This window comes from Staphylococcus schweitzeri, assembly GCF_002902405.1.
GTDB classification, from domain to species: Bacteria; Bacillota; Bacilli; order Staphylococcales; family Staphylococcaceae; genus Staphylococcus; species Staphylococcus schweitzeri.
Genome location: NZ_PPQS01000026.1, coordinates 1 through 53,686 on the forward strand (window position 1 = coordinate 1; position 53,686 = coordinate 53,686).

The window sequence follows — 53,686 nt, forward strand, 5'->3', positions numbered from 1 at the left end:
ATTTGGCCTGAAAAAGAATATGCAATAAATAGGGTTAAAAAAATAGAAGATTATATTAAAGAACAAGAAGAAACTGAACTATAGGGGAGATAATATGACTTTCGAAGAAAAACAAAGTCAAATGTATAACGAGATTGCGAATGAGATTAGTGGGATGATACCAGTAGAATGGGAGCAAGTATTTACAATAGCTTATGTAACTGATCAAGCTGGAGAAGTCATTTTTAATTATACTAAACCAGGTAGTGATGAATTAAATTATTATTCAGACATACCTAAAGATTGCAATGTCTCAAAAGATATTTTTAAGAATTCATGGTTTAAAGTTTATCGAATGTTTGATGAGTTAAGAAATGCATTTAAAGAAGAAGGACTTGAACCATGGACATCATGTGAATTTGATTTTACAAGAGACGGTAAATTGAATGTATCTTTTGATTATATAGATTGGATAAATACAGAGTTTGATCAATTGGGCCGTGAAAATTATTATATGTACAAAAAGTTTGGGGTTATACCAGAAATGGAATATGAAATGGAAGAAATTCGAGAAGTAGAGAAGTATGTTAAAGAACAAGAGTAGCAAACATGTTATAGAAGGCTGTGCAAAATCACCCTCGTTTTACATTTGACTCAAAGAAGAAGGTAAACGATAAGATTACTTGCAACTTAAAAAGTCTATTAGCTTCTCGGTATACATACATCATATATAAATGAGTTTAACTAATTAATAAATCGCGATATAAATTTAAAATTGCCATTAATTGAAAGAGTTATTGTAGTGTAATTTATAAAGTTGATGCACGTTGACTTATTTTTTAAAACTTATATCAAAAAAATATGAGAAAAGTATATACTATTAAAATGTTTTTTACTATAATTATAAATAGTTAAATATTTGGTTGTGAAATAAATGTGTGGAAGGCAATTTTTAGAGATACATAGCAATGTATAGGCATCAAATAGTTATTGCATAATTTATTATGATGACATAATTTTCAGTAGTTATTTATTCCTTTAATTAGAATTTAATACTGAAATAGGTGTTTATATTAAGAAGACTTTAATATCATAATAAATCAAAATCTTGCGTCAAACATTTAAACGAATTTTAAGTTTATAACAATTGGTTAAACATTGTTCAAACATCACAATGATAAAGCATATTATCAGCTTTGTAGTGTGTGGAAAATGACAGCCATCTAAGGAGAAAAATGATGAAAAGAATATTGATAGTATTTTTAATGTTAGCAATTGTATTGGCAGGTTGTTCTAATAAAGGTGAAAAGTATCAAAAAGATATTGATAAAGTATACAAAGAACAGAAGCAAATGAATAAAGATGCCTCAAAAATACAAAACACTATTAAAACAGACATTAAACAAGAAGACAGTAATACACATGTTTATAAAGATGGTAAAGTCATTGTTATTGGTATTCAATTGTTTAAAGATCAAAAGAAAATGTATTATTTCGCTTATGACATTAAAGATGGTAAGGCAAAGATCAATAAAGAAATAGACCCAATTAAGTATATGAAAGACCATAAAGCAGATTTTGAAGATGAAAATGTAGAAGTGAAAAAAGATTAGCGCACGCTCTTTTTTAAGATTATAATTAGCTTCAAAATAACAATTGGTTAAACATTGTTCAAACATCACAATAAACACGATATAAATTTAAACATTTATATATAAGAACACAAACGTAAGTTTGTAAATAATAATAAAGGAGTAAGACAATGGAAAAATCGGTCAAAATAATGACAATAATAGGTATTTCAGTTCTAGGTTTAGCAACAGTATTTAATTTTCTGTTTATGGTTTTAGCAGCATCAGGTGTAATGACTACAGATATGTCAACAACAGTTGATGGTGAGGTTAATAGTTTGGATCCAGAAACAGCAGCAGCAGTTTATACTGTGCTTTTCTTATTCCTATTTATATTTGGAATCATTTCACTTATTTTAGGTACAATCGGTATGATTAAAGCATCTAAAAATAAAAAAATGAGTGGCATCTTATTAATTAGTGGAGCAGTAGTAAGTGGTAACATAATTACATTTGTTTTATGGTTAATCAGTGGAATTAAACTACTTACTAATAACAAGCCTAAAGATGAAATAAGTCAGCTATCATAATAATTCTGTAGTGAAATTTCAAACGTCCATCAATAATTATATTTCTGTTAGTTTTTTAGTAAATTAATCAATTAAATAAAATGCTCCCGTAGAAGTAGATGTTCAGTCAATAACTACTTTAATGGGAGCATTTTGTATTTGATAATGCTCATAGCATCGGACAAAAACCATTGACGAACTTAAAAAATACGTTAGCTAATGCACTTCTTAATATCAAGGCATCGACTAACGCATTGTTTAAATATAGTTAATTATTTTTATTAAATTGATGATGGTCATTCAAGTAAGCATAGAATAAACCTATAATGAGACCGCCTCCGATATAGTTACCGATAAAAGCGGCAGCAATGTTCGAAATAGCAGGTATGAAGTGCAATGTATCAACTTGATAAATTAATCCCCCCATAAATAAACAACTGTTGTAAACTACGTGTTCATAACCCATAAAGGCGAAAATGGTAACACCGAACATCATGACAAACATTTTGGCGAGTACATCGTCAATTTGCATTGCAATAACTAATGAAATGTTGATAAAGAAATTGGCGAATATCGCTTTCATTAATATACTTACAAACCCAGTAGACAAAGTTTTATGCTCTATTACTACTGATAATTGATTTAACATATCTGGCGTCATTACATTTGAAAAACGCATGAAACTAAATAAAATAGCAGCACCTAAAATATTTCCTGCAAAGCATAATAAAAATATTTTCAATACTCTAGTTGGTTTAATTACTTTATAATACAGCCCTACAGTAAAGTACATGAAGTTACTGGTTAGTAGTTCGGAGTTTGTAAATAAAATGAGTACTAACGCAAAGCTGAATGTAATGGCACTGGCCATATTCACTATACCTGGTGGTAAATCTGGTTCGTGTGTGGCTTTAACTGATAGCACGAAGACCGTAATAATACCGATAATAAATCCTGCCATCATAGCACGTAATAAATAACGTTTTAAATAAACGCTTTGTAATATATCTTTCGTTCTTATCGTTTCGACTACGTTATTTACCCAGTCGTCCCCATAAAAAATCTTATCCCATTTAATATGTTTCTCCTTCACAATGACATCCTCACTTTTCATTTGTTAATCAGAGTATACTATGAATCGCCTTATTTGTGAATAATTTCACAAAATCAATTTTTAAAACTAATATTTTTGAATAACAGCTAGGATTTTTTAACAAATCATTTATTTTAAAAAATTAATCTTCAGGTAGTATCAATGAATAAATACAGATTTTCATACAAAAAAGCCTAGTAATGATGTGTCGATCATTACTAGGAGATTATGCGTCTATTAAGTTGTCGCTTGTTTCGGACGGCGTATAACTACATCGATGATGAAACCTATGATAGCAAAAAGAATGAATGGTACGAGCCAAGCTAAATCGATATCTGCTAAAGGTAACATCATAAACCATTTCAAAATAACACCGTGTAATAAGTCGAAACTATTTAGTATTTGTAAAATTGAAATAATCAATGTAATAACAGTTGCAAGTCGGTATGCCCAACTAAATCGGAATTTGCTAAACATGTTAGCAAATGATATGAGTACTAGCGCAATGGATACCGGATATATTAATGTCAATAATGGTACGGCAATTTTTAAAATCATTTCTAAACCAAGTGTTGTAAATAAGAAGCCTATGATAGAGAAAATAAGTGCGAATATTTTATAAGAAAACTTAGGTACGTGTTTCTTAGTAAATGTTGCACAAGCATTGACGAGTCCTATACATGTTGTTAAACATGCAAGAATAACCGTCATTCCAAATACGAGGTTACCGAACGAACCAAATACTCGTAATGAATTGTACGTCAATATATCAGTACCATCTTTAAAGCTTCCTGGAGCTGTTGACGCACCTACATATGCCAACGAAAAGTAAATCATGCCAAGTAATATAGCTGCAATAAATCCTGAAAAGCAGACATATTTTAATATTTTCATGCGATCTGTGAGACCTTTAAATTTATAACCATTTACAATGACTACGGAAAAGGCTAACGCAGCAACAAGATCCATTGTAAAATAGCCTTCCAAACTTCCTGAAATGAAAGGATGTGTTATATATTTATCCTTAGGTGCACTTAGTGCAGATTCAGGGTTGAAAATGACTGCAATACTTAATAGTGCGACCATTAATAGTAATAACGGTGTTAATAATTTTCCTAAATTATCGACGATTTTTGATGGATTTAAACTAATCCAATAAACGATGGCAAAAAAGATTGCTGCGAATATAATTAAAGTCCATTGGTTGTGTACGGGTAAAATGTGTCTTGTACCAATTTCATATGCGACATTTGCGGCACGTGGAATACCGTAAAATGCTCCAATAGACATGTAAATGACGACAGCGAATATAAACCCGAACCATGGATGTATACGATTGCCTACACTTTCAACACCTTCATCATAAAATGCGACAACGATAACAGTAATAAAGGGTAGTAATATGCCTGTAAGGGCAAATCCTAGCATACCAATCCACATATTTTGCCCTGCTGTATGACCGAGCATGGGTGGGAATATTAAATTTCCGGCTCCAAAAAATAGTGAAAATAGCATGAGGCCTGAAATGATAACTTGTTTTTTCAATGTAATTTCCTTCCTAAAACTAGATATTCATAATTATTTAAAAAATCTGAAAAATAAAAACGTTCTTACTTTATCTTTAAATGACAATACTATGATTCTATTATTTTATAAAAAATATTGCAATAATAAAGCATTAAGAAAAAGCATAATAACAGTGTAAAGTGTCTGTTTTTTAATTAAATTATGCTGTGTTCAACCCTCTAAATATATGTTTGCATTCCTCAGAAATGAAAGTGTAAAATGAAAACAAGGCATTTAAGGGGGGGAAAGTATTATGAATGTAAGATTTCCAATTGGACAATTAAAGGTACCAGAAACAATTACATCAGCACATATAGAAAGATGGACGAATGAAATTAATGAGTATAGTTCACAACTTTCTAGTATTGTGAATTATTTGGATGAAGAAGAACTGAATAGAACTTATCGTGAAGGAGCATGGACTGTTAGGCAATTAGTACATCATATAGTTGATTCTCAGCTCAATTTATACTTACGATTAAAGTTAGCTTTAACTGATAAAGAGCCATATGTTTCAGAATTTAATCAAGAACAATGGGCGATACAATCAGATTATGATTTGCCTGTTCAAGTGTCAGTTGATTTACTTCGAAATTTAAATATGCGTGTTGTTTCTCTTATCAAAGAAATCTCGACTACACAATTCTCACGTGCATTTGAATTGCAAAATACAGGTCGTGTCACTGTTGGTGAAACAATAGCTAAGTTATCTTGGCATGAAAGACATCACCTTGCACACATCCAAATTGCATTGAATCAGTTTAATGAAGAATGCTAAACGATGGCTTATGCAAAATAATGAACTTACGGGTATGTAAATATGATTGTTAGTGTGAGAGGGACGTGGTATAGAAATAATAAAGAATCACTAATGATTTATTATGTAGTGGTTCTCACAGCTTAACAACAGTTAATGTGTACTTAAAAATAGGAGGGAGTGGGACAGAAATGATATTTTCGCAAAATTTATTTCGTCGTCCCACCCCAACTTGCATTGTTTGTAGAATTTCTTTTCGAAATTCTCTGTGTTGGGGACCCGCCAACTTGCATTGTCTGTTGAAATTGGGAATCCAATTTCTCTGTGTTGAGGCCCACACCCCAACTCGCATTGCCTGTAGAATTTCATTTCGAAATTCTCTTTGTTGGGGCCCACACCCCAACTCGCACATTATTGTAAGCTGACTTTTCGTCAGCTTCTGTGTTGGGGCCCCTGACTAGAATTGGACAAAACTTGTTACAAGCACATTTTCAATCAGTCAATTACTGTTAATATATCATTATAGTCTGTGACGTTGATTTGTGTCCCAGGCTCTACTCGATTATATGAAATGTTCACATATTTGTTAGCTTTTAAAGAAATAATATTAAATATCTTTGCATAGTATAGCAATATCAAATAAATGCATTTATAATTTTAACTGTATTTTAATATTAATTATGAGGTGATAGGATGAATAAAATTTCAAAGTATATTGCAATAGCATCGCTATCAGTAGCGGTTACAGTTTCAGCACCACAAACAACAAATTCTACGGCTATTGCTAAAAGTTCTGCTGAAGTTCAACAAACGCAACAAGCTTCTATACCGGCATCACAAAAGGTGAATCTTGGTAATCAGAATATTATGGCAGTATCTTGGTATCAAAATTCAGCTGAAGCAAAAGCACTATATTTACAAGGGTATAACAGTGCAAAGACTCAGTTAGATAAAGAGATTAAAAAGAATAAAGGTAAACATAAGTTAGCTATTGCTTTGGATTTAGATGAAACAGTTTTAGATAATTCTCCATATCAAGGCTATGCATCAATACATAATAAAGCTTTCCCAGAAGGTTGGCATGAATGGGTACAAGCTGCTAAAGCTAAACCTGTCTATGGCGCAAAAGAATTCTTGAAATATGCTGACAAAAAAGGTGTCGATATCTACTATATTTCTGATAGAGATAAAGAAAAAGATTTAAAGGCAACACAAAAGAACTTAAAACAACAAGGTATCCCTCAAGCTAAGAAGAGTCATATTTTACTAAAAGGTAAAGATGATAAGAGTAAAGAATCACGCAGACAAATGGTTCAAAAGAATCATAAACTTGTCATGCTATTTGGAGATAATTTATTAGATTTTACAGATCCAAAAGAAGCCACAGCTGAATCTCGTGAAGCATTAATTGAAAAACATAAAGACGATTTTGGTAAGAAATACATTATTTTCCCTAACCCAATGTATGGTAGTTGGGAAGCTACAATTTATAACAATAACTATAAAGCAAGTGACAAAGCGAAAGATAAATTACGTAAAAATTCTATTAAACAATTCGATCCTAAAACAGGAGAAGTTAAATAAGTTACGAATTGGACGTCTACATGTACTTAAAGGTATATGTAGGCGTTTTTAAATTTAAATGTACCGTACAAAAACAATAGGCAATTAATTGCATTTTCCATAAATTTGCTTTTAATATAAAAAGTTCGGGTATAATGGAAGGTAAGTATATATAACATTAAATAGGGCAACATGATGTACGTGCATCTAAGAATATAAACAATGTTTAAATCATGGTAGTAGGGAGAGGAATGCATGTTTTTAGCTTGGAATGAAATACGGCGTAACAAATTGAAGTTTGGACTGATTATTGGAGTGTTGGCAATGATTAGTTACTTACTATTTTTATTGTCTGGATTAGCGAATGGCCTTATCAATATGAATAAAGAAGGCATTGATAAGTGGCATGCGGATGCCATTGTTCTAAATAAAGATGCTAACCAAACTGTGCAACAATCTATTTTTAATAAGAAAGATATTGAAAATAAATACAAGAAACAAGCTACGTTGAAGCAAACAGGGGAAATTGTGTCTAATGGCCATCAAAAAGACAATGTTTTAGTGTTCGGTGTTGAAAAGTCATCATTTTTAGTTCCGAGTTTAATAGAAGGGCATAAAGCGACTAAAGATAATGAAGTGTTAGCTGATGAAACACTTAAAAATAAAGGATTTAATATAGGTGACACATTAACACTATCTCAATCAGATGAAAAATTGCATATCGTAGGTTTTACAGAGAGCGCAAAATATAATGCGTCACCAGTCATTTTCACGAATGACGCTACCATTGCCAAAATCAATCCTAGATTGACTGGAGATAAAATCAATGCAGTTGTTGTACGTGATACAAATTGGAAAGACAAAAAATTAAACCAAAAGCTTGAAGCAGTAAGTATTAATGACTTTATTGAAAATTTACCAGGTTATAAACCGCAGAACTTAACATTAAACTTTATGATTTCATTCTTGTTTGTCATTTCAGCTACAGTAATAGGTATATTCTTATATGTCATGACATTACAAAAAACGAGTTTATTTGGCATATTAAAGGCTCAAGGATTTACGAATGGTTATTTAGCGAACGTAGTTATTTCGCAGACGCTCATATTAGCATTATTCGGTACGACAATTGGCTTACTATTAACAGGCGTTACAGGTGCATTTTTACCTGATGCAGTACCCGTCAAATTCGATGTACTAACATTGCTTATATTTGCAGTTGTGTTAATGATTGTCTCTGTATTAGGAAGTTTATTCTCCATTTTAACAATTAAAAAAATAGATCCGTTAAAGGCGATTGGGTAGGAGGTGTAGCAAATGTTGAAATTTGAAAATGTAACAAAGTCATTTAAAGATGGTAATCGTACGATTGAAGCGGTTAAAGATACAAATTTTGAGATAAATAAAGGAGATATTATAGCACTTGTTGGACCTTCTGGCTCTGGTAAAAGTACATTTCTAACTATGGCAGGTGCTTTACAAACGCCGACATCTGGGCACATATTAATCAATAACCAAGATATTACGACAATGAAGCAAAAAGCATTGTCAAAAGTAAGAATGTCTGAGATAGGTTTTATTTTACAAGCTACAAATCTTGTGCCATTTTTAACGGTAAAGCAACAATTTACCTTATTGAAAAAGAAAAATAAGAATGTTATGTCTAATGAAGACTATCAGCAACTTATGTCACAATTAGGGCTAACGTCATTGCTTAATAAATTGCCATCAGAGATTTCAGGTGGTCAGAAACAACGTGTTGCAATTGCGAAAGCATTGTATACAAATCCATCTATTATTTTAGCGGATGAACCTACCGCAGCGTTAGATACTGAAAATGCGATTGAAGTCATTAAAATTTTACGTGACCAAGCAAAACAAAGAGAAAAAGCATGTATTATCGTTACACATGATGAACGACTTAAAGCATATTGTGACCGTTCGTATCATATGAAAGACGGCGTTCTTAATCTCGAGGAAGAAATAGCAGAATAGTTTTTATACCGGCATACTATGTGTCGGTATTTTTATGTTTATGTATTATTTGAATAAACTTTCACATTCAATTGATAATAATTATTATCGAAAATTAGAAATATTCCGTGAAATATAATATTTTTTGTAGTAAAATGGCCTCTAAGTATTCAATATTTAAATATGGGGATTGAATATAAAATTATCGAAATGGGGGGCAATGGTTATGGATTTATTAATAGGTACATTATTTTTATTTTTGGTCTTAGTGATTTTTACATTATTTACATATAAAGCACCTAATGGTATGCGCGCCATGGGAGCATTAGCAAATGCAGCAATCGCAACATTTTTAGTGGAAGCATTTAATAAATATGTTGGTGGTGAAGTGTTTGGAATTAAGTTTTTAGAAGAGTTAGGGGATGCTGCGGGAGGTCTTGGTGGTGTCGCTGCCGCTGGATTAACAGCATTGGCTATCGGTGTATCACCAGTATATGCATTAGTTATAGCAGCCGCGTGCGGTGGTATGGATTTATTACCAGGTTTCTTTGCGGGTTATATGATTGGATATGTGATGAAATATACAGAGAAATATGTGCCGGATGGTGTAGACTTAATTGGATCGATTGTCATCTTAGCGCCATTAGCTCGTCTTATTGCAGCATTATTAACGCCAGTAGTGAATAGTACATTGATTCGAATTGGTGATATTATCCAAAGTAGTACGAATACGAATCCAATTATCATGGGTATCATTTTAGGTGGTATTATTACGGTTGTCGGCACGGCGCCATTGAGTTCAATGGCATTGACAGCATTATTAGGTTTAACTGGTGTGCCTATGGCTATTGGTGCCATGGCAGCATTTAGTTCAGCATTTATGAATGGGACGTTATTCCATCGCTTAAAATTAGGTGATCGAAAGTCTACAATTGCAGTAAGTATTGAACCTTTATCACAAGCAGATATTGTATCAGCGAATCCAATTCCAATCTATATTACAAATTTCTTTGGTGGTGCGATTGCTGGTTTGATTATTGCTATGTCAGGTTTAATTAACGATGCGACAGGTACAGCTACACCGATTGCAGGATTTTTAGTTATGTTTGGATTTAATCATCCTACGACAATTGTGATTTATGGTGTAGTAATGGCGGTTGTAGGTGCGCTTGCAGGTTATCTTGGTTCAATCGTATTTAAAAAATATCCAATTGTTACTAAGCAAGACATGATTAATCGAGGTGCAGTAGACGCATAACATCATCATATTGAATAGTAAAAACAAATAAAACATAGTAACGTGATTCAGTCGATGTAACAGTCGATAATGGGTCACGTTTTTTTATAGAAAATTTAAGACATAAAAATGTCATAATTTAAAGTCGACAAATATCACTCTGTATAAACATTTATCATTTTCTTAAGTGCCTTTTACGTTATGGAATGAACTTACTTTTTACGAAATTATGCGCATTTTATAAACAAATATCATTGGCATACCGCTAAATGTAAGCGTTTACAAAATAAATAACTGCATGCTACGATATTTTTGTAAATTCACTGATTCAAGTATTTTAAGTCAATATGAGGAGGGATGTTATGAGCGATTCTGAGAAAGAGATTTTAAAAAGGATTAAAGATAATCCATTTATTTCACAACGTGAACTTGCTGAGGCAATTGGTCTATCTAGACCCAGCGTAGCAAACATTATTTCAGGATTAATACAAAAGGAATATGTTATGGGAAAAGCATATGTCTTAAATGAAGATTATCCTATTGTTTGTATTGGTGCAGCGAATGTAGATCGTAAGTTTTATGTGCATAAAGATTTGGTTGCAGAAACATCAAATCCTGTAACGTCAACACGCTCAATTGGTGGCGTAGCAAGAAATATTGCTGAGAACTTAGGTAGGCTTGGCGAAACGGTCGCTTTTTTATCTACTAGTGGACAAGATAGTGAATGGGAAATGATTAAACGATTGTCCACACCATTTATGAATTTGGATCATGTTCAACAATTTGAAAATGCGAGTACAGGTTCATATACAGCTTTAATTAGTAAAGAAGGCGACATGACATATGGCTTAGCAGATATGGAAGTGTTTGACTACATAACACCTGAATTTTTAATTAAACGTTCACACTTATTGAAAAAGGCAAAGTGTATTATTGTCGATTTGAATTTAGGCAAAGAGGCATTAAATTTCTTATGTGCCTATACCACGAAACATCAAATCAAATTAGTTATTACCACGGTTTCTTCCCCAAAAATGAAAAATATGCCTGATTCACTATATGCTATTGATTGGATTATCACGAATAAAGATGAAACAGAAACATACTTAAATTTAAAAATAGAATCTACTGATGATTTAAAAATAGCTGCTAAACGCTGGAATGATTTAGGTGTTGAAAATATTATTGTGACAAATGGCGTGAAAGAACTCATTTATCGAAGTGGTGAGGAAGAAATCATCAAGTCAGTTATGCCATCAAATAGTGTGAAAGATGTTACAGGTGCAGGTGATTCATTCTGTGCTGCAGTAGTGTATAGCTGGTTAAATGGGATGACTACTGAAGATATATTAATTGCTGGCATGGTTAACGCAAAGAAAACGATAGAAACGAAATATACAGTTAGGCAAAACCTAGATCAACAGCAACTTTATCACGATATGGAGGATTATAAAAATGGCAAATTTACAAAAGTATATTGAGTATTCTCGAGAAGTTCAGCAAGCACGGGAGAACAATCAACCGATTGTAGCATTAGAATCAACAATTATTTCGCATGGTATGCCGTACCCACAAAATGTTGAAATGGCAACAACAGTAGAGCAAATTATCAGGAATAATGGTGCCATTCCAGCAACCATAGCAATTATAGATGGCAAAATTAAAATTGGTTTAGAAAGTGAAGACTTAGAAATACTTGCAACTAGTAAAGACGTTGCTAAAGTGTCTAGACGGGATTTAGCAGAAGTTGTTGCGATGAAACGCATTGGTGCTACTACTGTAGCGACGACGATGATATGTGCTGCAATGGCTGGTATTCAATTTTTTGTTACTGGAGGTATTGGGGGAGTACATAAAGGTGCAGAACATACGATGGACATTTCAGCAGACTTAGAAGAATTGTCTAAAACAAATGTCACTGTTATCTGTGCAGGTGCCAAATCAATTTTAGACTTACCTAAGACGATGGAGTATTTAGAAACAAAAGGCGTTCCAGTTATTGGATATCAAACGAATGAATTGCCAGCATTCTTCACTCGCGAAAGCGGTGTTAAGTTAACAAGTTCGGTTGAAACGCCGGAACGACTTGCTGACATTCATTTAACCAAACAGCAGTTAAATCTTGAAGGTGGCATTGTTGTTGCTAATCCAATTCCATATGAGCATGCCTTATCAAAAGCATATATTGAGGCAATCATAAATGAAGCTGTTGTTGAATCGGAAAATCAAGGTATTAAAGGTAAGGATTCCACACCGTTCTTGTTAGGGAAAATTGTAGAAAAAACGAATGGTAAAAGTTTAGCAGCAAATATAAAACTCGTTGAAAATAATGCGGCGTTGGGGGCTAAAATTGCTGTCGCTGTTAATAAATTATTGTAGGTGATGATACATGTCTATTTTATTCGCTATCACAGGGATAGCATTTGCACTATTTGTTGCGTTTTTATTCAGTTTTGATCGTAAAAACATAGACTTCAAAAAGACGTTAATAATGATATTTATTCAAGTGTTGATTGTGTTATTTATGATGAACACAACGATTGGTTTAACAATCTTAACTGCATTAGGTTCATTTTTTGAAGGGTTAATAAATGTTAGTAAAGCAGGTATAAACTTTGTTTTTGGAGATATACAAAATAAAAATGGCTTTACGTTCTTTTTAAATGTGTTGCTGCCATTAGTTTTCATTTCTGTATTAATAGGCATTTTTAATTATATTAAGGTATTACCATTTATTATCAAATATGTAGGTATTGCTATTAATAAAATAACTAGGATGGGGCGCTTAGAAAGTTATTTTGCTATTTCGACAGCGATGTTTGGACAGCCAGAAGTGTATTTAACTATAAAAGACATTATTCCAAAGTTGTCTAAAGCAAAATTATATACAATTGCGACATCTGGTATGAGTGCTGTTAGCATGGCAATGTTGGGTTCATATATGCAAATGATTGAACCTAAGTTCGTAGTTACAGCAGTAATGTTAAATATTTTCAGTGCGCTTATCATCGCCAGTGTAATCAATCCCTATAAATCTGATGATACTGATGTTGAAATTGATAACTTAACAAAATCCACAGAAACTAAAACATTGAATGGAAACACAGGAAAACCTAAGAAAGTTGCCTTTTTCCAAATGATTGGTGATAGTGCGATGGATGGGTTTAAAATCGCTGTTGTAGTAGCCGTAATGTTGTTAGCATTTATTTCATTAATGGAAGCGATTAATATCATGTTTGGTAGTGTTGGTTTGAACTTTAAACAACTTATTGGCTATGTGTTTGCACCAATCGCATTCTTAATGGGGATTCCATGGAGCGAAGCTGTTCCAGCTGGATCTTTAATGGCGACTAAATTAATTACAAATGAGTTTGTAGCAATGCTTGATTTTAAAAATGTCCTTGGTGATGTATCAGCTCGAACACAAGGTATCATTTCAGTTTACTTAGTAAGTTTCGCTAATTTTGGTACGGTTGGTATCATCGTAGGTTCAATTAAAGGCATTAGTAATAAACAAGGAGAAAAAGTTGCATCCTTTGCAATGAGGTTGCTACTTGGTTCAACTCTAGCTTCAATCATTTCAGGATCAATCATTGGCTTAGTATTGTAATTTAATCGAAGTAGTGAAATATAGAAACGTGATTCAGATGACATAACAGTCGGAACTGAATCACGTATTGCATAACAAAATCAAACCCCCATCACCAAGGTGGCACAATAGTGCATGATACCTTACTGATGGGGGTTTCCAACTAACATTACTTTTTCGTAGCCGTTTTTGAAATGTATGTTGATGGTTTATCTTTTTCAAATATTGTTAATCCCGTAATATCTTTTTTATGTTTTGAAGGGGCGATAAAGCTAAGTACATAAGCAAAGACAAAGGCAACAGTAAATGAAATGGTTGATACATAGAAAGGTGAGTTACCTTTACCGACGCCATTATACACGTACGCAAAGATGATACCTAAAATTAATCCACAAATGACACCGAATGTATTTGTGCGTTTTGTAAAAATACCGACAGCGAATACACCTGCTAATGGAACGCCGAATAACCCAGTAACAAACAAGAATAAGTCCCATAAGTCATTTGAATTTGACGCAATTAAGTATAAGGACATACCAAAACCAAATATACCTGCAATAATGATGACCAAACGAGCAAAGTTAACTTCATGTCGCTCGCTACCTTTACCAAAGAAGCGTTGTTTAATATCGATTGAAATACAAGCAGATATAGAATTTAAGCTAGATGAAATGGTAGACTGTGCAGCAGCGAAAATAGCTGCAATGAGTAATCCTGCTACAAATGGTGGCATCTCAGTTAAAATGAAATATGGCACTACAGATGATGTATTGAAGCCTTTTGGTAAAACAGCTTCATGTGCATAAAATGAGTACAACATTGTACCCATACCATAAAACAACGGTGCTGAGATTAATGCAAGGATACCATTTGTCCATAATGATTTATTGGTTTCTTTTAAGCTATCAGAAGCTTGGTATCTTTGTACGACATCTTGACTCGCAGTATATTGATACAAGTTATTAAAAATATTTCCAAGGAAAATAATGGGTATGGCAGCTGCTGCAGTATTTAGTTTCCAATTGTCAGCACTAATTAATTTTTTGTGTTCAATTGCATCTGCAAGAACAGTACCGAATCCACCTTTAATGTGCATAATACCTAAAATGATAATTACTAAAGCGCCACCTAATAATATGACACCTTGAATGAAATCACTCCATACAACACCTTCGAATCCACCTAAAAATGTATATAAAATACAAAGTAAACCAACAAGTGATGCAACAATGTAAGGATTCATATCTGATACAGATGTGATTGCTAATGTTGGTAAGTAGATAACGATTGCAACACGTCCTAAATGGTAAACGACAAATAACAATGAGCCAATAACACGTATGCTAGGACTGAATCTAGCTTCTAAATATTCATATGCAGATGTTACCTTTAACTTTTTAAAGAATGGAACATAGAAATAAATTAGTAATGGAATAATTGCTACGATAGCGATGTTACCTGCAATATATGACCAATCTGTTAAAAATGCTTTCTCTGGTGTAGACATAAACGTAATTGCACTTAAAGTAGTTGCATAAATTGAAAAACCAACTACCCAAGATGGCAAGCGACCACTTGCGGTAAAGAAACTATTCGTACTTTGACTAGCGCGTTTAGTAAAATAAACGCCAATGAATAACATAGCTAGTAGATAAATGATAACGGCAACCCAGTTTAGTGTGCCAAATCCAACTTCTTTCATGGGCAACATCCCCTTTACAATGTATTGATTCTTTGATGTCTATAAATCGTATTTTGCAATGAGTTGATCTAATGTTTGTCGATGTGTTTCGTTAAAAGGTTTGAAAGGACGTTTCGGTAATCCTGCATCAATGCCACGGTGACGTAATATTTCTTTCAATGTTGGATAAATCCCCATTGATAAAACTGTTTCGATAATGTCATTTGAATCATGTTGTAGTTGATAAGCTTCTTGAATTTGACCTTGTCGTGCTAAGTCGAAGATTTGTCTAGCACGGCGACCATTAACGTTATATGTAGAACCAATTGCGCCATCTACACCAGAAATCGTAGCTTGAACTAACATTTCATCAAAGCCAGATAAGATTAATTTGTCTGGGAATGCTTTTCTAATACGTTCGAGTAGGAAGAAGTTCGGTGCTGTATATTTAACACCAACAATTTTTTCGTGATTAAATAGCTCACTGAATTGTTCAATAGAAATATTCACACCTGTTAAATCTGGTATCGCATAAATAATCATATTGTTCTGTGTTGCTTCGATAATATCGAAATAGTAATCTCTAATTTCTTCAAAAGTAAATGGATAGTAGAATGGTGTTACGGCAGAAAGTGCATCGTAACCGAGTTCTGTGGCGTATTTTCCAAGTTCAATGGCTTCATTTAAATCTAACGAACCTACTTGAGCAATCAATTTGACCTTGTCTCCAACTGCCTCTTTGGCAATCTTGAAAACTTGTTTCTTCTGCTCTGTATTTAATAAAAAGTTTTCGCCTGAGCTTCCATTTACATAAAGTCCATCTAATTTTTCAGTTTCAATGGCATTTTGAGCAATTTGTTTTAATCCTTGTTTATTTACTTGACCATTTTCATCAAAAGGAACGAGTAACGCTGCATATAAACCTTTTAAATCTTTGTTCATTATGAAGTCCCTCCAAAAATCATGTGATAATATAGTTTACAGCTATAATTGTAAACGCTATCATAAAATGTAACAATATCTTTTTGAAAATTGTAGTCATATTTATGTATAATTGATGAAAATGTTTTTCAAAATCGATAGAAATGGAGTGAGTAAGGTGTATTATATAGCAATCGATATTGGAGGCACTCAAATTAAATCGGCAGTTATTGACAAGCAAATGAATATGTTTGACTATCAACAAATGCCAACGCCGAACAATAAAAGTGAGCTTATTACTGACAAAGTATATGAGATTGTAACGCGATATATGGAGAAATATCATTTAATCCAACCGGTCATAGGTATTTCGTCAGCAGGTGTTGTCGATGAACAAAAAGGGGAAATTGTGTATGCCGGACCAACCATTCCAAATTATAAAGGGACAAATTTTAAACAATTATTAAAATCACTGTCACCATATGTCAAAGTAAGAAATGATGTCAATGCAGCATTATTAGGAGAATTAAAATTGCATCAATATCAAGCAGAACGTATTTTTTGTATGACACTTGGAACGGGCATTGGTGGTGCGTACAAAAATAATCAAGGACATATAGATAATGGTGAACTTCATAAAGCAAATGAAATAGGGTATTTATTGTATCGTCTAACAGAAGGCACAACATTTGAACAACGTGCTGCAACGAGTGCATTGAAAAAGCGCATGATAGAAGGAGGGTTTACGAGAAGTAAGCATGTACCTGTTTTATTTGAAGCTGCTGACGAAGGTGATGATGTTGCTAAGCGTATTTTGAATGAATGGGCAGATGATGTAGCTGAAGGTATTGCTCAAATACAAATCATGTATGATCCTGGCCTTATTTTAATTGGTGGAGGTATATCTGAACAAGGAGATAATCTCATTAAATATATCGAGCCGAAAGTTGCACACTATCTACCAATAGATTATAAATATGCACCGATTCAAACGACTAAGAGTAAAAATGACGCAGCATTATATGGCTGTTTGCAATGAGGGTTTAAGGCAGGAGTCATTCGAAAATAGAATTTGAAACTGTGACGAGAGATGAGAGCTGTTATTAGTTCCACAGATAATGCTATATCTAGGACCAATATAAACTATATCAACCAACAGCGTACAACGGATATATTAAACTGAAGAGGATGGGACGTAGAGATCTTAGAAAATGTAAAAGGTATTTAGTATTGAAATTAAAAAAGCACCTAGCAACTCGTTGGGACAATCACGATGATTGTCTACAGTTGCAGGTGGGCAGACACGTATTATTACTTATTTGTTGTCTAGGATAATAGATTTAGTATGTTGATAAGTATGACTCAGATTCTTATTTTCTAATAAATGGTAACTCACGATATCGATTAAAAAGAGCGTTGCAATTTGCGTGTTGATAAATTGATGATCGGTATTGCGAGACTGATCAGTTGTTAAAAGTACTAAATCAGCACAGTCCGTCAGTTTACTACCTTCGAAATTGGTAATGGCTACAACATAAGCACCGTGAGCTTTGGCGACTTCCGCTGCTGAAATTAATTCCGAAGTATTACCGCTATTTGACATAGCGATAAACATATCTGACTTCGATAATAGAGAGGCTGATATTTTCATTAAGTGTGAGTCAGTAGTCACATTACCTTTGAGTCCCATACGAATCATACGATAATAAAATTCTGTTGCTGATAATCCTGAGCTTCCTAATCCAGCAAATAGAATTTGGCGACTTGATTGGAGCTTATTGATAAAGGTTTGAATTATATCATTATCAATAAACTCACCTGTTTGTTGAATAATTTGTTGATGATATTTATGAATCTTTTGTATGATTGGACTATTTTCAATTGCGGTATCTGTCAGTTCTTTTTGTATATTAAATTTTAAATCTTGAAAATTTTCGTAGTCCAATTTATGGCTGAAACGTGTCATTGTAGCTGGTGACGTACCTATAGCGTGTGCTAAAGAATTGATGGTTGAAAAAGCATCACTATATCCCTGTTGTCGGATATAATTAACGATTCGTTTGTCTGTTTTAGTAAATAAATGTTGATAACGTTGAACACGATTCTCAAATTTCATTGTGTCACCCCTTCATCTTAATGATTACTATTATATATGAAAAATATTTTCAAGATAGTAAAAAGCATTGATAAAAATTATCTTAATGATATATTGTAAATGACTTTACGTGAAAAAACGACTTATGGAGTGAGGAATAATGTTACCACATGGATTAATAGTATCTTGTCAGGCACTACCAGATGAACCATTGCATTCATCTTTTATTATGTCGAAAATGGCATTAGCTGCGTATGAAGGTGGAGCTGTTGGTATTCGCGCAAATACTAAGGAAGACATTTTAGCAATTAAAGAAACGGTAGATTTACCAGTTATTGGTATCGTGAAACGTGATTATGACGGATCAGATGTTTTCATTACAGCAACGTCAAAAGAAGTAGACGAATTGATAGAAAGCCAATGTGAAGTCATTGCATTGGATGCAACGCTACAGCAACGTCCGAAAGAAACGTTAGACGAATTAGTGACATATATTAGAACACACGCACCTAACGTTGAAATCATGGCTGATATCGCGACCGTTGAAGAAGCTAAAAATGCGGCACGACTTGGCTTTGATTATATTGGCACGACGTTACATGGTTATACGAGTTATACGAAAGGAGAATTACTTTATCAAAATGACTTCCAATTTCTAAAAGATGTACTTCAAAGTGTTGATGCAAAAGTCATTGCGGAAGGTAATGTGATTACACCGGATATGTATAAACGCGTGATGGACTTAGGCGTTCATTGTTCAGTCGTTGGTGGTGCGATTACACGACCAAAAGAAATTACGAAACGTTTTGTTCAAGTGATGGAAGATTAAATGATAGCTATAAAAAACGAGATGACCATCATCATTTAAAAGTACCTAATCATCTTAGGTGGCCCAATAAATGGGATGGATTCATCTCGTTTATTAAATTGCGACAATGTTTTTATTTTATTTTAAATTATCCAAAAATGATTAAAGCGATTGGAATTGTGATTAATAGCGACAATGCCACGCGTAGAAACCAAATAATGATAAGTTTCCAGACAGGTATTTTAATTTCAGTTGCTAATATACACGGCACTAATGCCGAGAAAAAGATAATTGCTGATACGCTTACAACACCGACAACAAATTTAGTACTCATTGCAGCTTTAGTTACTAACAAAGATGGTAAAAACATTTCTACAATAGAAATCGCTGACGCTTTTGCAAGTGCTGCCTGATCAGCAATTGGGAAAATATAAATAAATGGATAGAATATATAGCCAAGCCAATCAATGAAAGGTGTATAGTTAGCTACAATCAGTCCTAAAAAACCAATCGATAATATAGAAGGTAAAATACCAACAGTCATTTCTAGACCATCTTTCAAATTATCCCAGACATTCTTCAATAGAGATGGTGTTAATGCATTTTGTTTCATCGCCTCTGCATATGCAGTTTTCAGTCTGCTTCCTTCAATAGCAACTTCTTGTTCTCCTTCTTGTCCATTATAATATTCTGTTGATTCATTGGTGATTGGTGGTAGCCATGCAGTAATTGCAGTCACGACAAATGTGATGACTAAAGTTATCCAAAAGTATAAATTCCAATGCGACATTAATCCTAAAGTTTTAGCAACAATAATCATAAAAGTTGCTGATACTGTTGAGAAACCAGTTGCGATAATGGTTGCTTCTCTTTTGTTATACATACCTTGCTTATATACGCGATTAGTAATCAATAAGCCTAAGGAATAACTGCCAACAAATGAAGCAACTGCATCAATTGCTGACTTACCAGGTGTTTTAAATATAGGTCGCATAATAGGCTCCATATAAACACCGACAAACTCAAGTAAGCCATAGCCTACCAATAAAGAAAGTGCAATTGCACCAACTGGAATTAAGATACTTAATGGCATCATTAATTTTTCAAACAAAAATGGACCATAGTCAGCCTTGAACAGAATTGACGGACCAATCTTAAATACATACATTATACCGATAACTGCACCTGCGACTTTAAATAATGTAATGATTAAATTGGTGATTGAAGTCATAAACGTACGTCTAACTATTGGTAACGCTGTCCCAATTAAAATCATAATCAGTGCAACATAGGGCATGAGCGGACCTAACAATGAACGAATGGCAAGATGTACATGATCCACTAATATTGTATTGTTTTTACTGATAGTAAAAGGTACAAAAAAGCAAAGTATACCAATCAAGCTATAGACATAAAAACGCCACGCACTTGGTTGTTGTGCATTTAAACGTTGATTATTCATTAAAACACTCCCTTTGTTTAAGTGAATATAAAAGATATGTGATGCAGTTGCCCCATATATAAATCAATATTTTAATTTAGAAAAATCTGAAAACTTATTTTAATTGTATAGTTTGACGCATTTACCGACCAATACAAATTAACTAATTATATATAACTTAAAACTATATTGAATTATAAAAAGCGAAGGATATTTAATTGTTGAATAGGCTTTAACAGTACAAAAAAGAAAGAATTATAAATTTTATAAAAAGATGACTTGGAAGAATATAGTGAAATTACAAGAACATATTATTAACTTTTTATTAATTTTGTAATATGAATTAAAAACAAATATATGTCATGTTATATTGAAGATGCAGTTGTTTTTCATTCTCAATAGGGGGTCTAAAAAATACTTTTGAGGTGATTATATGATAAGAGAACAAGAGAGAAGAAAGTATAGTATCAGAAAGTATTCTATTGGTGTGGTGTCAGTACTAGCAGCAACAGTGTTTGTTGTATCAACACATGATGCAAAAGCCTCTGAAAAAACACCGACGTCTGATGCAGTGGCACAAAAAGAAACACTAAATCAACCGGGAGAACATAGGGATATTCAAAGATTACAGAAAGATGAACTGTTATCAAAGCAATTAAACAATGCGCTTCAATCATCCAAGCAACACCCAACAAAAGACGATAAAACGAATGAATCACAAAATAATAACAAAGCAACACAAAATTCTGAACAACAAAATGTCGAACAGTTATCTAAAGCTAATTCGAATAAAAATACTGGGAATCAAGATACTATTAAACAAAATGATATGCGTGTAGAACAGAATAATTCAAAATCAAATGCAGATGTGAAAGAAGTTGATAAATCACAACCATCTGTTCCTACACAAAACGTATTACCAAATCATAATAAAGCAACACCAACTTCAATTACACCCCCGTCTAATGATAAAACTGCACCTAAATCAACAAAAGCACAAGATGCAACCACGGACAAACATCCAAATCAACAAGATACACATCAACCAGCGCATCAAATCGTAGATGCAAAGCAAGATGATAATGTTCGCCAAAGTGAACAGAAACCGCAAGTTGACGATTTAAGTAAACATATCGATAAACAAAATCCCCCTGAGAAACCGACAGATAAAAATACGGATAATCAACAACTAATCAAAGATGCGCTCCAAGCACCTAAAGCACGTTCGACAAATCATGTTGCAGTAGCAGATGCTAAGAAGATACATCCAATTAAAGCAAATCAAGTTCAACCACTCAACAAATATCCAGTTGTTTTTGTACATGGATTTTTAGGATTGGTAGGCGATAATGCGCCTGCTTTATATCCAAATTATTGGGGTGGGAATAAGTTTAAGGTTATCGAAGAATTAAGAAAGCAAGGTTATAACGTACATCAAGCAAGTGTAGGAGCTTTTAGTAGTAACCATGATCGTGCTGTAGAACTTTATTATTATATTAAAGGGGGACGCGTTGATTATGGCGCAGCTCATGCCGCGAAATATGGACACGAACGCTATGGCAAAACATATAAAGGCATTATGCCGGACTGGGAACCGGGTAAAAAGGTACATCTTGTAGGACATAGTATGGGTGGGCAAACGATTCGTTTAATGGAACAATTTTTGAGGAATGGTAACCAAGAAGAAATTGACTATCAGAAAGCACATGGTGGAGAAATATCACCATTATTTGTTGGAGGCAAAAATAATATGGTTGCATCAATTACAACACTAGGTACGCCACATAATGGTTCGCAAGCGGCAGATAAATTCGGAAATACAGAAACTGTTAGAAAAATTATGTATGCATTAAATCGAATTGCGGGTAATAAATATTCAAATATAGATTTAGGACTGACGCAATGGGGGTTCAAACAGCAACCAAATGAAAGTTATATTGACTATATAAAACGAGTAGGTAACAGTAAAATTTGGACATCAACTGATAATGCTGCGTATGATTTAACGTTAGATGGATCTGCCAAATTGAATAACATGACAAGTATGAACCCGAATATAGCCTACACGACTTATACTGGTGTATCATCACATACTGGACCTTTAGGCTATGAAAATCCTGATTTAGGTACATTTTTCTTAATGGATACAACTAGTAGAATCATTGGACATGATGCAAGAGAAGAATGGCGCAAAAATGATGGTGTAGTACCAGTAATTTCATCATTACATCCATCCAATCAGCCATTTGTTAATGTCACGAATGATGAACCTGCAACACGAAGAGGTATTTGGCAAGTTAAACCTATTTTACAAGGTTGGGACCATGTCGACTTTATTGGAATAGATTTCCTAGACTTCAAACGTAAAGGTGCAGAGCTCTCCAACTTCTATACTGGTATTATTAATGACTTGTTGCGTGTTGAAGCAACTGAAGGTAAAGATACACAATTGAAAGCCGGTTAAATATCAAACTATATATACAAAGGAAAGAGTGATTTTAGTATTTTGAAAATATAGCATGACTAATTTAACAGTATAGTATTAATTATGAAAAGGTTTAAGCAGAATAAAGCGCCTGTCTCATTAGTGAAAGCTAAAGGGACGGGCGTTTTAAATGGAGATAAATTGTATTGATAATAGTGTTTGTCGGATTGCCGTTTGTTATGATGACATAGTGGATTTTTGATAAGTGAATAAATCTTAGTTTGTTGTTATAGCATTTAAGAAATCCACAACTTTACGATAAATAGTGATTGCTTCGTCATTAGGTCTACGATCAAAATCATGTTCGTTTTTATTCACGCGTTCAAATGTTGAATGTGGAACATGATTCATGATATGTTCGCTTTCCTCAACGGGAACATCATAATCGCCATTACAATGCGCAACGAAAACAGGTGGAAGTGTTTTAAGTTCATTTGGTGAGATGTTGTATTTTGAATCGGTATAATCAGAAATATTAATCATATTTATCCATTTACCTGTGCCACGTGCATAAACGTAGATTAAAAAACGTTGTGCGATTTGATCTTGAACAACCGGTGTTGGTGAAGTGAGTTGTGCAATCATTGTTTCGTTTACGCTTTGAGCTATTTTTGTGTAATAACTATTAGTTGTTTTAAAAGGTTCAGTGTTGATGCGACTATAACCATAAAAATCAATAACACCATCAATATCTCTGTCTCGTGCAATTAATAGACTTAAATATGCACCTGATGATCTGCCAAAGGTAAAAATAGGGCAATTAGAATATTGTGATTGAATCGCATCGAATGATGCGTAGACATCCTCAATAATGCAATCGAGACTTACTTCTGGTAATAAACGATAACTTAGTTGAATTAAATCGTAATGTTCCGTAAGGATATCGATATACTGTGGGGATAAATCGTTAGCTTTACCGAACATTAATCCACCACCGTGGATGTAGACAATAGCGCCTTTTGTTGGTTGATTTTTTGCTTTTATAATTGTGTAAGGTAATGCAAATGCATCTTTAGTAATTACTTTATTTTTAATTTCAGTCACGATGTAATAGACTCCTTATTTTTGAAATTGATGTCATTATAACACTGTCTTAAATTTCCATGAAAAATAGTCTTAAGACGATGAGTCATTATAATTTTGTTCCAATTGACGTAAAGCGTCACGGGTATGCTTCTTTAGACCTTCCCCATAATCCATCATTTTAACAATATCTTTAAAAGCAGCACGCGGAATAGCTAAACTTTCTAAATCTTCCATAGAAAATCCAAGATTGATATCATATGGTCGCTGTTCAGCAAGTTTATGCACAAAGTCAGGTTCTGTGACAAAAGGCGAAGACATGCCGACCATATCTGCATGTTGTAAAGCATCTAAAGCAGACTCTGGAGAATTAATCCCGCCACTTGCAATTAAAGGGATGCGACCAGCTAAATGTTCATAGACAATTTGGTTAACTGGCCGACCGAAATGTTCGCCTGGTGTACGCGACGTATTTTGATAAATATGTCGACCCCAGCTAGCGATTGCTAAATATTGGATGTTTGAAACGTCCATGACCCAATCGATTAATTGATTGAACTCGTCAATGGTATATCCTAAATCACTACCTCTGGTTTCTTCTGGCGTTGCTCGAAATCCTAAAATAAAATTGTCAGGTGCTTCTTTATCAATCACTTCTTGTACCGCACGCATAACTTCTAAACATAATCTTGCACGATTTCTTAATGAGTCGGTACCGTAATGGTCTGTACGTTTATTCGAAAAAGTTGAGAAAAATGTTTGAATCAGCAAACGTTGTGCAATTGAAATTTCTACACCATCGAATCCAGCTTTAATTGCGCGTAATGTAGCATCACTATATTGCTGAATAATTTCATTAATTTTACTTTGTGACATAGCTATGACTTCATGTTGAATTGGTGAATGCAAGGTCATCGGACTTGGTCCATATACCTTTCCATAATTTAAAATTGCCTGATTTGAAAAACGACCAGCATGCGCTAGTTGAATAATAGCGAGGTTACCATGTTGTTTCATTGTAGTTGCCAAATCAGTTAATCCAGGGGTACAAGCATTGTGATCGATATTAAAGCCGTATTCAAACAATTGACCATAAGGTTCAATATAGGCAGCGCCTGTGACTTGCATGCCAGCTGAATTTGAACGACGTGCAGCATAAGCCAAGTCTGCTTTTGTAATATAGCCTTCTTTTGTTGATGCGTTTACGGTCATTGGTGATAATACAAAGCGATTCGCAATTTTGATGCCATTAGGTAAGTGGATTGATTGTAAAAGTGGTTTGTATCGGTACATGCTATTATTCCTTTTCTATTCAATATTGATTTCAAAGTACCATGGAAAGCTTGAATAATCAATGATGAACAGTCTTGATAGAATAGAATTGGCACAGGGAAAGCATTTTTAAAATTAAAATTGAATTAATGTATGACATTTGTAGTTCTGAAAATGTGAATCTGAAAATGAAAAATTAAGGCGAAAAGATATAAAAGTTAATTGAAAAACGTTATCATATACGTGGGTATATGAAGAAGGAATAGTATTAAGAACGTTAAAATGTTATGACGGTTTAAGATGATAGGAGAAGTTTGGAGATGACGGTTTGGTTAAATTAAGCGTATTAGACTATGCCTTAATAGATGAAGGTAAGGATGCACAAAAAGCGTTGCAAGATTCAGTGACATTAGCAAAATTGGCAGATCGACTTGGTTTTAAAAGAATTTGGTTTACGGAACATCATAACGTGCCAGCTTTTGCATGTAGCAGTCCGGAACTTTTGATGATGCATATATTGGCGCAGACAAATCAAATACGAGTTGGCTCTGGTGGTGTGATGTTGCCGCACTATCAACCTTATAAAATTGCTGAGCATTTTAGAATGATGGCAGCGTTATATCCAAATCGTATTGATTTAGGTATTGGCAATAATCCGGGTACTACTATGGTAAAGCAAGCATTAGATGGAATAAATCCTACATATGATAGTTACGATGAATCGATTTCGTTATTACGTGATTATCTTACGACAAAGGATAAACCAAGTGCGTATACGTTAGGTGTCCAACCACACATTGATCATTTTCCGGAAATGTGGTTATTAAGTAGTAGCCCAACATCTGCCCAAATAGCAGCCGAACTAGGTATAGGGCTTTCTGTTGGAACATTTTTGTTACCAAATATAAATGCGATACATGCAGCGAAAGATAATATTGATATTTACAAAAAGCATTTCTGCGCATCAACGATTAAAATGGACGCAAAAGTGATGGCATCTGTATTTGTCATTGTAGCTGATAATGAAGCGGAAGTAGCAGCGTTGCAGCATGCTTTGGATGTTTGGTTATTAGGTAAATTGCAATTTGCAGAATTTGAACATTTTCCATCGGTAGATACAGCGCAAAAGTATAAGCTTAATAATCGAGATAAAGAGATGATTCAAGCACATCAAGCACGCATGATTGCAGGGACACAAGAACAAGTTAAAACACAGTTAGATGATTTTATTGCTACGTTTGAGGTTGATGAGGTGTTAGTAGCACCGCTTATTCCTGGCATAGAACAGCGTTGTAAAACATTAGAATTACTCGCAGAAATCTATTTGTAACATTTTTAATAGAAGAGAAAGGATGAGGATAAGATGAGAAAGTTAGCCAATTATTTATGGGTAGAAAAGGTAGGAGATTTGTATGTGTTTAGTATGACACCTGAACTGCAAGATGACATTGGGACAGTAGGTTATGTTGAATTCGTGAGTTCAGATGAAGTTAAAGTGGATGACGAAATTGTGAGTATCGAAGCATCGAAAACGGTCATTGATGTGCAAACGCCATTGTCAGGAACAATTGTTGAACGTAATACAAGAGCGGAAGAAGAACCAACTATTTTAAATTCTGAAAAACCAGAGGAAAATTGGTTGTTTAAATTGGATGATGTCGATAAAGAAGCGTTCCAAGCATTACCGGAGGCTTAAATGGAAACGTTAAAATCAAATAAAGCAAGACTTGAATATTTAATCAAAGATATGTGGCGAGAACGAAATGACGATGATGAATTAGAGATGCCATCATCATTTGAAGATTTGTGGGAATTATATCGAGGCTTAGCAAATGTAAGACCTGCTTTACCTGTAAGTGATGAATATTTAGCTGTTCAAGATGCTCTGTTAAGTGATTTGAATCGTCAACATGTTATTAGTGTGAATGATTTGAAGCCGATAAAAGGTGACAATATCTTTGTTTGGCAAGGTGATATCACGACGTTAAAAATTGATGCTATTGTCAATGCTGCAAATAGTCGTTTTCTAGGATGTATGCAAGCCAATCATGACTGCATTGATAATATGATTCACACAAAAGCTGGTGTTCAAGTTCGATTAGATTGTGCAAATATCATTCGCCAGCAGGGACGTAATGAAGGTGTAGGTAAAGCCAAAATGACATGTGGATATAATTTGCCAGCAAAGTATATTATTCATACAGTTGGTCCACAAATACGACATTTACCTGTTTCGAAAATGAATCAGGAACTATTAGCAAAATGTTATCTTAGCTGTCTTAAGCTTGCTGATCAACATAGTTTAAATCATGTCGCTTTTTGCTGTATATCTACAGGTGTATTTGCTTTTCCTCAAGATGAAGCAGCAGAAATTGCTATTCGAACAGTAGCAAGATATCTCAAAGAGACAAATTCAACATTGAAAGTCGTGTTTAATGTATTTACAGATAAGGATTTACAACTGTATAAGGAGGCATTTAACCGTGACGCAGAGTAATAAATGGAATGCAATGTCTCTTTTAATGGATGAAAAGACAAAGCAGGCTGAAGTATTGCGTACTGCGATTGACGAAGCAGATGCGATAGTGATTGGAATTGGTGCAGGAATGTCTGCATCTGACGGATTTACATATGTAGGAGAGCGTTTTACGGAAAACTTCCCAGATTTTATTGAAAAATATCGATTCTTTGATATGTTGCAAGCGAGTTTACATCCTTATGGCAGTTGGCAAGAGTATTGGGCATTTGAGAGTCGCTTTATTAAATTAAACTATTTAGATCAACCTGTAGGTCAGTCTTATCTCGCATTAAAATCCTTAATGGAAGGTAAACAGTACCACATTATAACTACGAATGCAGATAATGCATTCGATGTTGCTGATTATGATATGACTCATGTATTTCATATACAGGGGGAGTATATACTGCAACAGTGTAGTCAGCATTGTCATGCTCAAACGTATCGCAATGATGAATTAATACGTGAAATGGTTGTTGTGCAACAAGATATGCTTATACCTTGGGAAATGATTCCGAGATGTCCAAAATGTGATGCGCCCATGGAAGTGAATAAACGTAAAGCAGAAGTTGGTATGGTTGAAGATGCTGATTTTCATGCGCAACTACAACGTTATAATACTTTTTTAGAGCAACATCAAGATGATAAAGTGTTGTATTTAGAAATAGGGATAGGTTATACTACACCACAATTTGTGAAGCATCCTTTTCAGCGTATGACACGTAAAAATGAAAATGCACTTTATATGACGATGAATAAAAAAGCATATCGAATTCCGAATTCAATTCAAGAACGTACCATACATTTAACTGATGACATTTCTAGCTTGATTACAACAGCACTCCGGAACAGCAGCACAACGAAAAAATAACAACATTGGAGAGACAGAAGATGTACTTAATAGAACCGATTAGAAATGGTGAATATATTACTGATGGTGCGATTGTACTCGCCATGCAAGTTTATGTTAACCAGAATATCTTTTTAGGCGAAGATATTTTATTCCCTTATTATTGTGAACCAAAAGTGGAAATTGGTCGTTTTCAAAATACGGCAATCGAAGTGAATCAAGATTATATAGATGAACACCATATTCAAGTAGTTCGTAGAGATACTGGAGGTGGTGCTGTATATGTTGATAAAGGTGCCGTTAATATGTGTTGTATTTTGGAACAAGACACAACGATTTATGGTGATTTCCAACGATTTTATCAACCAGCAATAAAGGCATTACATACATTAGGGGCAACAGATGTGATACAGAGTGGCAGAAATGATTTAACATTGAACGGCAAAAAAGTGTCAGGAGCCGCAATGACATTAATGAACAATCGTATTTATGGTGGTTATTCGTTATTGCTTGATGTTAACTATGAAGCAATGGATAAAGTGTTAAAGCCTAATCGCAAAAAGATTGCATCGAAAGGTATTAAATCTGTACGAGCACGCGTTGGTCATCTTCGAGAAGCGCTTGATGAAACGTATCGTGATATAACAATTGAAGAATTCAAAAATTTAATGGTAATACAAGTTTTGGGAATCAATGACATTAATGAGGCGAAACGATATGAATTAACGGATGCAGATTGGGAAGCAATTGATGAATTAGCTGATAAAAAGTATAAAAATTGGGATTGGAATTATGGTAAGTCGCCTAAATATGATTACAATCGAAGTGAAAGATTATCATCAGGTACTGTAGATATTACCATTTCTGTTGAACAAAATCGTATTGCAGATTGTAGAATTTTTGGTGATTTCTTTGGACAAGGTGATATGAAAGATGTGGAACAAGCGTTACAAGGAACAAAAATGACAAGAGAAGATTTAACGCATCAGTTAAAGCAGTTAGACATCGTGTATTATTTTGGAAATGTTACAGCTGAAGCATTGGTAGATATGATTTTAAGTTAATATTGTTTAGGTATTAATGTCACACCCTCGTTGAATATCATTTAATATAATACAAAAACACCGTCCATAAGTAAGTGGTCTACCTTATGATAGAAGGAAAGTACACTCAACTTGTGACGGTGTTTTTGTTTATATATTATTGTTGTGCTTTTTGACGGCCTTTTAATAAAATAGCTATCACACCAACGATAATAATAAATAGAATTGCACCGAATAATCCCATATATTTTACTGCGTTACCGAATACAATGCCGACAGCTAAGAAGTCTGTATCGGAGAATGTTGTTGCGGCACCACCTAGATCACCTAAAAATGGTAAGAATAATAATGGTAAGAACGTAATCAGGATACCATTAAGTGCAGCACCTGCGACAGCCCCTTTAATACCACCTCTTGCATTACCGAACACAGCAGCCGTTGCACCTAAGAAGAAGTGTGCAACTACGCCAGGTAAAATAACGACGCCACCAAATAAGAATAAGATAAACATACCGATGACACCTGTAATAAAGCTGACAAAGAACCCAATTAACACAGCGTTTTGTGCATAAGGGAACACAATAGGGCAGTCTAATGCAGGCTTAGAATTTGGCACAAGTTTTTCAGAGATTCCTTTAAATGCCGGAACGATTTCAGCTAAGATTAAGCGCACACCTGTTAAAATGATAAATACACCAGCAGCAAATGTGACACCTTGAATTAATGAAAAGACAATAAAGTTTTGCCCGTTACTAATCGATTGATGTACATAACTGACGCCTGCAAATAAACATGCAATGAAATAAAGTAATGCCATTGTAATAGAAATACTAATTGTACTTTCTCTTAAAAAGCTTAAGCCTTTTGGAAATTTAATATCTTCTGTTGATTTAGACTTTCCTTTGAATAATTGACCTATTGCACCTGCAGCAAAGTAACTGACAGAACCAAAATGTCCCAATGCTACTTGATCATTGCCAGTGATTTTTCGCATCGTAGGTTGGAGTAATGCAGGTAAGACTGCCATGATTAATCCTAATACGATTGCACCGATAACAATCGTTAGCCATCCTTTAATGTGACTGACTGTTAAAATGATTGCTAAAAATGCTGCCATGTAAAATGTATGATGACCTGTTAAAAAGATATATTTTAAATTAGTGAAGCGGGCAATTAAAATATTAACGATCATGCCACAGACCATGATTAGTGCGGCTGTTGTTCCAAAATCTTTTAAAGCTAGTGAGACGATAGCTTCGTTGTTAGGTACAATGCCTTGAACGCCGAATGCATGTTGAAATATTTTGCCGAATGGCTCAAGAGATCGAACGACTACATCAGCACCTGCACTTAAAATTAAGAAGCCTAATATCGTTTTAATTGTACCTGAAGTAATCGTTGCTGCAGGTTTTTTCTGAACGATTAAACCAATAAAGGCGATCAGTGCGACAAGAATGGCTGGCTGACTTAAAATATCGACTATAAAATTAAGGATTGCTTGCATAGGTCGTACCTCCTTTAAATCATATTAAGTTGTTGTAATTTTTCTTCGAGCTTTTGTTGTAATTCTGCTTTGTCTAAAATGTTATCAAGAACTAAGACATCCCCTAGACGTTCGGCATTTTCAGCTAAATCTCTACCACAAATAAACAAGTCAGCCATTTCTGGGCTTGCTGTCATAATGTCACTATGTTCAACTTCTATGTCAGATGGCGCATTAAGTTGTCTAAGTGCTTCTTGTGCGTTCATTTCTACCATAAAACTACTTCCTAAACCGTGGCCACATACTACTAAAATTTTCATATTAATCATGCTCCTTTAAAATGTTTTTAATGTCTTGTGCGTTTGTTGCAGTTAATAATTGTTGGACTGTTTGATTATCTCCCAGTACGGTTGCTAAATTTTGTAATACTGATAAGTGTGAATGATTGTCGATGGCACTCAATACAAAAATGAGTGATGCGTAGTGATCTTCATCACAGAATGCCACATGTTGATTCAACTTTAATAGACTTAAACCAACTTGATGTACGTCATTGTTCGGTCTTGCATGTGCAATAGCAATTTCAGGTGCGATAACGATATAAGGTCCTAGTTCATTAACGCTTTGAATCATTGCTTCAACATAGCCTTGTTCAATGACTTGTTCTTGTAGTAATGGCTGAGAAGCTACAGTTATAGCTTCAGTCCAATCATGTACTTTCTCTTTTACAATGATGCGTGTTGTGGACAAAATGTCTAATGCCACGATGTTAAACCTCCTTTGTCTTAGTTACAAAGATGTGTTGTTTAATTTTAAAAATATTCCCATCTAAGAAATCTTGTCGAGATAATTCGTTACTTAATAGTTCACTTAACTGTCCCAATGCCTTTAAATGTGCATTGGGGTGGTCCGTTGCTAATGTAATGACAAGGTGAACGGGATCGTTAGCTTTACTACCAAAAATAATCCCTTCAGTGAAATAAGTTAGTGCGAAACCTACACCATTCTGTACATAATCAGTACCAGCGTGGATAAGTGCAATATGTGGACTAATGACCATATATGACCCGAATTGTTCTAATTGTTTTAAAATTGCAGATGTATAATTTGAATCGACAATGCCATCATTGATTAAAGGTTGCACAGCCACTGTAATTGCGGATTCAATTGATGATGGTTGTTTATTTATAATGATGCGATGTTCAGGCAATAAATCTGCAAGTGACTTGCCATCAGTTGCCAGTTTCATGACTTGTTGTTCTCTTGCGTCATTAATGATTTGATTCAATTTTTGACGAGATTGCTGATTGATAAATGGATCGACATGAATAACTGGTACAGCTGAAATATCACAGGGTACTGTTGAAATGACATAATCAATGTTATCTTGCAATAACCTATTTTCTTCCAATTGATAAATAGAGTAGGCATCCCAAATGTGAAACTCTGGATACAGGTGATTTAGTTTTGATTTTAAAAGTTGCGACGTGCCTATACCAGAACCACATAGTAAGACAACCTTAATCATTGATTGTTTATGTGTTGCAACACGCTCTATACTTGATGCGAAGTGAATTGTAATGTATGTTAATTCATCTTCGTTGAAGCGAATAGCAGCATCTTGTTCAATTGGGCTAATATGCTTGCTAACGGCTTCAATGATTTGAGGATAGCGACGCATAACTTCTTGCCTCAAAGGATTAGGTTGTAGCATATCGTATTTAATGCGATGTATGGCTGGTTTGATATGTGTGATCAGGCTGGTATGTAACTTGTTGTCTTTTGACATATCAATGCCCAATTCTTGGCTAACACAAGTGATCAATTCATGTATATTTTGCGACAAATCATGTTGATCAAAGGCATTTGAAGATGCTGTATGCTCGGTCATTTTAGAACCTAGTAAATGTAACGTGATAAAGATAATTTCAGACTCTGGAAATGTGACATTACAACTGTGTTCTAAGTTTTTTATCATTTTTGAAGCAATAGCATACTGATTAGTATGTCGCCATTTATCAATTTCATTTATAGGTATATCGAACGAAAAATTTTCATTTAGGCGCTGAATGGCAATGAGTATATGATAGATTAAGCCATCAATAGCCGACTGAACTAAATGATAATTCTCACTATTTAATGTCGTAATAATGGCACGGCGAACCAATGCGATTGATTGTGAATTAAAGATATCTGCCTCTATAAAAGGTGCTGCTTGTTTCATATATTGATGTATAAAGTGTGCATACGCTTTACGATAATGATTTTCTTCGCCAATAACATTGAATCCTTTATTGTGGACATAATTTAACTTTAAATGGTATTGGTCTAGTTGAGCTTGAATCATCTTAATATCATCTGCAATTGTCCGACGCGAAACATTAACATCTTGCGCAAGTTGCTTTGTTGAAACGGGATTAGTTGTTTCGAATAACTTTAAAGCGATATGCGTGAGCCGCTCATCTTTTGAAAAATGAATTTGACTCGTAAGATTGACCTCTAATTCATTTAAAAGTGTCATGTGTTCAGTTGTTACTTTAATACCTTCTGCTTTATTACGACTGACTTTGTAATGATAAGTTTCGGCATATAGTTCAATATCAGCTAGGTCGTATTGAATTGTACGAGGTGATACATTGAGTTGCTCAGCAAGATGATTGATTGGAATAAATGTTTGTTCTTGAACTAAAAGATGCAAAATTTCAATTTGTCTATGACTTAACAACGTATTGTCCTCCTAGTTTTAATTGTAAGCGATTACTTTAGAATGTAGATATGCAATCTCTTTCATATTTTAATCCGAAAAATTGCATATCAAAATGTTATAATGCAAGGTTTCATAGAAATATTCAAAATAATTTCGGAATTATTGTTGACTTCATGAAGTAGTCGCAGTATATTTAGTTAGACATCTAACGAAACGGTGGTGCAATAAATGGAATTCACTTATTCGTATTTATTCAGAATGATTAGTCATGAAATGAAACAAAAGGCGGATCAGAAATTAGAGCAATTTGATATAACAAATGAACAAGGTCACACGTTAGGTTATCTTTATGCACATCAACAAGATGGACTAACACAAAATGATATTGCTAAAGCATTGCAACGAACAGGTCCAACTGTGAGTAATTTATTGAAGAATCTTGAAAGAAAAAAACTGATTTATCGCTATGTAGATGCACAAGATACACGAAGAAAAAATATAGGACTGACTACCTCTGGCATTAAGCTTGTAGAAGCATTCACTTCGATATTTGATGAGATGGAACAAACGCTTGTATCACAGCTATCTGAAGAAGAAAATAAACAAATGAAAGAAATCTTAACGAAAATGTTATCTAGTTTACAATAAATGGTAAGCGTGACTGGTAGAAATCAGTCACTTTATCTTTAATGCTATAGTTAGATATCTAATTATTAGTGAGCTAATTATTGAAAAAGACAAGGAGTATTGAACAATGAAAGACGAACAATTATATTATTTTGAGAAATCACCAGTATTTAAAGCGATGATGCATTTCTCATTGCCAATGATGATAGGAACTTTATTAAGTGTTGTTTATGGTATTTTAAATATTTACTTTATAGGATTTTTAGGAGACAGTCATATGATCTCCGCTATTTCACTGACCTTACCAGTGTTTGCCATCTTAATGGGATTAGGTAATTTATTTGGTGTTGGTGCAGGAACTTATATTTCACGTTTATTAGGTGCAAAAGACTATAGTAAGAGTAAATTTGTTAGTAGCTTTTCAATTTATGGTGGTATTGCACTAGGAATTATCGTTATTTTAGTTACATTACCTTTCAGTGATCAAATCGCAACGATTCTAGGTGCGAGAGGTGAAACGTTGGCCTTAACAAGTAATTATTTGAAAGTAATGTTTTTAAGTGCGCCATTTGTAATTTTATTCTTCATATTAGAGCAATTTGCGCGTGCGATTGGCGCACCAATGATTTCTATGATTGGTATGTTAGCTAGTGTAGGATTAAATATTATTTTAGATCCAATATTAATCTTTGGTTTTGATTTAAACGTTGTTGGTGCAGCTTTGGGTACTACAATCAGTAATGTTGCTGCTGCTCTGTTCTTTATTGTTTATTTTATGAAAAATAGTGACGTCGTGTCAGTTAATATGAAACTTGCGAAACCTAATAAAGAAATGCTTTCTGAAATCTTTAAAATAGGTATCCCTGCATTTTTAATGAGTATCTTAATGGGATTCACAGGATTAGTTTTAAATTTATTTTTAGCACATTATGGAAACTATGCAATCGCCAGTTATGGTATCTCATTTAGACTTGTACAATTTCCGGAATTGATTATCATGGGATTATGTGAAGGCGTTGTACCGTTAATTGCATATAACTTTATGGCAAATAAAGGGCGTATGAAAGATGTTGTCAAAGCAGTTATCATGTCTATTGGCGTTATTTTTGTCATTTGTATGATTGCTGTATTTACAATTGGACATCATATGGTAGGATTATTTACTACGGATCAAGCCATTGTTGAATTGGCTACATTTATTCTAAAAGTAACAATGACATCATTATTATTGAATGGTATAGGTTTCTTATTTACTGGTATGCTTCAAGCAACTGGACAAGGTCGTGGAGCTACAATTATGGCTATTTTACAAGGCGTGGTTATCATCCCAGTACTATTTATTATGAATAGTTTATTCGGATTAGCAGGCGTCATTTGGTCATTTTTAATTGCTGAGTCACTTTGTGCCTTAGCAGCAATGTTAATTGTCTATTTATTACGTGACCGTTTAACTGTTGATAAATCTGAATTAATAGAAGGTTAATTATTTCGTACACTTCTGGCAGGGTATATTTTGTCCGAAGTGTATTTTATTTTTCGAATCAAAATCAAAAGTATGATACGATTATGAAAAAAGTGAGTCCAATATATGTATAAATCTATAACGCAGTTGAAATGTATTTTTAGTAAGAAAACAGAAGGCATAGATATAGTTGATGAACAATATAATCAAGATTACGAAGCGCTAACTTTTAGTTTAAATGGAAAGACATATAAAAGCAGGTTAGCAAAAAAGACACCAACTAAAGCAGGTTATTTTGTAACATGTTGGACAAAAGACGAGAACAATCGCAATCAACCATATTCAATAGATACATTTACAGATTACTTAATAATCATAGTTATTGATGAAGAACTAAATGGGTACTTCTTATTTCCTAGAAAATTATTGAAAGAAAAAGGTATTTTATCATCTTCTGAACAGAAAGGTAAAATGGCCTTTAGAGTTTATCCTAGATGGTGTGAACATTTAAATAAAACGGCAGAACAAACAAAAAAGTGGCAATGTAAATATTTTTTTGAATACTAATAAAAAGTCATATGGCATCACTAATATAAGATGAATATCTCATCTTTCGATAGTGTGAACCATATGACTTTTATTTTTATGTGCTTTAATGATGAACGGTTTCTTGTCCTACTTTATTCCAAGTTAGAATAAAGCTTAGCATTGCAAATACACTGATTGCTGTTAATAAGATAAAACCGACATCCCAGCCGAATTTGTCAACCACTGCACCTAAGACAATGTTGGCCATTACAGCACCAAACAGATAACCAAATAATCCTGTTAATCCAGCTGCTGTGCCAGCTGCTTTTTTAGGTACATAGTCTAATGCTTGCAAACCAATTAACATAACTGGCCCATATATTAAGAAACCAATGGCAATTAATGAGACATTGTCTAACCAAGCATTACCTGGAGGATTTAACCAATAAATTAATACAAATACTGTGACACCTAACATAAAGAAGAAACCTGCAGGTCCACGACGACCTTTGAATAATTTATCAGAAATGTAACCACATAATAATGTACCAGGAATTCCAGCCCATTCGTATAAGAAGTATGCCCAACCTGATGCTTTTAAGTCGAAATGTTTTTGTTCACTTAAATAGACTGGCGCCCAGTCAAGTACACCATAACGTACGAAATAAACAAAGATATTTGCAAAGGCAATTGCCCATACCCATTTATTATTCAGTACATATTTAAATAAAATTTCTTTTGTAGTTAATTCTGTTTCTAATGTTTTCTTATCGCTTGTAGCAAAGTCATTTTTATAAATTTCGATTGGAGGTAAACCTTGAGATTGAGGTGTGTCTCTAATCAATACGTATGAAATTGCGGCGATAATAAGTGCTAAGAGTGCAGGGTAAATGAATACACCTTCGAAACCTTTTAAATAACCAAAGTTGATAAATGCTGTTGTTGTAATACCCCAAGCAGCAATAGGTGCCATAATACCGCCACCAACATTATGTGCAACGTTCCAAAGGGCAGTCTTACTTCCACGTTCGCTCACACTAAACCAGTGAACGAGTACACGTCCCGAAGGAGGCCAGCCCATACCTTGAAACCAGCCATTTAAGAATAGTAGAACAAATATAATACCGATACTAGATGTAAAGAACGGGACAAACCCCATTAATAAATTGACAATAGCTGTTAGAGCTAATCCAAGAACTAAGAAAATACGTGCATTACTCCGATCACTCACAGTACCCATAAAGAACTTACTAAATCCATATGCGATGGAAACTGCAGATAATGCAAATCCAAGTTCTGCTTTTGAAAAGCCTTGCTCTTGTAATGCTGGCATAGCTAGTGAAAAGTTTTTACGTAACAGATAGTATCCTGCATAACCGATGAAAATCCCAAGAAATACTTGGAGACGTAATCGTTTATAGGTATCATCTATCTGATTTTCTGGCAAAGGTTTAATATGCTTTGCAGGTTTAAGAAAATTCATAAAATCCTCCTTAATATGTATTTATATGCATTTTATGAGATAAATTAATATTAGACATGTATGAAAGCGTTGTCAATAACCTTTTTAAAATAGTGGAGAATAAGTAGAATATTGATTTAAATAAATTTTAAAATACAATTTGTTGTTTAGCTTAAAGTTATAATTATACAATTATTTTGAATGAGTACATAAATAAATTCTGAGATGATACCAGTGAAAAGTAAGTTTGAAGATGTATTAATGAGGTGAATGGCAAAAAACTATCTTTTTTATGGATTGTGGTATAAAATTTATACTAATAGGAGGGATAGTATGACTATAGTAGGACATCATCACATATCCATGTATACAAAAGATGCAAAACGAAATAAGAATTTTTACACAAATGTACTTGGATTACGATTAGTTGAAAAATCGGTAAATCAAGACAATACTTCAATGTACCATTTGTTTTATGGGGATGAAGTAGGTACAGCTGGAACAATTTTAAGCTTTTTTGAAATTCCTAATGCGGGTCATAAGCAGCCAGGAACTGAAACGATTTATCGATTTTCATTATTAGTACCAAATCAAGCGGCACTTCATTATTTTGAAAAACGCCTTAATAATAATGGTATTAAGTCTGAACGTTTGTACTATCTTGGACAAGAAGGTGTTGTCTTTAAAGATGAAGACGACTTAGAAATCATACTGCTTGTTAATGATAGTTTTGAAGTACCACATCAATGGCAACATAACGCTTATAGTGAGATACCTCAAGCATATCAAATTTTAGGAATAGGACCAGTAGAATTAAGAGTTAGAAATACAGCGCGTACGGTAGAATTTTTGGAAAATGTCTTAGGTTATCGCAAAAGAGACAATGAATCATTCGATGTTCTGACATTAGCACCACAAGGTTTATATTCAGATTTTGTAGTTATTGAGCAACAGGGACAACGTGAAAGACCTGGACGAGGTTATATCCATCATATTGCAGTTAATACTCCACAAATGAGTGACTTAGATGCAATTTACAAGAAATTACAACAACAAGCACAAAGTAACTCAGGTATTATTGATCGCTATTTCTTTAAATCTTTATACTATCGCCATAATTCAATTATGTATGAATTTGCGACTGAAGAACCTGGATTCACTATAGATACACCTGTTGAACAATTAGGAAGTCAATTGAACTTACCTGACTTTTTAGAAGCAGAACGTGAACAAATTGAAAGTAAGTTACACGAAATATAAAGGAGAATGTCTAATGGCAAAATTAGAAATGAATAAAAATACGCCTCTTGAGTTTGGTTTGTATTCTTTAGGTGATCATTTATTGAATCCATTTAAAGGTGAAAAAGTAAGTTATGAACAACGTATTAATGAAATTATTGAAGCAAGTAAATTAGCAGATGATGCGGGTATTGATGTTTTTGCAGTTGGTGAAAGTCATCAGGAGCATTTTACAACACAGGCACATACGGTTGTGTTAGGTGCAATTGCCCAAGCGACAAAGAATATTAAAGTTTCAAGTTCTTCAACGATTATTAGTGCAACAGATCCAGTAAGAGTATTTGAAGACTTCGCGACATTAGATTTGATTTCTCATGGTAGAGCCGAAATTGTAGCTGGCAGAGCATCCAGAACAGGTATTTTTGACTTGTTTGGCTATGATTTAAAAGACTATGATGAATTGTTTGAAGAAAAATTAGGTTTACTTTTAGAGTTAAATAAAACTGAGCGTATTACTTGGTCTGGAAAATATCGTCCAGAACTTAGAAATATGAAAATATTCCCAAGACCAATCGATAATACATTGCCAATATGGCGTGCTGTTGGTGGTCCACCTGCAAGTGCTATCAAAGCGGGAAAACAAGGTGTACCAATGATGATTACAACTCTTGGAGGTCCGGCAATGAACTTTAAAGGTTCTATAGATGCGTATCGTCAAGCAGCAACTGAAGTAGGTTTCGATGCTTCTCCTGAGTCCTTACCAGTAAGTACAGCGAGTTTATTTTACACAGCTGAAACAACACAAGATGCTATGAGGGAATTTTATCCACACTTGAATACAGGGATGTCATTTATTCGTGGCGTTGGGTATCCAAAACAGCAATTTGCTAATTCGTCAGATTATCGAGAAGCTCTAATGGTTGGAAGTCCACAACAAATTATTGAAAAAATATTGTATCAACACGAATTGTATGGTCATCAACGCTTTATGGCACAGCTTGATTTTGGTGGTGTACCATTTGAAAATGTTATGAAGAATATTGAGTTAATTGGCAACGAAATTATACCTGCGATTAAAAAATATTTATCAAAATAGGAGGGGAGTCATCATGAATATTGTATTATTGTCAGGTTCGACAGTAGGTTCTAAAACGAGAATTGCTATGGATGATTTAAAAAATGAATTAGAAGCTAACAATGAGGGACATCAAATAGAGTTGATGGATTTACGAGATCTTGAATTAGAATTTAGCGTTGGAAAGAATTATCTAGATACTACAGGAGATGTATATAAATTAACGACGTCGTTAATGCAGGCTGATGTGATTTTTATTGGTTTTCCAATTTTTCAAGCTTCCATCCCTGGTGCTTTGAAAAATGTGTTTGATCTACTTCCAGTCAATGCATTTCGTGACAAAGTAATAGGACTTGTAGCGACAGCTGGTTCAAGCAAACATTTTTTGATTCCTGAGATGCATTTAAAGCCAATACTGAGTTACATGAAAGCATACACGATGCAAACGTATGTATTTATTGAAGAGAAAGACTTTTCAAATCAACAAATCATCAATGATGATGTCGTATTTCGTTTAAAAGAGTTAGCACAATCCACAATGCGAACTGCTAAAGTACAACAACAAGTGCTTGAAGAAGAAAACAACCAATACGACTTTTAAAGTATAAAAATAAGACGCTCGTCACACTAAATTTGTAAGTGTTTGAGCGTCTTTTCATATTAACTATATAGCCAATGAACGACGATAAAGGCAAGTGATGACAAGCATATTGAGGTAATAATGATTGTCATAAGCGGTTTAAGTGCGCGATTTTTAAGATCTTTAAATGCAACATTTAACCCTAACGCAACCATGGCCATTAATAAGCAAATTGTTGATACAGTATTTAAAATATTTAGCAATGCTGACGGAATAGTTACATATGTATTCACTAAGGCCATAATGACAAATCCAATTAAAAAGTATGGAATGCTTATTCGACCCTTGCTAGATGATTCTAATGAACGGAAACGCATAATTAAAATAAGTACGATGGTTAATGGAATCAGTAAGAATACTCTACCAAGTTTACCAAGAAGTGCAATTTTAAGTGCATCACTACCACCAAAACCACCAGCTAAGACAACATGCGCAATTTCATGAAGACTAACGCCAGACCAAGCGCCATAGACATTTGTTGTCATTGAGAAGATAGCGTAAATTGCTGTATATATAAGTGAAAATATCGTACCAATCAATGCGATGATACCGATACTAATAGCTGTATCCTTTTCACGTGATTTGAATATTGGAGCGACTGCGGCAATAGCGGCAGCACCACATACACCTGTACCTACACCTAGTAATAATGCGATGTTTTTGTCACCATGCAACAGTTTGTTGACAAAGAGCATCATTATAATACTAAAAATAACGACACCTACATCGATGGCCAATAGTTTGCTACCTTGACCGATAATGTCGAATATATTGAGTTTAAGTCCATATAGGATGATTGCAAATCTTAATAAATATTTGGATGAAAAAGTAATACCTGAGCTATATTTTTCAGGATATCCTCTGAAATGCCGATATAGAATAGCGATTAATATCGCGATAGTTAGTGCACCAACTTTATCTAATATTGGCAATTTAGCTGCTAAAAAACTAAATAATGCGACTATAAAAGTCAATGATAGTCCAATCATAAAGTACTTGTTTTTCAATGATGCCATGAGCTATGCCTCCTTTAATAGCATTTTAGCACTGTTTTGTCGTGTTTTTAAATATAAATTTCTAATGATTAATAAAGTGGTATTTAATTTAAGTTGTGTGATAGGATCTTATGCATCAATCAAAGTTCCACTTCCTTTATCATCTCTGTCCCACGCTTTTAGTCGCCGAAAAGTAAATTTAATATACAAAGTGTAATATTGGTATGTTATTATAGTAATAATTTACAGAATTATATGAAAAATGAATGGAGATGTGATGGTATGTTTGGAATGAAAGTGAATGAACAAATAACATTAAAAATTTTAGAAGCCCATGACACAGAAGCACTTTTCAATTTAGTCAATCGTTCAAGAGATTCACTTAGAGAATGGTTACCTTGGGTAGATGCAACTAAGCAGCCATCAGATACGCGTTCGTTTATTAAAAGAGGACTTTTGCAATTTGCGGATGGTAATGGGTTTCAGTGTGGTATTTGGTATGAAGGAACACTTGCGGGTGTAATCGGTTTACATGAAATTAATCATATGCACAGAAAAACGTCATTAGGCTATTATTTAGATAAACAATTTGAGGGTCAAGGGATTATGACACAAGCTGTTGAGGCATTGATAAAGTATTGCTTCGAAGAGGTTGGCTTAAATCGAATTGAAATAAGTGCCGCAGTTAATAATGAAAAAAGCCAAGCCATCCCCGAACGGTTGGGTTTTACTAAAGAAGGTATGTTACGTGACAACGAATTATTAAATGGTTTTTATTCATCGAGTTACGTCTATAGTTTATTAAAATCAGAATACAATCAAAGATGATAAGTGAATCTGATAAAGGAGTGTTGACTTATATTTATAAGCATTGCTTTTTTATTTATTTTTAAATAAAAAAGGTTGTTGACAGTATTATTTTATGGCAATATAATGATTTTGATAATTATTATCATCTAGATAATGTTCATGGAAGTACCCTTAAAATAATTATTTTAAGAACAGCGTGTTATTTTGCAGTGTAGGGAATGTAGGATAGTGCGGATGAGGACATGTCTATGGGGATAATAGAATTTCTATAATGAGGTGTCAAAATGAAAAAGTTAACAACGCTATTATTAGCGTCAACATTATTAATTGCTGCATGTGGGAACGACGATAGTAAAAAGGATGCTTCAAAGACATCGAAAAAAGATGACGGTATTAAAGCAGAATTAAAACAAGCAACAAAAGCATATGATAAATATACTGATGAGCAGTTAAATGAATTTTTAAAAGGAACAGAGAAATTTGTTAAAGCGATTGAAAATAATGATATGGCTCAAGCAAAAGAAATATATCCTAAAGTGCGTATGTATTATGAACGTTCAGAGCCAGTCGCAGAGGCATTTGGAGATTTAGATCCTAAAATTGATGCTCGTCTTGCGGATATGAAGGAAGAGAAAAAGGAAAAAGAATGGCAAGGTTATCATAAAATTGAAAAAGCCTTATATGAAGATAAGAAAATTGATGATATGACTAAAAAAGATGCACAACAATTATTGAAAAATGCAAAAGAATTACATGCGAAAGTAGACACGTTAGATATTACGCCGAAATTAATGTTGCAGGGTTCAGTTGATTTGTTAAATGAAGTTGCTACATCTAAAATTACAGGAGAAGAGGAAGTATACTCACACACAGATTTATATGACTTTAAAGCAAATGTTGAAGGTGCACAAAAAATTTATGACTTATTCAAACCAATTCTAGAGAAAAAGGATAAAAAATTAAGTGACGATATTCAAACAAACTTCGATAAAGTGAATAAATTATTAGACAAATATAAAGATAAGAATGGTGGATATGAGTCATTTGAAAAAGTATCTAAAAATGACCGCAAAGCATTTGCTGATGCTGTAAATGCTTTAGGAGAGCCATTAAGTAAAATGGCTGTGATTACAGAATGACAAATTACGAACAAGTTAATGACAACACGCAATTTTCAAGACGTACATTTTTAAAAATGTTGGGAATTGGTGGCGCGGGTGTCGCAATTGGTGCAAGTGGTGTCGGCAGTGTTTGGTCCTTTAAATCTATGTTTGATACACCTGAAGATCCAGAAAAAGATGCATATGAATTTTATGGCAAAATACAACCTGGCATTACAACACCTTTACAAAAAACATGTAATTTCGTTTCTCTAGATTTGAAATCAAAGGATAGAAATGAGATTAAAGCAATGTTTAAAAAATGGACAGTTATGGCTGATCGAATGATGGATGGTGATACTGTTGACAAGGCAAGTAAAAATCCATTAATGCCACCAGTAGATACAGGTGAATCTATTGGACTTGGTGCGAGTAAATTAACGATTACGTTTGGTATCAGTAAAAATATGATGAAGAAAATTGGTTTATCTAATAAGATTCCAGAAGCATTTAAAGATTTACCACATTTCCCAAACGATCAATTAGTGGATGACTATCGTGATGGGGATATTATGATTCAAGCTTGTTCAAATGACTCACAAGTATCGTTTCATGCTGTTCATAATTTAGTACGTCCATTTAGAGATATCGTTAAGGTACGTTGGGCACAGTCAGGATTCATATCGGCCAAAGGTAAAGAAACACCTAGAAATTTAATGGCTTTTAAAGATGGCACAGTTAATCCTAGAAAAAATAGTCAATTCAAAGACTATGTTTTTATTGATGATGGATGGGCTAAAAATGGCACATATTGTGTTGTACGACGTATCCAAATACATATTGAAACATGGGATCGTACTGCAGTTGAGGAACAAGAAGCAACATTTGGACGTAAACGTCATAGTGGAGCGCCGTTAACAGGAGGTAAAGAGTTTGATGCAATTGATTTAGATGCAAAGGATAGTCACGGCGAGTATATTATAGACCAAGATGCACATACAAGATTAGCTAAAGAAGCAAAGACGTCCATTTTGCGTAGATCATTTAATTATGTAGATGGAACAGATGAGCGTACGGGTAATTTTGAAACAGGATTACTTTTTATTTCTTTTCAGAAAGCGACAAAACAGTTTATAGATATTCAAAATAATTTAGGTAGTAACGATAAATTAAATGAATATATTACACATATAGGTTCTGCTTCATTTTTAGTATTGCCAGGTGTTAGTAAGGGAGGATACCTAGGTGAAACATTATTTGACTAAAGTATTAGTAATGCTAATTACTACGGTATTGCTTGGTAGTTTTGTTGTTTTTAAAAGTTATGCGGCAGAACAACAGCGTATTAGTGATGTATATAGTATGATAACGGACGCGAAATCTGCACTTTCGGATAAGAGTATGACAAAAGAAAATAAAGAGAAATCGATTAAGCAAGTGGTAAGTGCTGTCGATAAATTAGCGCTAGATGACAATAGTGAAGGAAATACTGTCAAATCAGACATAAGAAAACTTGAAGATGCTAAAACGAATGATGATCAAATAGACATATTGTCTCAATTAACGAAGTCATTAATTGCTTATGAAGAGAAGCTGGCTAGTAAGGATGCGGGTTCCAAAATTAAATTGTTACAACAGCAAGTCGATGCAAAAGATGCAGCGATGACAAAAGCCATTAAAGATAAGAATAAAGCAGAACTAGAATCATTAAACAATAGTTTGAATCAGATATGGACAAGTAATGAAACGGTGATTCACAATTATGACGCAAATCAATATGGACAAATAGAAGTAGCATTGCTACAACTTAGAATTGCAATTCATAAGTCTCCATTAGATACGGCAAAAGTGTCACATGCTTGGACAACTTTTAAATCAAATATTGATCATATCGATAAGAAAAGCGACACGTCTGAAAACAATCAATACCATGTATCACAATTAAATGATGAATTAGATAAAGCGATTAAAGCTATCGACAGCAATCAATTGTCGGATGCTGATACAGCACTGACTCGATTTATAGAAATTTGGCCCTATGTTGAAGGTCAAATTCAAACGAAAAACGGTGCACTGTACACTAAAATTGAAGATAAAATACCTTATTATCAAAGTGTACTAGACGAACATAACAAAGCGCATGTAAAAGATGGTTTGGTAGATTTAAATAATCAAATTAAAGAGACAGTTGGTCACAGTTATAGCTTCGTCGATGTCATGATAATTTTTTTACGTGAAGGATTAGAGGTACTGTTAATTGTAATGACACTTACTACCATGACGCGCAATATGAAAGATACGAAAGGTACAGCAAGTGTTATTGGTGGTGCAATTGCCGGGCTTGTATTGAGTATCATCCTAGCAATTACGTTCGTAGAAACACTAGGGAATAGCGGTATTATTCGTGAAAGTATGGAAGCGGGATTAGGCATCGTTGCAGTAATATTAATGTTTGTCGTTGGTGTTTGGATGCACAAACGTTCGAATGCGAAACGTTGGAATGACATGATTAAAAATATGTATGCTAATGCGATTAGCAATGGTAATTTAGTATTATTAGCGACGATTGGTTTAATATCTGTCTTGCGTGAAGGTGTCGAGGTTATTATTTTCTACATGGGGATGATAGGTGAACTAGCTACAAAAGATTTTATTATAGGTATTGTTTTAGCCATTGTTATTTTAATTATCTTTGCGCTATTATTTAGATTTATTGTTAAATTGATACCTATTTTCTATATATTTAGAGTATTGTCGATCTTTATTTTTATTATGGGATTCAAAATGCTTGGCGTAAGTATACAAAAGTTACAATTATTGGGTGCTATGCCGAGACATGTTATTGAAGGATTCCCAACAATGAATTGGTTAGGATTCTATCCTAGTTATGAACCATTGGTAGCACAAGTTGCCTATATTATTATAGTAGCTTTCTTAATCTTTAAATTTAAAAAATAAAAAACAGGCCGAGTGCCTGTTTTTTTGTTGTGATATTAGTGTACTGCGGTTATTGCGGTATTATGCTGTTGCGGTTTTGCTTAGTCTATTCGAGTTGGCTATTACAGTATTAGTTCGTAATAGATTACTCTATCGTCGATTCAATTCGATTGGTTAATTTAACGATAAACATACTGAACTCGAAGAGCAATATGAGTGGTAATGTGAGTAATATATTTAATGTTATGTCTGGTGGTGCAATAATACTCGCCAGCACAAAGCAAGCAAAATAAATATACTTACGATAATGTTTCAATGAATTTGTATCTAAAAGGCCAAATTTCGCAAGACCCATAAATAATATTGGTAATTGAAATAGAATGCCAAATGTGAATAACCAACGTATGAGTTCAATTAAATATGCTTTAAAGCCAATGACAGGCGAAATGTTCAAAGTTAATGATAATTTTAACGCGAATTGAATAATCATTGGAAAGCCAACATAAAATGCAAAAGCGACGCCAGCACAGAATAATAACACGCTAAAAAAGCTATATTTATAAATAAATTGACGTTCATTATTATGTAATCCAGGTGCAATGAATGCCCACAATTGATAAAACATGACTGGTGAAACGACACAAAACGCGATGAAAAATATAATCATCACGTATATTTGGATCATTTCTGTGAATGAAAATGCATGTAAGGCCACATGTGCACGGGTAATATACGATATAAATGATGTCATCCACCAAAAAGATGAAATATATACGACGATGACCGTAATGACGAACGACAATAAAATTTTTACTAACCGATGGCGTAGTTCGCTAAAGTGAACCATTAATGTATCATCAGTATTATTGCTCGCGTTGTTGCTTCGATTCCTTACTGGGTGTATCGTGAGACTCTTTATCTAAATCTTCTGTTGCTGATTTAAACTCTTTTAAAGTAGATCCAATGGCACGACCAAATTGCGGTAATTTTTTCGGACCAAAAATAATTAAAGCGATAATGCTAATGACGACAAGACTTGTTGGGCCAGTAATGCCTAAAATGAAAGTGTTAGTTATCATGATAATCAACCTCACTCATAAGTAGTATATAGTATTTACTTTATACCGAACGATAATGATTATCAACAATATTTTATAAAAAATTAAAATATTGCCGTAAATACACTTTATTGAGGGATTAACTCTGAAATAATAGCTTGTTCTTTCAAGTCGATATAAGTGCAAGTACCAGCTTGAATATCGATATGCCATTTATAGATGCCAGCTTCAGCCATTTCATCACAAAATGTTTCGAAGTCTGTTTGTCCTTGTTGATGTCTTGTTAAGACGTCTTGAACGATAGACTTATCAGATTTTTGGGCAACAGGAGTGGTACTTTTAACAGATGAAGTTACAATATTATCCTCCGATTGATGTACGTATGTTGCTGTGCCGTCTTGAATATTGACGATATTATAGGTCATGCCCATATCTTTAAATGCTTTAAATAATTTTGGAAAATCCACACCAGTAAATTGTTGATGTGCACGTTGAATTGCAGCTAATGTAAATATCATAATAAACTCCTTTGAATGGTTTTATTTAGTAAAAATGCGTATGTCAAACAAAAATTAGAATGTTGTTAATTATGAAGCAAGATGTAACGAAAGTAAAAAATTATGACTTGTAGATGATGAGAAATTCGAATCAGTATTTAATTCACTGGTAGACACTGATATTTTTTGTGCCTTTTTGACAAGTATAGTTGTCAAAAAGACAAATATCATTTACAGTATAATTAAGGAGTTGATGCGATGTGCGTAATCGATTGAAAGAATTACGAGCACGAGATGGCTTAAACCAAACGCAGCTTGCTAAACAAGCGGGTGTATCAAGACAAACCATTTCGTTAATTGAGCGAAACAATTTTATGCCATCGGTATTAACGGCAATAAAAATTGCTCATATTTTCAATGAAACGGTGGAAACTGTTTTTATTATTGAGGAGGATGAGTCATGAAAATACTTAGATATATCGGATATCTTTTGTTGGGTGGACTTGTAGGTGGTATCATAGGCGGAATTTTAGGTAACTTTGATGGATTTGGTATTGAGAATTTGACGTTCGCGACTTATAACAATGTCGTTGTAATATCAATTATTGTGACTATTATCATCATATTGGTAGAAGCCATTGTTTTGATGAATCAAAGACGTGCATTGAAGTATAAGCGACTTGTAGATGAAGAGGTAGATATCGATGCAACAGATCAATATGAATTGCTTGCGAATCGTTATGTTTTAAATGGAAGTATATTAAGCATTATACAGACAGTAATTGCCTTTTTAATGTTGCTTATTTTTGTGGTAGGACAAGCTGAAGCAAATGGAATACTATTCTTTTTAATACCATTTTTTGCTAGTGCTATTTTCAATACACAATTTACGCTATTTAATAGGAGATTTGACGAAAGAATGCCAAAACTTGCTGATAAGAATTACACTGAAAAACGTTTGGAAATGTTAGATGAAGGTGAACGTCACATAGAATTAATTGCACTGTTTAAAACTTATGCAATTAACTTATCATTATTAATATTAGCAATTGTTTTTATTGGTTTTTATTCAATTACTACAGGAATTAATCAAAGTTTTAGTTTGCTACTTATCATCGCTATTTTCATATATAACGCCTTTAGTTATTTATTGAAGAGAAGACGTTTTTATTAAAATTAAACAAAGAGGAGTATAGATATGCCAACATTGTTAAATGTAGATCATGTGAACAAACAATACAAAGATTCGGATTTTAAATTACAAGATGCATCATTAACGATTTCCACTAATGAGACAGTTGGATTAATTGGGAAAAATGGCTCAGGTAAATCGACATTAATTAATATTCTAGTAGGCAATCGACATAAAGATAACGGTAGTATCACATTTTTTGGTGAAGAACATGCTATGGATGATGTCGAATATAAAGAACACATAGGTGTAGTGTTTGATGATTTGAGAGTACCTAATAAATTGACTATTAAAGATATTGATAAAGTATTTCAATCTATTTATATGACTTGGAATAGTCAAAAATTCTTTGATTTAATCAAATATTTCGAGTTGCCACTACAAACTAAAATTAAAACTTTTTCAAGAGGGATGCGAATGAAGATAGCTTTGACGATTGCGCTTTCTCATGATGTGAAGCTATTGATCTTAGATGAAGCAACTGCGGGTATGGATGTTTCTGGACGAGAAGAAGTAATGGAACTATTAGAAGATTTTGTCGCGCAAGGTGGAGGCATCTTAATATCATCGCATATTTCTGAAGATATAGAACAATTAGCGGATAAATTAGTGTTTATGAAAGATGGACGAATGATTTTAACTGAACAGAAAGATATACTTTTAGCACAATATGGAATTGTTACGACAGAAGATAAAGATGTTGAAATTCCTAAGCATTTAATCATTGCTTCTAGATTATCGAAGGGAAAATATCAAATTTTAGTTAAAGATTGTGCAGAAATTGAAAATGTAGAACCATTAAAACATATTGATGACGCTACGAAAATCATAATGCGAGGTGAAGTATAATGAAAGGTATGTTACTAAGTAGTTTTTATGCAACGAGAAAGCAAACATATATTTATTTTATAGTCGCTATCATAGCTGCAGGATACTTTGCAGTATTTAATCCATTGATGAGTTCGGCGATGGCTGGGGTTATGTTAATCACACCTATTACTGATAATATTAAACATGAAAAAGACTCAAGATGGATGTATTATATATCTACTTTACCGGTTAAACGTAGTGATTATATTAAGTCATACTTTGTCTTTTATTTAATCTTATTCGGTGCAAGTTTAATGATTGGATTAGTTGTGACTACGATTGTGACCCAAAGTGTGATGATTGGTATTATGTCAGGTTTAATGAGTTTTGGTATCATAGGGGCATACTCTATCATTTTCCCATTGACATTTAAATTTGGCGCTGAAAACTCAAATGTCATTATGATATTTGCATCTATACTACTACTTATTTCTTTTGTGGTCTTTTTCTTTATATATGGTATGGTTAGTGGTGCATCTGCATTAGAATTTGAAAAAATTAGCACTGAAGGATGGCTAGTTGTCATAGTATATGCGGTCATTGGTATCGTTATAACAAGTGTTTCTTATATATTGTCTATTAAAATTTTTAACAAACAAGAACTATAATCATCATTCTTAGTGTGATGATTGGCGGTGAAATAATAGTTAGAGCAGGTGATAAATCAATACGATTATCATTTGCTCTTTTTGTTGTTGTGGAATGATATGCGGGATGATAGGTTGAGGTGACATATCTATATCATTTGTTTTTAGAAGATTAGGTTGTGTGGGAATGGCATCCTTTTATAGTGAGGATTAACGTGTATATATTATTGAGTATGTTGCTGAAATTTATTTACGTGTATCTTTTGTTGATAGTAAGTGTAGATGATTTCCTTGGAAATATTAAAAAAACTCGATCACGTATCCAACTGATATTTATCTCAAAAGCATACTGTGAAGCGCGATGCTTTTGGTTTCAGTTCAAATACATTGACCGAGGTGAAGGTTATTTATTCATGTTTATTTCGTAGACGTTGATTTTTAAAATAAATCAGCATGATGCAGAAGGTTGCAACTGATACCGAAATAATCATTACTTGGTCGTGTCCTTTAAAGATAAGGCTGACGATATATGATATTACGAGTATAGCTAATGAATATGAAATATACTTTGCATTTGTCAATTCGTTATGGAAATAAGGCGAGATTAACCATAATCCAATATAGAAAACTAAAACACTGGCATACATCATATTAATTTCAAATAAGTCATTCAGTTTATTGTTATTACTAAAAACAATTGCAGCATTAATAACGCCTAAAGCGATATTAATTAATAAATGCGTATATGATAAGCGAAAACCAATAGATGATAATTTATGATTAATATAATTTTCAGTAATAATCCAATATACACCGAAAAGACTAATTAAAATCATAAATTGGAAGATATAAATGTAACTAAAATGATTAATACTGAATGATGAAGAAGCTAAACCAACAAGTACTTCACCAAAGATAATAATTGTTAGTAAAGAAAAACGTTCTACTAAATGCATCATATTAACAGGCGACAAAACTAGATATTTTTGGAATGGAATAAGACCTGTCGCAGCAATAAATACGCCTAAAAATCCAGGAATATAGTGTATGTTTTGAGGTAGTACTAATGATAAAAACGATAAAAATGAAATGATAAAGGCTACGATAGCAAAAGCTTGACATGTACGTTTATCACCATAATTTAAACCCGTACGTATATGTAATAAATATTGTAATCCGATACTTAAATACATAATTGCTACGCATAAGAAGAATGGGAAGAATGTTTTTTCAAAGTCTGGATATAAACTATTTGATAAAAAGACCATGATAAACATATTAAACATCATAAACGAGACGTCTTTGAATGTGACTTGACCAAAGCGATTGGTAAAAAATGTTTGATGAGACCACATTAACCATAAGAATAAACTCATGATGATATATTTGAAAAATAATTCAGCTGAAATGGAACCATTTTGTGTTGTTAGAATTACATGTGCAATTTTTTGAATCGCATAAACAAAAATTAAGTCAAAGAACAACTCATGGAATCCTGCACGCTTTTCAGCTAAATGTTTTGGTGTTAACGCATTAACCATAAAATTTTAACTCCTTTAAGGTGTGTAATTAATTTTCTAAGTATACTATGTATCTTTTCTACTGAATAGAGGAATTTTAATAATAATTGGTGACGTAGTAGTTGAAAAAAGGTGTCGGAAAGTAATTGCGGAGTTGGCAGTAATTAGTGATTCAATAATTGATAGGTATTTAATCAGAGCAATTGCTCTAAACCATAATGAAAATTTGTGGTAAATCAATTCATAATTTTGTACTATAGATGAGGATGATAGAGCATATTTAAGAGTGTGAAATGTTAAAGTGAAACCGTTTACGTTTCCGATTGCCCAAACAAATTACATCATTGTATAATATGATTTGTTAAATGCATAACAAGAATGAAAATGTAACATACGTAGCAATTGGTTTCGTAAATTGGATGTTAGTGGCGTATTGGTTCATTAGACGCATTAGTAATAAAATTGTATATATCATAAGGAGATGAATATGACATGACGAGAGTCGTATTAGCAGCAGCATACAGGACACCTATTGGCGTTTTTGGAGGTGCATTCAAAGATGTACCCGCCTATGATTTAGGTGCGACTTTAATAGAACATATTATTACAGAGACGGGTTTGAATCCAAGTGAGATTGACGAAGTGATTATAGGAAACGTACTTCAAGCAGGACAAGGACAAAATCCAGCACGAATTGCTGCTATGAAAGGTGGCTTACCAGAGACAGTAACTGCATTTACAGTGAATAAAGTATGTGGTTCTGGGTTAAAGTCGATTCAATTAGCATATCAATCTATTGTGACTGGTGAAAATGACATCGTGCTAGCTGGCGGTATGGAGAATATGTCTCAATCACCAATGC

Annotated in this window: 51 protein-coding genes and 2 pseudogenes; 34 read left to right on the plus strand and 19 right to left on the minus strand. The window is 33.7% G+C overall.

Features of this window, described 5'->3' with window-relative positions; translation table 11 throughout:
• Nucleotides 1-94: 94 nt before the first annotated feature.
• The 3 genes from CD116_RS04985 (at nt 95) to CD116_RS04995 (ending at nt 2,140) form a co-directional block, all read left to right on the plus strand.
• Complete coding sequence (locus tag CD116_RS04985) at nt 95-583, plus strand: antitoxin YezG family protein (RefSeq protein ID WP_047529275.1); 489 nt, start codon at nt 95-97, stop codon at nt 581-583.
• A 634-nt stretch (nt 584-1,217) separates the two neighbouring features.
• A complete protein-coding gene (locus CD116_RS04990) occupies nt 1,218-1,592 on the plus strand; it encodes a DUF4467 domain-containing protein (protein WP_047529277.1) in 375 nt (124 codons plus the stop codon).
• Between the two features lie 149 nt (nt 1,593-1,741).
• The gene (locus CD116_RS04995) at nt 1,742-2,140 is read left to right on the plus strand and encodes a DUF4064 domain-containing protein (protein WP_047424000.1); all 399 of its coding nucleotides are present in this window, start codon (nt 1,742-1,744) and stop codon (nt 2,138-2,140) included.
• Nucleotides 2,141-2,387: 247 nt separating this feature from the next.
• Here CD116_RS04995 and CD116_RS05000 read toward each other — a convergent pair whose 3' ends face one another.
• Both CD116_RS05000 and brnQ2 read right to left on the minus strand, forming a co-directional pair.
• Nucleotides 2,388-3,212, minus strand: coding sequence for a formate/nitrite transporter family protein (locus CD116_RS05000; protein ID WP_047423998.1), 825 nt, complete (start codon nt 3,210-3,212; stop codon nt 2,388-2,390).
• Between the two features lie 237 nt (nt 3,213-3,449).
• Complete coding sequence (brnQ2, locus tag CD116_RS05005) at nt 3,450-4,757, minus strand: branched-chain amino acid transport system II carrier protein BrnQ2 (RefSeq protein ID WP_047548740.1); 1,308 nt, start codon at nt 4,755-4,757, stop codon at nt 3,450-3,452.
• Nucleotides 4,758-5,031: 274 nt separating this feature from the next.
• Here brnQ2 and CD116_RS05015 point away from each other — a divergent pair, with 274 nt between their 5' ends.
• The 4 genes from CD116_RS05015 to CD116_RS05040 all read left to right on the plus strand — a co-directional run bounded on the left by CD116_RS05015 (nt 5,032) and on the right by CD116_RS05040 (nt 9,093).
• Nucleotides 5,032-5,556 carry a YfiT family bacillithiol transferase gene (locus CD116_RS05015; RefSeq protein WP_047529283.1) on the plus strand — a complete coding sequence of 175 codons (525 nt, stop codon included), beginning with the start codon at nt 5,032-5,034 and terminating at the stop codon, nt 5,554-5,556.
• Between the two features lie 672 nt (nt 5,557-6,228).
• Nucleotides 6,229-7,119: a 5'-nucleotidase, lipoprotein e(P4) family gene (locus tag CD116_RS05025; protein WP_047548735.1), complete on the plus strand. Its 891-nt coding sequence runs from the start codon at nt 6,229-6,231 to the stop codon at nt 7,117-7,119.
• Nucleotides 7,120-7,353: 234 nt separating this feature from the next.
• The gene (locus CD116_RS05035; RefSeq protein ID WP_047548732.1) at nt 7,354-8,403 is read left to right on the plus strand and encodes an ABC transporter permease; all 1,050 of its coding nucleotides are present in this window, start codon (nt 7,354-7,356) and stop codon (nt 8,401-8,403) included.
• 12 nt (nt 8,404-8,415) lie between these two features.
• A complete protein-coding gene (locus CD116_RS05040; RefSeq protein ID WP_047529288.1) occupies nt 8,416-9,093 on the plus strand; it encodes an ABC transporter ATP-binding protein in 678 nt (225 codons plus the stop codon).
• Between the two features lie 156 nt (nt 9,094-9,249).
• On the opposite strand, the gene CD116_RS13850 is transcribed toward CD116_RS05040, so the two are convergent.
• A complete protein-coding gene (locus tag CD116_RS13850; RefSeq protein WP_078101673.1) occupies nt 9,250-9,390 on the minus strand; it encodes a hypothetical protein in 141 nt (46 codons plus the stop codon).
• Here CD116_RS13850 and CD116_RS05050 point away from each other — a divergent pair.
• From CD116_RS05050 to CD116_RS05065, 4 genes are all read left to right on the plus strand, one after another.
• A complete protein-coding gene (locus CD116_RS05050) occupies nt 9,341-10,330 on the plus strand; it encodes a PTS sugar transporter subunit IIC (RefSeq protein ID WP_224757347.1) in 990 nt (329 codons plus the stop codon). The genes CD116_RS13850 and CD116_RS05050 overlap by 50 nt on opposite strands.
• 341 nt (nt 10,331-10,671) lie before the next feature.
• A complete protein-coding gene (locus CD116_RS05055; RefSeq protein WP_047548728.1) occupies nt 10,672-11,790 on the plus strand; it encodes a carbohydrate kinase in 1,119 nt (372 codons plus the stop codon).
• Entirely contained in the window at nt 11,765-12,688 is a 924-nt protein-coding gene (locus tag CD116_RS05060) for a pseudouridine-5'-phosphate glycosidase (RefSeq protein ID WP_047529293.1), read from the plus strand. The genes CD116_RS05055 and CD116_RS05060 overlap by 26 nt, the downstream gene beginning before the upstream one ends.
• Before the next feature lie 10 nt (nt 12,689-12,698).
• Nucleotides 12,699-13,919: a NupC/NupG family nucleoside CNT transporter gene (locus CD116_RS05065; protein WP_047529295.1), complete on the plus strand. Its 1,221-nt coding sequence runs from the start codon at nt 12,699-12,701 to the stop codon at nt 13,917-13,919.
• A 148-nt stretch (nt 13,920-14,067) separates the two neighbouring features.
• Here CD116_RS05065 and CD116_RS05070 read toward each other — a convergent pair whose 3' ends face one another.
• Nucleotides 14,068-15,600: a sodium:solute symporter family protein gene (locus CD116_RS05070; protein ID WP_047529298.1), complete on the minus strand. Its 1,533-nt coding sequence runs from the start codon at nt 15,598-15,600 to the stop codon at nt 14,068-14,070.
• A 39-nt stretch (nt 15,601-15,639) separates the two neighbouring features.
• Nucleotides 15,640-16,521 (minus strand): N-acetylneuraminate lyase, encoded by an 882-nt coding sequence (locus tag CD116_RS05075; RefSeq protein WP_047529300.1) that lies wholly within the window; start codon nt 16,519-16,521, stop codon nt 15,640-15,642.
• A 157-nt stretch (nt 16,522-16,678) separates the two neighbouring features.
• Between CD116_RS05075 and CD116_RS05080 the strand changes: the two genes are divergently transcribed.
• Nucleotides 16,679-17,539, plus strand: coding sequence for an ROK family protein (locus tag CD116_RS05080; RefSeq protein WP_047529302.1), 861 nt, complete (start codon nt 16,679-16,681; stop codon nt 17,537-17,539).
• A 276-nt stretch (nt 17,540-17,815) separates the two neighbouring features.
• Here the strand turns inward: CD116_RS05080 and rpiRa are convergent, their stop codons facing one another.
• Entirely contained in the window at nt 17,816-18,616 is an 801-nt protein-coding gene (gene rpiRa, locus CD116_RS05085) for a pentose phosphate pathway transcriptional regulator RpiRA (protein WP_047529304.1), read from the minus strand.
• Nucleotides 18,617-18,755: 139 nt separating this feature from the next.
• On the opposite strand from rpiRa, the gene CD116_RS05090 reads away from it, so the two are divergent.
• Entirely contained in the window at nt 18,756-19,424 is a 669-nt protein-coding gene (locus CD116_RS05090; RefSeq protein ID WP_047529305.1) for an N-acetylmannosamine-6-phosphate 2-epimerase, read from the plus strand.
• Between the two features lie 127 nt (nt 19,425-19,551).
• Here CD116_RS05090 and CD116_RS05095 read toward each other — a convergent pair whose 3' ends face one another.
• Nucleotides 19,552-20,865 carry a YjiH family protein gene (locus CD116_RS05095; protein WP_047529307.1) on the minus strand — a complete coding sequence of 438 codons (1,314 nt, stop codon included), beginning with the start codon at nt 20,863-20,865 and terminating at the stop codon, nt 19,552-19,554.
• Between the two features lie 412 nt (nt 20,866-21,277).
• Here CD116_RS05095 and lip point away from each other — a divergent pair, with 412 nt between their 5' ends.
• Nucleotides 21,278-23,308 carry a YSIRK-targeted triacylglycerol lipase gene (lip, locus tag CD116_RS05100; RefSeq protein ID WP_047529309.1) on the plus strand — a complete coding sequence of 677 codons (2,031 nt, stop codon included), beginning with the start codon at nt 21,278-21,280 and terminating at the stop codon, nt 23,306-23,308.
• A 237-nt stretch (nt 23,309-23,545) separates the two neighbouring features.
• Here lip and CD116_RS05105 read toward each other — a convergent pair whose 3' ends face one another.
• Both CD116_RS05105 and CD116_RS05110 read right to left on the minus strand, forming a co-directional pair.
• On the minus strand, nt 23,546-24,373 hold the full coding sequence (locus CD116_RS05105) for an alpha/beta hydrolase (RefSeq protein ID WP_047529311.1): 828 nt from the start codon (nt 24,371-24,373) through the stop codon (nt 23,546-23,548).
• Nucleotides 24,374-24,445: 72 nt separating this feature from the next.
• Complete coding sequence (locus CD116_RS05110; protein WP_047529313.1) at nt 24,446-25,645, minus strand: NADH-dependent flavin oxidoreductase; 1,200 nt, start codon at nt 25,643-25,645, stop codon at nt 24,446-24,448.
• Nucleotides 25,646-25,952: 307 nt separating this feature from the next.
• Between CD116_RS05110 and CD116_RS05115 the strand changes: the two genes are divergently transcribed.
• The 5 genes and pseudogenes from CD116_RS05115 (at nt 25,953) to CD116_RS05135 (ending at nt 30,056) form a co-directional block, all read left to right on the plus strand.
• Nucleotides 25,953-26,954 carry an LLM class flavin-dependent oxidoreductase gene (locus CD116_RS05115; RefSeq protein ID WP_047529315.1) on the plus strand — a complete coding sequence of 334 codons (1,002 nt, stop codon included), beginning with the start codon at nt 25,953-25,955 and terminating at the stop codon, nt 26,952-26,954.
• 33 nt (nt 26,955-26,987) lie between these two features.
• A complete protein-coding gene (locus CD116_RS05120; RefSeq protein ID WP_047423956.1) occupies nt 26,988-27,320 on the plus strand; it encodes a glycine cleavage system H family protein in 333 nt (110 codons plus the stop codon).
• A complete protein-coding gene (locus CD116_RS05125; protein ID WP_047529318.1) occupies nt 27,321-28,121 on the plus strand; it encodes a protein-ADP-ribose hydrolase in 801 nt (266 codons plus the stop codon).
• Nucleotides 28,060-29,056, plus strand: a pseudogene (locus CD116_RS05130) (SIR2 family NAD-dependent protein deacylase). The gene CD116_RS05125 and the pseudogene CD116_RS05130 overlap by 62 nt, the downstream one beginning before the upstream one ends.
• Nucleotides 29,034-30,056 (plus strand): lipoate--protein ligase, encoded by a 1,023-nt coding sequence (locus CD116_RS05135; RefSeq protein ID WP_047548724.1) that lies wholly within the window; start codon nt 29,034-29,036, stop codon nt 30,054-30,056. Before CD116_RS05130 ends, CD116_RS05135 begins: the two are co-directional and overlap by 23 nt.
• A 136-nt stretch (nt 30,057-30,192) precedes the next feature.
• On the opposite strand, the gene CD116_RS05140 is transcribed toward CD116_RS05135, so the two are convergent.
• The 4 genes from CD116_RS05140 to CD116_RS05155 are packed head-to-tail and all read right to left on the minus strand — an operon-like array spanning nt 30,193 to nt 34,243.
• On the minus strand, nt 30,193-31,539 hold the full coding sequence (locus tag CD116_RS05140; RefSeq protein ID WP_047548720.1) for a PTS ascorbate transporter subunit IIC: 1,347 nt from the start codon (nt 31,537-31,539) through the stop codon (nt 30,193-30,195).
• 14 nt (nt 31,540-31,553) lie between these two features.
• A complete protein-coding gene (locus CD116_RS05145; protein ID WP_047423948.1) occupies nt 31,554-31,838 on the minus strand; it encodes a PTS sugar transporter subunit IIB in 285 nt (94 codons plus the stop codon).
• A gap of 1 nt (nt 31,839) precedes the next feature.
• The gene (locus CD116_RS05150; RefSeq protein WP_047548717.1) at nt 31,840-32,283 is read right to left on the minus strand and encodes a PTS sugar transporter subunit IIA; all 444 of its coding nucleotides are present in this window, start codon (nt 32,281-32,283) and stop codon (nt 31,840-31,842) included.
• Between the two features lie 4 nt (nt 32,284-32,287).
• A complete protein-coding gene (locus CD116_RS05155) occupies nt 32,288-34,243 on the minus strand; it encodes a BglG family transcription antiterminator (RefSeq protein ID WP_047548715.1) in 1,956 nt (651 codons plus the stop codon).
• Between the two features lie 210 nt (nt 34,244-34,453).
• On the opposite strand from CD116_RS05155, the gene mepR reads away from it, so the two are divergent.
• From mepR to CD116_RS05170, 3 genes are all read left to right on the plus strand, one after another.
• On the plus strand, nt 34,454-34,873 hold the full coding sequence (gene mepR, locus CD116_RS05160) for a multidrug efflux transporter transcriptional repressor MepR (protein ID WP_047529331.1): 420 nt from the start codon (nt 34,454-34,456) through the stop codon (nt 34,871-34,873).
• Nucleotides 34,874-34,979: 106 nt separating this feature from the next.
• A complete protein-coding gene (gene mepA / locus CD116_RS05165; protein WP_047548713.1) occupies nt 34,980-36,335 on the plus strand; it encodes a multidrug efflux MATE transporter MepA in 1,356 nt (451 codons plus the stop codon).
• A 105-nt stretch (nt 36,336-36,440) separates the two neighbouring features.
• The gene (locus CD116_RS05170; RefSeq protein WP_047548710.1) at nt 36,441-36,881 is read left to right on the plus strand and encodes a MepB family protein; all 441 of its coding nucleotides are present in this window, start codon (nt 36,441-36,443) and stop codon (nt 36,879-36,881) included.
• A gap of 85 nt (nt 36,882-36,966) precedes the next feature.
• Here CD116_RS05170 and glpT read toward each other — a convergent pair whose 3' ends face one another.
• Nucleotides 36,967-38,325, minus strand: a complete 1,359-nt coding sequence (gene glpT / locus CD116_RS05175; RefSeq protein ID WP_047548707.1) for a glycerol-3-phosphate transporter — start codon at nt 38,323-38,325, stop codon at nt 36,967-36,969.
• Nucleotides 38,326-38,637: 312 nt separating this feature from the next.
• Here glpT and CD116_RS05180 point away from each other — a divergent pair, with 312 nt between their 5' ends.
• The 3 genes from CD116_RS05180 to CD116_RS05190 are packed head-to-tail and all read left to right on the plus strand — an operon-like array spanning nt 38,638 to nt 41,219.
• Nucleotides 38,638-39,564 (plus strand): VOC family protein, encoded by a 927-nt coding sequence (locus tag CD116_RS05180; RefSeq protein WP_047548704.1) that lies wholly within the window; start codon nt 38,638-38,640, stop codon nt 39,562-39,564.
• 13 nt (nt 39,565-39,577) lie between these two features.
• Nucleotides 39,578-40,639 carry an LLM class flavin-dependent oxidoreductase gene (locus CD116_RS05185; protein WP_047548700.1) on the plus strand — a complete coding sequence of 354 codons (1,062 nt, stop codon included), beginning with the start codon at nt 39,578-39,580 and terminating at the stop codon, nt 40,637-40,639.
• 13 nt (nt 40,640-40,652) lie between these two features.
• A complete protein-coding gene (locus tag CD116_RS05190; RefSeq protein ID WP_047548698.1) occupies nt 40,653-41,219 on the plus strand; it encodes an NADPH-dependent FMN reductase in 567 nt (188 codons plus the stop codon).
• 59 nt (nt 41,220-41,278) lie between these two features.
• Here the strand turns inward: CD116_RS05190 and CD116_RS05195 are convergent, their stop codons facing one another.
• On the minus strand, nt 41,279-42,274 hold the full coding sequence (locus CD116_RS05195) for a YeiH family protein (protein ID WP_047548695.1): 996 nt from the start codon (nt 42,272-42,274) through the stop codon (nt 41,279-41,281).
• 261 nt (nt 42,275-42,535) lie between these two features.
• Between CD116_RS05195 and CD116_RS05205 the strand changes: the two genes are divergently transcribed.
• The 4 genes from CD116_RS05205 to CD116_RS05220 all read left to right on the plus strand — a co-directional run bounded on the left by CD116_RS05205 (nt 42,536) and on the right by CD116_RS05220 (nt 47,121).
• Nucleotides 42,536-43,081, plus strand: coding sequence for a GNAT family N-acetyltransferase (locus CD116_RS05205; protein WP_047548691.1), 546 nt, complete (start codon nt 42,536-42,538; stop codon nt 43,079-43,081).
• A 266-nt stretch (nt 43,082-43,347) separates the two neighbouring features.
• Nucleotides 43,348-44,202: an iron uptake system protein EfeO gene (gene efeO, locus CD116_RS05210; RefSeq protein WP_047423925.1), complete on the plus strand. Its 855-nt coding sequence runs from the start codon at nt 43,348-43,350 to the stop codon at nt 44,200-44,202.
• The gene (efeB, locus tag CD116_RS05215) at nt 44,199-45,428 is read left to right on the plus strand and encodes an iron uptake transporter deferrochelatase/peroxidase subunit (RefSeq protein WP_047449028.1); all 1,230 of its coding nucleotides are present in this window, start codon (nt 44,199-44,201) and stop codon (nt 45,426-45,428) included. The genes efeO and efeB overlap by 4 nt, the downstream gene beginning before the upstream one ends.
• Entirely contained in the window at nt 45,409-47,121 is a 1,713-nt protein-coding gene (locus CD116_RS05220; protein WP_047548688.1) for an FTR1 family protein, read from the plus strand. Before efeB ends, CD116_RS05220 begins: the two co-directional genes overlap by 20 nt.
• A gap of 124 nt (nt 47,122-47,245) precedes the next feature.
• On the opposite strand, the gene tatC is transcribed toward CD116_RS05220, so the two are convergent.
• The 3 genes from tatC to CD116_RS05235 form a co-directional block, all read right to left on the minus strand.
• Nucleotides 47,246-47,947, minus strand: a complete 702-nt coding sequence (tatC, locus tag CD116_RS05225) for a twin-arginine translocase subunit TatC (protein ID WP_078101669.1) — start codon at nt 47,945-47,947, stop codon at nt 47,246-47,248.
• Nucleotides 47,948-47,963: 16 nt separating this feature from the next.
• Nucleotides 47,964-48,188, minus strand: a complete 225-nt coding sequence (locus tag CD116_RS05230) for a twin-arginine translocase TatA/TatE family subunit (RefSeq protein WP_001794540.1) — start codon at nt 48,186-48,188, stop codon at nt 47,964-47,966.
• Nucleotides 48,189-48,286: 98 nt separating this feature from the next.
• Complete coding sequence (locus CD116_RS05235; RefSeq protein WP_047548684.1) at nt 48,287-48,676, minus strand: DUF1398 domain-containing protein; 390 nt, start codon at nt 48,674-48,676, stop codon at nt 48,287-48,289.
• Nucleotides 48,677-48,915: 239 nt separating this feature from the next.
• Here CD116_RS05235 and CD116_RS05240 point away from each other — a divergent pair, with 239 nt between their 5' ends.
• The 4 genes from CD116_RS05240 to CD116_RS05255 are packed head-to-tail and all read left to right on the plus strand — an operon-like array spanning nt 48,916 to nt 51,325.
• Nucleotides 48,916-49,119 (plus strand): helix-turn-helix transcriptional regulator, encoded by a 204-nt coding sequence (locus CD116_RS05240; RefSeq protein WP_047449036.1) that lies wholly within the window; start codon nt 48,916-48,918, stop codon nt 49,117-49,119.
• Nucleotides 49,116-49,829 (plus strand): DUF3169 family protein, encoded by a 714-nt coding sequence (locus tag CD116_RS05245; RefSeq protein WP_047548682.1) that lies wholly within the window; start codon nt 49,116-49,118, stop codon nt 49,827-49,829. The genes CD116_RS05240 and CD116_RS05245 overlap by 4 nt, the downstream gene beginning before the upstream one ends.
• 24 nt (nt 49,830-49,853) lie before the next feature.
• The gene (locus CD116_RS05250; protein WP_047548679.1) at nt 49,854-50,696 is read left to right on the plus strand and encodes an ABC transporter ATP-binding protein; all 843 of its coding nucleotides are present in this window, start codon (nt 49,854-49,856) and stop codon (nt 50,694-50,696) included.
• The gene (locus CD116_RS05255) at nt 50,696-51,325 is read left to right on the plus strand and encodes an ABC-2 transporter permease (protein WP_047548676.1); all 630 of its coding nucleotides are present in this window, start codon (nt 50,696-50,698) and stop codon (nt 51,323-51,325) included. The genes CD116_RS05250 and CD116_RS05255 overlap by 1 nt, the downstream gene beginning before the upstream one ends.
• Nucleotides 51,326-51,711: 386 nt before the next feature.
• On the opposite strand, the gene CD116_RS05260 is transcribed toward CD116_RS05255, so the two are convergent.
• Nucleotides 51,712-52,845: a low temperature requirement protein A gene (locus tag CD116_RS05260; RefSeq protein WP_047548673.1), complete on the minus strand. Its 1,134-nt coding sequence runs from the start codon at nt 52,843-52,845 to the stop codon at nt 51,712-51,714.
• Nucleotides 52,846-53,355: 510 nt separating this feature from the next.
• Here CD116_RS05260 and CD116_RS13855 point away from each other — a divergent pair.
• Nucleotides 53,356-53,686, plus strand: a pseudogene (locus tag CD116_RS13855) (thiolase family protein); the annotation flags it as partial.

Excerpts from the sequence above, each read along its gene's own strand:
- CD116_RS04985 (WP_047529275.1), top strand. The coding sequence starts at position 95 with ATGACTTTCGAAGAAAAACAAAGTCAAATGTATAACGAGATTGCGAAT.
- CD116_RS04990 (WP_047529277.1), top strand. The coding sequence starts at position 1,218 with ATGAAAAGAATATTGATAGTATTTTTAATGTTAGCAATTGTATTGGCA.
- CD116_RS04995 (WP_047424000.1), top strand. The coding sequence starts at position 1,742 with ATGGAAAAATCGGTCAAAATAATGACAATAATAGGTATTTCAGTTCTA.
- CD116_RS05015 (WP_047529283.1), top strand. The coding sequence starts at position 5,032 with ATGAATGTAAGATTTCCAATTGGACAATTAAAGGTACCAGAAACAATT.
- CD116_RS05025 (WP_047548735.1), top strand. The coding sequence starts at position 6,229 with ATGAATAAAATTTCAAAGTATATTGCAATAGCATCGCTATCAGTAGCG.
- CD116_RS05035 (WP_047548732.1), top strand. The coding sequence starts at position 7,354 with ATGTTTTTAGCTTGGAATGAAATACGGCGTAACAAATTGAAGTTTGGA.
- CD116_RS05040 (WP_047529288.1), top strand. The coding sequence starts at position 8,416 with ATGTTGAAATTTGAAAATGTAACAAAGTCATTTAAAGATGGTAATCGT.
- CD116_RS13850 (WP_078101673.1), bottom strand. The coding sequence starts at position 9,390 with ATGGCGCGCATACCATTAGGTGCTTTATATGTAAATAATGTAAAAATC.
- CD116_RS05055 (WP_047548728.1), top strand. The coding sequence starts at position 10,672 with ATGAGCGATTCTGAGAAAGAGATTTTAAAAAGGATTAAAGATAATCCA.
- CD116_RS05060 (WP_047529293.1), top strand. The coding sequence starts at position 11,765 with ATGGCAAATTTACAAAAGTATATTGAGTATTCTCGAGAAGTTCAGCAA.
- CD116_RS05065 (WP_047529295.1), top strand. The coding sequence starts at position 12,699 with ATGTCTATTTTATTCGCTATCACAGGGATAGCATTTGCACTATTTGTT.
- CD116_RS05070 (WP_047529298.1), bottom strand. The coding sequence starts at position 15,600 with ATGAAAGAAGTTGGATTTGGCACACTAAACTGGGTTGCCGTTATCATT.
- CD116_RS05075 (WP_047529300.1), bottom strand. The coding sequence starts at position 16,521 with ATGAACAAAGATTTAAAAGGTTTATATGCAGCGTTACTCGTTCCTTTT.
- rpiRa (WP_047529304.1), bottom strand. The coding sequence starts at position 18,616 with ATGAAATTTGAGAATCGTGTTCAACGTTATCAACATTTATTTACTAAA.
- CD116_RS05090 (WP_047529305.1), top strand. The coding sequence starts at position 18,756 with ATGTTACCACATGGATTAATAGTATCTTGTCAGGCACTACCAGATGAA.
- CD116_RS05095 (WP_047529307.1), bottom strand. The coding sequence starts at position 20,865 with ATGAATAATCAACGTTTAAATGCACAACAACCAAGTGCGTGGCGTTTT.
- lip (WP_047529309.1), top strand. The coding sequence starts at position 21,278 with ATGATAAGAGAACAAGAGAGAAGAAAGTATAGTATCAGAAAGTATTCT.
- CD116_RS05110 (WP_047529313.1), bottom strand. The coding sequence starts at position 25,645 with ATGTACCGATACAAACCACTTTTACAATCAATCCACTTACCTAATGGC.
- CD116_RS05120 (WP_047423956.1), top strand. The coding sequence starts at position 26,988 with ATGAGAAAGTTAGCCAATTATTTATGGGTAGAAAAGGTAGGAGATTTG.
- CD116_RS05125 (WP_047529318.1), top strand. The coding sequence starts at position 27,321 with ATGGAAACGTTAAAATCAAATAAAGCAAGACTTGAATATTTAATCAAA.
- CD116_RS05135 (WP_047548724.1), top strand. The coding sequence starts at position 29,034 with ATGTACTTAATAGAACCGATTAGAAATGGTGAATATATTACTGATGGT.
- CD116_RS05140 (WP_047548720.1), bottom strand. The coding sequence starts at position 31,539 with ATGCAAGCAATCCTTAATTTTATAGTCGATATTTTAAGTCAGCCAGCC.
- CD116_RS05145 (WP_047423948.1), bottom strand. The coding sequence starts at position 31,838 with ATGAAAATTTTAGTAGTATGTGGCCACGGTTTAGGAAGTAGTTTTATG.
- mepR (WP_047529331.1), top strand. The coding sequence starts at position 34,454 with ATGGAATTCACTTATTCGTATTTATTCAGAATGATTAGTCATGAAATG.
- mepA (WP_047548713.1), top strand. The coding sequence starts at position 34,980 with ATGAAAGACGAACAATTATATTATTTTGAGAAATCACCAGTATTTAAA.
- CD116_RS05170 (WP_047548710.1), top strand. The coding sequence starts at position 36,441 with ATGTATAAATCTATAACGCAGTTGAAATGTATTTTTAGTAAGAAAACA.
- glpT (WP_047548707.1), bottom strand. The coding sequence starts at position 38,325 with ATGAATTTTCTTAAACCTGCAAAGCATATTAAACCTTTGCCAGAAAAT.
- CD116_RS05180 (WP_047548704.1), top strand. The coding sequence starts at position 38,638 with ATGACTATAGTAGGACATCATCACATATCCATGTATACAAAAGATGCA.
- CD116_RS05185 (WP_047548700.1), top strand. The coding sequence starts at position 39,578 with ATGGCAAAATTAGAAATGAATAAAAATACGCCTCTTGAGTTTGGTTTG.
- CD116_RS05190 (WP_047548698.1), top strand. The coding sequence starts at position 40,653 with ATGAATATTGTATTATTGTCAGGTTCGACAGTAGGTTCTAAAACGAGA.
- CD116_RS05195 (WP_047548695.1), bottom strand. The coding sequence starts at position 42,274 with ATGGCATCATTGAAAAACAAGTACTTTATGATTGGACTATCATTGACT.
- CD116_RS05205 (WP_047548691.1), top strand. The coding sequence starts at position 42,536 with ATGTTTGGAATGAAAGTGAATGAACAAATAACATTAAAAATTTTAGAA.
- efeO (WP_047423925.1), top strand. The coding sequence starts at position 43,348 with ATGAAAAAGTTAACAACGCTATTATTAGCGTCAACATTATTAATTGCT.
- efeB (WP_047449028.1), top strand. The coding sequence starts at position 44,199 with ATGACAAATTACGAACAAGTTAATGACAACACGCAATTTTCAAGACGT.
- tatC (WP_078101669.1), bottom strand. The coding sequence starts at position 47,947 with ATGGTTCACTTTAGCGAACTACGCCATCGGTTAGTAAAAATTTTATTG.
- CD116_RS05235 (WP_047548684.1), bottom strand. The coding sequence starts at position 48,676 with ATGATATTTACATTAGCTGCAATTCAACGTGCACATCAACAATTTACT.
- CD116_RS05245 (WP_047548682.1), top strand. The coding sequence starts at position 49,116 with ATGAAAATACTTAGATATATCGGATATCTTTTGTTGGGTGGACTTGTA.
- CD116_RS05250 (WP_047548679.1), top strand. The coding sequence starts at position 49,854 with ATGCCAACATTGTTAAATGTAGATCATGTGAACAAACAATACAAAGAT.
- CD116_RS05255 (WP_047548676.1), top strand. The coding sequence starts at position 50,696 with ATGAAAGGTATGTTACTAAGTAGTTTTTATGCAACGAGAAAGCAAACA.
- CD116_RS05260 (WP_047548673.1), bottom strand. The coding sequence starts at position 52,845 with ATGGTTAATGCGTTAACACCAAAACATTTAGCTGAAAAGCGTGCAGGA.